Origin of the sequence: Candidatus Amarolinea aalborgensis, assembly GCF_900491745.1 — a bacterium.
Classification (GTDB): Bacteria; Chloroflexota; Anaerolineae; order SSC4; family Amarolineaceae; genus Amarolinea; species Amarolinea aalborgensis.
The window spans coordinates 57,672-100,960 of the sequence record NZ_UETR01000014.1; the positions used below are offsets into that span (position 1 = coordinate 57,672).

General features: G+C 62.5%; 41 protein-coding genes and 1 pseudogene (1 of these 42 only partly in view). 10 read left to right on the forward strand and 32 right to left on the reverse strand.

Going from position 1 to position 43,289, the window contains the following annotated elements:
* Positions 1 to 178, forward strand: the final stretch of a protein-coding gene (locus ACPQ6D_RS16365) for a GNAT family N-acetyltransferase (RefSeq protein ID WP_423225421.1). The gene continues 362 nt to the left of window position 1, outside the view; only the last 178 of its 540 coding nucleotides appear in the window; its start codon lies beyond the left edge, outside the window; its stop codon occupies positions 176 to 178.
* Between the two features lie 6 nt (positions 179 to 184).
* Here the strand turns inward: ACPQ6D_RS16365 and ACPQ6D_RS16370 are convergent, their stop codons facing one another.
* On the reverse strand, positions 185 to 1,771 hold the full coding sequence (locus ACPQ6D_RS16370; protein ID WP_423225422.1) for an acetate--CoA ligase: 1,587 nt from the start codon (positions 1,769 to 1,771) through the stop codon (positions 185 to 187).
* Between the two features lie 6 nt (positions 1,772 to 1,777).
* Positions 1,778 to 2,266 (reverse strand): adenosine-specific kinase, encoded by a 489-nt coding sequence (locus tag ACPQ6D_RS16375; RefSeq protein ID WP_423225423.1) that lies wholly within the window; start codon positions 2,264 to 2,266, stop codon positions 1,778 to 1,780.
* A 190-nt stretch (positions 2,267 to 2,456) separates the two neighbouring features.
* Between ACPQ6D_RS16375 and ACPQ6D_RS16380 the strand changes: the two genes are divergently transcribed.
* The 3 genes from ACPQ6D_RS16380 to ACPQ6D_RS16390 all read left to right on the forward strand — a co-directional run bounded on the left by ACPQ6D_RS16380 (position 2,457) and on the right by ACPQ6D_RS16390 (position 7,159).
* Positions 2,457 to 3,545, forward strand: coding sequence for a calcium/sodium antiporter (locus tag ACPQ6D_RS16380; protein WP_423225424.1), 1,089 nt, complete (start codon positions 2,457 to 2,459; stop codon positions 3,543 to 3,545).
* Between the two features lie 228 nt (positions 3,546 to 3,773).
* Positions 3,774 to 4,883 carry a M50 family metallopeptidase gene (locus ACPQ6D_RS16385; RefSeq protein ID WP_423225425.1) on the forward strand — a complete coding sequence of 370 codons (1,110 nt, stop codon included), beginning with the start codon at positions 3,774 to 3,776 and terminating at the stop codon, positions 4,881 to 4,883.
* 83 nt (positions 4,884 to 4,966) lie between these two features.
* The gene (locus ACPQ6D_RS16390) at positions 4,967 to 7,159 is read left to right on the forward strand and encodes a glycosyltransferase family 39 protein (protein ID WP_423225426.1); all 2,193 of its coding nucleotides are present in this window, start codon (positions 4,967 to 4,969) and stop codon (positions 7,157 to 7,159) included.
* A gap of 69 nt (positions 7,160 to 7,228) precedes the next feature.
* On the opposite strand, the gene ACPQ6D_RS16395 is transcribed toward ACPQ6D_RS16390, so the two are convergent.
* The 4 genes from ACPQ6D_RS16395 to ACPQ6D_RS16410 form a co-directional block, all read right to left on the reverse strand.
* Positions 7,229 to 8,518 carry a nucleotide sugar dehydrogenase gene (locus ACPQ6D_RS16395; protein WP_423225427.1) on the reverse strand — a complete coding sequence of 430 codons (1,290 nt, stop codon included), beginning with the start codon at positions 8,516 to 8,518 and terminating at the stop codon, positions 7,229 to 7,231.
* A 188-nt stretch (positions 8,519 to 8,706) separates the two neighbouring features.
* On the reverse strand, positions 8,707 to 9,687 hold the full coding sequence (locus ACPQ6D_RS16400; RefSeq protein WP_423225428.1) for a GDP-mannose 4,6-dehydratase: 981 nt from the start codon (positions 9,685 to 9,687) through the stop codon (positions 8,707 to 8,709).
* A gap of 8 nt (positions 9,688 to 9,695) precedes the next feature.
* Positions 9,696 to 10,361, reverse strand: coding sequence for a transcription termination/antitermination protein NusG (gene nusG, locus ACPQ6D_RS16405; RefSeq protein ID WP_423225429.1), 666 nt, complete (start codon positions 10,359 to 10,361; stop codon positions 9,696 to 9,698).
* Positions 10,362 to 10,525: 164 nt separating this feature from the next.
* Positions 10,526 to 10,675, reverse strand: a complete 150-nt coding sequence (locus ACPQ6D_RS16410) for a hypothetical protein (RefSeq protein ID WP_423225430.1) — start codon at positions 10,673 to 10,675, stop codon at positions 10,526 to 10,528.
* Between the two features lie 269 nt (positions 10,676 to 10,944).
* Here ACPQ6D_RS16410 and ACPQ6D_RS16415 point away from each other — a divergent pair, with 269 nt between their 5' ends.
* The gene (locus tag ACPQ6D_RS16415; RefSeq protein ID WP_423225431.1) at positions 10,945 to 11,820 is read left to right on the forward strand and encodes a DNA-3-methyladenine glycosylase; all 876 of its coding nucleotides are present in this window, start codon (positions 10,945 to 10,947) and stop codon (positions 11,818 to 11,820) included.
* Positions 11,821 to 11,829: 9 nt separating this feature from the next.
* Here ACPQ6D_RS16415 and ACPQ6D_RS16420 read toward each other — a convergent pair whose 3' ends face one another.
* From ACPQ6D_RS16420 to glgA, 3 genes are all read right to left on the reverse strand, one after another.
* A complete protein-coding gene (locus ACPQ6D_RS16420) occupies positions 11,830 to 12,843 on the reverse strand; it encodes an alpha/beta hydrolase-fold protein (protein ID WP_423225432.1) in 1,014 nt (337 codons plus the stop codon).
* A 28-nt stretch (positions 12,844 to 12,871) separates the two neighbouring features.
* Positions 12,872 to 14,221 carry a cytochrome P450 gene (locus tag ACPQ6D_RS16425; RefSeq protein WP_423225433.1) on the reverse strand — a complete coding sequence of 450 codons (1,350 nt, stop codon included), beginning with the start codon at positions 14,219 to 14,221 and terminating at the stop codon, positions 12,872 to 12,874.
* A 138-nt stretch (positions 14,222 to 14,359) separates the two neighbouring features.
* Complete coding sequence (gene glgA, locus ACPQ6D_RS16430) at positions 14,360 to 15,838, reverse strand: glycogen synthase GlgA (protein WP_423225434.1); 1,479 nt, start codon at positions 15,836 to 15,838, stop codon at positions 14,360 to 14,362.
* A gap of 501 nt (positions 15,839 to 16,339) precedes the next feature.
* Here glgA and ACPQ6D_RS16435 point away from each other — a divergent pair.
* Positions 16,340 to 17,677, forward strand: a complete 1,338-nt coding sequence (locus tag ACPQ6D_RS16435; RefSeq protein ID WP_423225435.1) for an IS110 family RNA-guided transposase — start codon at positions 16,340 to 16,342, stop codon at positions 17,675 to 17,677.
* Between the two features lie 213 nt (positions 17,678 to 17,890).
* On the opposite strand, the gene ACPQ6D_RS16440 is transcribed toward ACPQ6D_RS16435, so the two are convergent.
* From ACPQ6D_RS16440 to ACPQ6D_RS16465, 6 genes are all read right to left on the reverse strand, one after another.
* Positions 17,891 to 18,334 carry a hotdog fold thioesterase gene (locus tag ACPQ6D_RS16440; protein ID WP_423225436.1) on the reverse strand — a complete coding sequence of 148 codons (444 nt, stop codon included), beginning with the start codon at positions 18,332 to 18,334 and terminating at the stop codon, positions 17,891 to 17,893.
* A gap of 60 nt (positions 18,335 to 18,394) precedes the next feature.
* Positions 18,395 to 19,012 (reverse strand): flavin reductase family protein, encoded by a 618-nt coding sequence (locus ACPQ6D_RS16445; protein ID WP_423225437.1) that lies wholly within the window; start codon positions 19,010 to 19,012, stop codon positions 18,395 to 18,397.
* Positions 19,013 to 19,017: 5 nt separating this feature from the next.
* Positions 19,018 to 19,707 carry an alpha/beta hydrolase gene (locus ACPQ6D_RS16450; protein ID WP_423225438.1) on the reverse strand — a complete coding sequence of 230 codons (690 nt, stop codon included), beginning with the start codon at positions 19,705 to 19,707 and terminating at the stop codon, positions 19,018 to 19,020.
* A gap of 20 nt (positions 19,708 to 19,727) precedes the next feature.
* On the reverse strand, positions 19,728 to 20,816 hold the full coding sequence (locus tag ACPQ6D_RS16455; RefSeq protein WP_423225439.1) for a VOC family protein: 1,089 nt from the start codon (positions 20,814 to 20,816) through the stop codon (positions 19,728 to 19,730).
* A gap of 74 nt (positions 20,817 to 20,890) precedes the next feature.
* Positions 20,891 to 21,214, reverse strand: coding sequence for a DUF5615 family PIN-like protein (locus tag ACPQ6D_RS16460; protein WP_423225440.1), 324 nt, complete (start codon positions 21,212 to 21,214; stop codon positions 20,891 to 20,893).
* Positions 21,211 to 21,456, reverse strand: a complete 246-nt coding sequence (locus tag ACPQ6D_RS16465; protein ID WP_423225441.1) for a DUF433 domain-containing protein — start codon at positions 21,454 to 21,456, stop codon at positions 21,211 to 21,213. The genes ACPQ6D_RS16460 and ACPQ6D_RS16465 overlap by 4 nt, the downstream gene beginning before the upstream one ends.
* Before the next feature lie 868 nt (positions 21,457 to 22,324).
* Between ACPQ6D_RS16465 and ACPQ6D_RS16470 the strand changes: the two genes are divergently transcribed.
* A complete protein-coding gene (locus ACPQ6D_RS16470) occupies positions 22,325 to 22,771 on the forward strand; it encodes a DUF1428 domain-containing protein (RefSeq protein ID WP_423225442.1) in 447 nt (148 codons plus the stop codon).
* Positions 22,758 to 23,312: a putative immunity protein gene (locus tag ACPQ6D_RS16475; RefSeq protein ID WP_423225443.1), complete on the forward strand. Its 555-nt coding sequence runs from the start codon at positions 22,758 to 22,760 to the stop codon at positions 23,310 to 23,312. Before ACPQ6D_RS16470 ends, ACPQ6D_RS16475 begins: the two co-directional genes overlap by 14 nt.
* On the opposite strand, the gene ACPQ6D_RS16480 is transcribed toward ACPQ6D_RS16475, so the two are convergent.
* From ACPQ6D_RS16480 to ACPQ6D_RS16530, 11 genes and pseudogenes are all read right to left on the reverse strand, one after another.
* The gene (locus ACPQ6D_RS16480) at positions 23,291 to 24,199 is read right to left on the reverse strand and encodes an alpha/beta hydrolase (RefSeq protein ID WP_423225444.1); all 909 of its coding nucleotides are present in this window, start codon (positions 24,197 to 24,199) and stop codon (positions 23,291 to 23,293) included. The two genes, ACPQ6D_RS16475 and ACPQ6D_RS16480, sit on opposite strands and share 22 nt — an antisense overlap.
* A gap of 31 nt (positions 24,200 to 24,230) precedes the next feature.
* Positions 24,231 to 24,482: a type I restriction enzyme endonuclease domain-containing protein gene (locus ACPQ6D_RS16485; RefSeq protein WP_423225461.1), complete on the reverse strand. Its 252-nt coding sequence runs from the start codon at positions 24,480 to 24,482 to the stop codon at positions 24,231 to 24,233.
* Positions 24,459 to 25,088, reverse strand: a pseudogene (locus ACPQ6D_RS16490) (type I restriction endonuclease); the annotation flags it as partial. The pseudogene ACPQ6D_RS16490 and the gene ACPQ6D_RS16485, both read right to left, overlap by 24 nt.
* Entirely contained in the window at positions 25,085 to 25,732 is a 648-nt protein-coding gene (locus tag ACPQ6D_RS16495) for a four helix bundle suffix domain-containing protein (protein WP_423225445.1), read from the reverse strand. The pseudogene ACPQ6D_RS16490 and the gene ACPQ6D_RS16495, both read right to left, overlap by 4 nt.
* Before the next feature lie 2 nt (positions 25,733 to 25,734).
* Positions 25,735 to 26,049: a M14 family metallopeptidase gene (locus ACPQ6D_RS16500; protein WP_423225446.1), complete on the reverse strand. Its 315-nt coding sequence runs from the start codon at positions 26,047 to 26,049 to the stop codon at positions 25,735 to 25,737.
* Complete coding sequence (locus ACPQ6D_RS16505) at positions 26,046 to 27,494, reverse strand: restriction endonuclease subunit S (RefSeq protein ID WP_423225447.1); 1,449 nt, start codon at positions 27,492 to 27,494, stop codon at positions 26,046 to 26,048. The genes ACPQ6D_RS16500 and ACPQ6D_RS16505 overlap by 4 nt, the downstream gene beginning before the upstream one ends.
* A gap of 258 nt (positions 27,495 to 27,752) precedes the next feature.
* Positions 27,753 to 29,342 carry a class I SAM-dependent DNA methyltransferase gene (locus tag ACPQ6D_RS16510; RefSeq protein WP_423225448.1) on the reverse strand — a complete coding sequence of 530 codons (1,590 nt, stop codon included), beginning with the start codon at positions 29,340 to 29,342 and terminating at the stop codon, positions 27,753 to 27,755.
* Between the two features lie 255 nt (positions 29,343 to 29,597).
* Positions 29,598 to 30,161: a hypothetical protein gene (locus ACPQ6D_RS16515; RefSeq protein WP_423225449.1), complete on the reverse strand. Its 564-nt coding sequence runs from the start codon at positions 30,159 to 30,161 to the stop codon at positions 29,598 to 29,600.
* 25 nt (positions 30,162 to 30,186) lie between these two features.
* Entirely contained in the window at positions 30,187 to 30,732 is a 546-nt protein-coding gene (locus tag ACPQ6D_RS16520; protein ID WP_423225450.1) for a hypothetical protein, read from the reverse strand.
* Positions 30,733 to 30,795: 63 nt separating this feature from the next.
* Positions 30,796 to 31,101, reverse strand: coding sequence for a DUF2442 domain-containing protein (locus ACPQ6D_RS16525; RefSeq protein WP_423225451.1), 306 nt, complete (start codon positions 31,099 to 31,101; stop codon positions 30,796 to 30,798).
* Positions 31,102 to 31,114: 13 nt separating this feature from the next.
* Entirely contained in the window at positions 31,115 to 31,384 is a 270-nt protein-coding gene (locus ACPQ6D_RS16530) for a DUF4160 domain-containing protein (RefSeq protein ID WP_423225452.1), read from the reverse strand.
* A 337-nt stretch (positions 31,385 to 31,721) separates the two neighbouring features.
* Between ACPQ6D_RS16530 and ACPQ6D_RS16535 the strand changes: the two genes are divergently transcribed.
* Entirely contained in the window at positions 31,722 to 34,286 is a 2,565-nt protein-coding gene (locus ACPQ6D_RS16535; RefSeq protein ID WP_423225453.1) for a glycosyl hydrolase family 18 protein, read from the forward strand.
* Here the strand turns inward: ACPQ6D_RS16535 and polX are convergent.
* Both polX and ACPQ6D_RS16545 read right to left on the reverse strand, forming a co-directional pair.
* The gene (polX, locus tag ACPQ6D_RS16540; protein WP_423225454.1) at positions 34,283 to 36,004 is read right to left on the reverse strand and encodes a DNA polymerase/3'-5' exonuclease PolX; all 1,722 of its coding nucleotides are present in this window, start codon (positions 36,002 to 36,004) and stop codon (positions 34,283 to 34,285) included. The two genes, ACPQ6D_RS16535 and polX, sit on opposite strands and share 4 nt — an antisense overlap.
* A gap of 53 nt (positions 36,005 to 36,057) precedes the next feature.
* On the reverse strand, positions 36,058 to 36,681 hold the full coding sequence (locus ACPQ6D_RS16545) for a histidine phosphatase family protein (protein WP_423225455.1): 624 nt from the start codon (positions 36,679 to 36,681) through the stop codon (positions 36,058 to 36,060).
* Positions 36,682 to 36,784: 103 nt separating this feature from the next.
* Between ACPQ6D_RS16545 and ACPQ6D_RS16550 the strand changes: the two genes are divergently transcribed.
* On the forward strand, positions 36,785 to 37,585 hold the full coding sequence (locus ACPQ6D_RS16550) for an SDR family oxidoreductase (RefSeq protein ID WP_423225456.1): 801 nt from the start codon (positions 36,785 to 36,787) through the stop codon (positions 37,583 to 37,585).
* A 478-nt stretch (positions 37,586 to 38,063) separates the two neighbouring features.
* Here ACPQ6D_RS16550 and ACPQ6D_RS16555 read toward each other — a convergent pair whose 3' ends face one another.
* The 4 genes from ACPQ6D_RS16555 to hutI form a co-directional block, all read right to left on the reverse strand.
* Complete coding sequence (locus ACPQ6D_RS16555; RefSeq protein ID WP_423225457.1) at positions 38,064 to 39,134, reverse strand: transposase; 1,071 nt, start codon at positions 39,132 to 39,134, stop codon at positions 38,064 to 38,066.
* Positions 39,135 to 39,315: 181 nt separating this feature from the next.
* The gene (locus ACPQ6D_RS16560; RefSeq protein WP_423225458.1) at positions 39,316 to 40,872 is read right to left on the reverse strand and encodes an ABC transporter permease; all 1,557 of its coding nucleotides are present in this window, start codon (positions 40,870 to 40,872) and stop codon (positions 39,316 to 39,318) included.
* Positions 40,873 to 40,877: 5 nt separating this feature from the next.
* Positions 40,878 to 41,858, reverse strand: coding sequence for an ABC transporter ATP-binding protein (locus ACPQ6D_RS16565; protein WP_423225459.1), 981 nt, complete (start codon positions 41,856 to 41,858; stop codon positions 40,878 to 40,880).
* Between the two features lie 31 nt (positions 41,859 to 41,889).
* On the reverse strand, positions 41,890 to 43,209 hold the full coding sequence (hutI, locus tag ACPQ6D_RS16570) for an imidazolonepropionase (RefSeq protein ID WP_423225460.1): 1,320 nt from the start codon (positions 43,207 to 43,209) through the stop codon (positions 41,890 to 41,892).
* Between the last annotated feature and the right edge of the window lie 80 nt (positions 43,210 to 43,289).

Here is a 43,289-nt window from a genome sequence, read left to right on the forward strand (position 1 = left end):
CCTGCACCGCGTCGAGCTCGATGTCTACGACTTCAACCCGCGCGGCATTCGCTGCTACGAAAAGGCCGGCTTCCGCCATGAAGGCGTCAGGCGCCAGGCCATCTTCCGCAACGGCCAGTACCACGATGTGCTGACCATGTCGGTTTTACAGCACGAATTCATGATGCCCGGCGCCTGAACCGTCCTATGACGGCCGCAGCGCGCGGCGCAGCACCTTACCATTCGCGGTGCGGGGCAGATCGGGCACAAAATAGACCAGACGCGGGCATTTGTAGCGGGCGAGGTGGGCAGCGGCAAAGGTCATGATCTCCTCAGCGCTGATGCGCTGGCCGGCGGCCGGGATGACATAGGCCGCGATGACTGTCTTGTCAGGACCGACCGCCTCGCCCACCACCGCGCAGTCCGCTACGCCCGGGTGATCCTTCAGCACGCGCTCCACCTCGAAGGGCGACACCCGATAGCCAAAGCTCTTGATGATGTCATCCTTGCGCCCCAAAAACCAGAAATAGCCGTCCGCATCTTGCCGCGCATAGTCGCCGGTCAGAAACCAACCGCCCCGGCGCACGCGCGCCGTCTCATCCGGCTGGTTCCAGTAGCGCAAGAACAGACCGGGATCATCCTCGGCAATGCAGATCATCCCCTCTTCGCCCACCGCGACCTCGTGCAGATCAGCGTCCAGCAGTTTGACGGTGTGCCCCGGCTGCGGAAAACCGACCGCGCCCGGCCGCAGCGGGCGACTGCGCGGCTGCGAGAGGTAGTAAGAGCATTCTGACATGCCGATGGCTTCGTAAATGTCAAGACCGAAGCGTCGGCGCCAGCCGTTCAACACATCGTCCGAAAGATGTTCACCCGCGCACATGCAGTGGCGCAGCGTGGGCACATCGGCCGCGCCGCAGGCAGTCTTGGAGAGAATCTGGCGGTAGACGCTGGGCACGCCGATGAAGATCGTGGCCCCATGCCTGGCAATCAGGCGCGGCCAGCGCGCCGCGTCCGCTTGACCGGCAAAGACGATGACGGTATGCCCCAGGTAGAGCGGGTCCATCAAGGCCGTACCAAGCACGTAGGTCCAGTTGAAGGCGCCCGAGTGCACAATGCGATCCTGGCCCTGGAAATCAAACCAGGCGCGCCAGGCCGGCGCATGGCCCAGCAGGGCGCGATGTGCGTGCAGCACGCCCTTGGGGTAGCCGCTGGTGCCAGAGGTGTACACCAGGTAGGCCGGATCATCCCCCCGCGTGGCCGGCGCGCAGCCTGAGTCAGGCTGCTCTGCCAGCAGTTTGGTCAGAGCGTAAGCCTGCGCACGCTGCCGGCCCGCGGCATCTGCTACAATCGGCGCGGAAGCGCCCGTCAGCAGCACATGGCGCAGGTCAGGCAGGACGGGCAGCTGCGCGGCCAGCGGCAACCAGGAGTCCGCGTCCGTTACCAGGACGCTGGCGCCCGCGTCTGCGGCCACGTAGGCCAGTTCATCGGCCGTCAACTGCGGCGATGTCGGCGCGGCAATGGCGCCGGCCTTGAGCGCGCCCAAGAACACCGTGGGGAAATCCAGGCTGTTGGGCAGACGAATGAGGACCCGCGCCCCGGCGGCGACGCTCAGCGCGGTCAGGACGTGGGCAAAACGACTGCTGCTGGCCGCCAGCTCGGCGTAGGTCGCCTGCTGCACGGCGCCGCCTTCATCCTCAACGATCATCGCCGCCTGGCCGGCGCGTGACGTGTGCAGGTGCGCATCCGTGCAGGCCGCGCCGATGTTGAACGACGCAAGTTCCTGGTCAGGCATAGCGGGTCAGGCCGCCTTGTAGCCAATCATGCGCAGGAAGCCTTTGCGCCAGGCGATGTCCTCCTCGCCCTCGATTCCCTGCGGCGACGCGCCGTCAATCACGCCGAGGATGCCGCGGCCCTGCATGGTCTGCGCGACAATCACCTCAACCGGATTGGCCGTGGCGCAGAAAATGCGACATACTTCCGGCACCTGTTTGAGCGCGTTCAGCACGTTGACCGGATAGAAACCTTCTCCCAAGAACAAGATGAAGGTATGACCGGCGCCGAGGGCCAGTGCATTCTGCTGCGCCAACTCGATCATCTCCGGGTTGGTGCCGCTCCAGCGCACCAGGCATTTGCCCGACGCCTCGCAGAAGGCCAGGCCAAATTGAATGCCCGGCACGGCGTTGATCAAGGCTTCGTGGATATCCTCGATAGTCTTGATGAAATGCGATTGACCCAGAATGACATTGATGGCTTCTGGTTTCACGATCTGAATGGTGGTTAGTTCCATGATTCACGCGTCCTTTATGAGCCGTTATCACGCCGACGAGCCTGCGCGCGATCGGCGCGGCGCCGACCGGTTTCAGCTCTATTATACACGACACAATCAAACGGGCGAGAAGCAAAGGGCCAAAACGATAGCGGCGCGGCCGTGATTTTCTACGCTCCATGCCGTCATAAACTAGACGAAGGAGGTCAACGTGGATGCAGTAACCCTGGGGTTGTTTATTCTAGGATTGGCCCTGCTGATCGCAGGCGCCGAAGTGCTCGTGCGGGGCGCAGCGCGGCTGGCGCGCAGCCTGGGCATCTCGCCGATCATCATTGGATTGACCGTGGTCGCGTTTTGCACCAGCGCGCCCGAACTGGCTGTGGGGCTGCAGGCCAGTCTGGGCGGCGAGGCCGATATTGCCCTGGGCAATGTCATTGGCAGCAACATCTTCAACGTCCTCTTCATTCTTGGGATCTCGGCGTTGATCGGCCCGCTGGTTGTTCATCAACGCTTGATCCAGCTGGATGTTCCCTTGATGATCGGGTTGTCCGCGGCCGTGTTCCTGATGGCTCTGGACGGTCGTATTGGTCGCGTGGACGGTTTGCTGCTGGTGCTGGGGGCAATTGCCTACACCATCTTTGCCGTGCGCGCCAGCCGCCACACCGAGCCTGACGTGCAGCGAGAATACGAAAAGGAATTTGACGCCGGCCGCCAATCCTCGCGCGTGGTTGACCTGCTTCTCATCATTGGCGGGCTGGTGATGCTGGTGCTCGGCGCGCGCTGGTTGGTGGGAGGCGCGGTGTCTCTGGCCCGCGTCTTGGGTCTAAGCGAACTGATCATCGGATTGACCATCATTGCCGCGGGCACGTCGCTGCCAGAGGTAGCCACATCGGTCATCGCCAGTTTGCGCGGCGAGCGTGATATTGCCGTAGGCAACGTCGTGGGCAGTAACTTGTTCAACCTCCTGTTCGTGCTTGGCGCTTGCAGTCTAGCGTCGGCGCAAGGCATCGCCGTGCCCACCGCGGCGCTGCGCTTGGACCTGCCCGTCATGCTGGCCGTCGCGTTCGCTTGCTTGCCGATCTTCTTCACTGGCTATCGGATTGCGCGTTGGGAAGGCGCGCTTTTGTTCGGATACTACGTCGCCTACACGATTTACCTGGTGCTCGATGCCGTTGGTCATGATGCGCTGCCGACCTTCAGCGCCGTCATGCTGCTGTTCGTCGTGCCGTTGACCATCATCACCCTGGCGGTCGTCGTGGTGCGCCAAACCAGGCTGAACCGTGCAGAAGCCAGCTCGTAACCGCGGCCGCCCGTGTAGGTGCGCCGTGGGTCGTGTTTGGTTGATCATCCCGCGCCGAAGGGAAATCTGGCAGCTTACGCCAGGAACAAAGCGCGTGGAACTGCGTATTGGCTGACAGAAAAGGGGCGTGATATGCAGTATCATGCTCATCGTGCCAGCATGACAAACGCCGGCGTGCGCTTGAAAAATCCGCGCCGCCCGCAGGTTCAATGGCAATGAGGAGTAAAAATGGTTGATTTGAGTTTACTGAGCAATAAGCTTGCCTGGCTGGCTGTGATACCAGTCCTGGGCATTCTCGTTTTTTGGCATGAGCTCGGCCACTTTCTGGCTGCGCTCTGGATGAAGGTCAAGGTCGAGGAGTTTGGATTTGGGTACCCGCCGCGCATGGCGACGCTCTTCGAGCGCAAAGGCATCAAGTTCACGCTCAACTGGCTGCCGTTGGGCGGCTTTGTACGCATGGCCGGGGAAGAAAGCGGGTTTGACAGCGAGGGCAGCCTCAATTCCAAGAAGCCCTATCAGCGCGCGATCGTGCTGCTGGCCGGACCGCTGATGAACTTGATCCTCGCGCCAATTCTGTACGCCATCGTCTTCACATCGGGCGTTTCCTACCCCCTGGGGAAGGTCGAAATCAATGCCGTCGCGCCAGGATCGCCCGCCGTACAGGCTGGCTTGCAGGTGGGGGATCAGTTCCTGCTCGTGGGCGATACTCGTCCAACCAGCACGGACGATGTGCGCGCGGCCATCTTGCAGAATCGCGGCCGGCCGCTGCCCATCACCATCCTGCGCGGCGGACAAACGCTCAACCTGACCATCACGCCCCGCACGGCGGCTGAGACGCCCGCGGGCGAAGGCGCAGCAGGCATCGCGATTGAACGTGGGTTGATCACAGCCGCCAACTTCGGCCAGGCCCTGACCATGGGCGTACAGCGCACCGGCGAAGTGGTCATCCTGATGACCACAGGCCTCGGCCAATTGGTCCGCAGCCTGATCGCGCCCGCGCCCGATGCAGCCCCCATGGGCGGCGTCGCCGGCCCCGTCGGCATCGCTCGCATCACCGGGGAATTGGCGCGCCAGGGCATCTTGCCGCTCATCGAGCTGACCGCTTTTCTGAGTCTCAACTTCTTCATCATCAACCTGCTGCCGCTGCCCGCGCTGGACGGCGGACGACTGGTGTTTGTGCTGCTGGAAGCGCTTCGCCGCGGCAAGCGCATCCCGCCTGAGCGCGAAGCGCTGGTGCATTTGGTCGGGATGGTGGGGCTTTTGGCGCTGATGGCGGTGATTTCGTACTTCGACCTGTCGGCCTGGTGGAGCGGCGCGCCTCTCTTCCCGGCGCAATAAGTCAGCTACCGATTCAATCTCCAAACGACCCGGCAAAGTTGGGCTTCCAAACCGGCGGTGTTATAATCACCGCCGGTTTCCTTATGCAAAAACTCCGCCTTCTCACATCGCCCATCACCGCGCTTTTCTGGCTGACGGCCGGCAGCGTCTGGTTTGTCTGGCACGGCTGGCAGGCCGTCCATCACCCAAGCTCAAGCGCCACGCCAGGCTACTTCGACTGGTTCCGCTACCTGGACCGTCTGACCCCGACATGGGGCGCGGCCTTGATCCTCGCGCTGCTGCTCATGCTGGCGGGCGGCTGGCTCCTCTGGCGTAACGCCCGTTTTGACCGTTGGCTGGCGGGGGCAACCCTGGTCGGATTGCTGGCCCTGGCTCTGCGCCGGCCAGCCGTCAACGGCCTCAGCCTGTTGCTGCTGATCGTGCTTGCCGCGGTGACGGCCGCGGCCGGCCGCTGGCTGATGCGCCGCCTGGGATTGCTCACCGACGGGACCGCAGCGACGCTCTTCTTCGCGTGGATTATCGGCTGCGGCCTGCTGATCTTGACTGCCCTGGCGCTGGGCCTTGTGCACGGGCTGTCTGCCTGGACTTTGGGCGCGGCGCTGATCGTGGGCGCGCTGGTGTCATGGCGCGATCTACGCTGGCTGGTGCGATCGGCGCTCGCCTGGCATCCCGCGCTGCCCGCCGCCAGCAGTCAGCGGCTCCTGGCGCTGGCGCTGGCCCCCTTTGCACTGCTTGATTTGCTGGGCGCGCTGGCCCCCAGCGCCGCGTTCGACGCCACCTGGTACCATCTCTTCATCCCGCGCTTGTTCTTGCAGGCTGGCAGCCTGGCCTATTTCCCCGCGCACTACCGCAGCTTGTGGCCTGGCAATGTGGAGATGCTCAATCTGTGGGGCCTGGCGCTGGCCGGCGACCAACTGGCGCAGTTGATCGGGTTAGGCCTGACGCTGCTGCTGCTCCTGGGCGTCTTTGTCGCCGCGCGCCAGTGGTTTGGCGCGCAGGTTGGACTGCTCGCCGTCGTGCTTCTTTTCTCCACGCCGGATATTGCCACTTATGCCCCTTCGGCCTATGTGGACATTCCCCTGGCTCTGTTCCTGTTGGCGGCAGCGCTGGCCTGGCTGCGCTGGCATGCCACGGACGCGCCGGGCTGGCTGCTCATCGCTGCGCTGAGCGCGGGCCTGGCGGCCGGGACGAAACTCTTGGGCTGGCCTTACCTGGCGCTGTTTGGGCTGACAACCCTGGCGCGTTTATTCTGGCGGCCGGCCGCGGCCGGCCGCGGGCGGCTGCTGGCGGCCGTTATCCTCGTCGCCGCGCTGCCTTCGCTGCCCTGGCTCGCCCGCGCCTGGATGCTGGGCGGCGATCCAATTATCCCCTTTGGCTACCGTTGGTTTGCCGAAACAACCTGGAACCGCTGCGCTGATCTTCTGCACCGCGCCCACTTTGCTTATGTTGGCGTTGGCCGCGTGCGCAGCGCAGCCAGCCTGGGGGTGGCCCTGCAGTTGGTCGCCCTGTACGCCAGCGGCATCTGGCTCAGCCTGGCCTGGCCGTTGACTCTGCTGCGGCTGTTGGCTGGGGAGTTCGGCGACAAGCGACGTGCCGTTTTCGGGCTACTGGCGGCTGGCGCGCTGCTGACCATTGTCCAGGCCGTTCTCTTTCCCATGCCGCGCTTCTTTGTCATGGCCCAGGCCGTAGGCGCGATCGCCGCGGCCGCATGCACCTGGCCGCTGCTGACGCGCGGCCGCGGCTGGGCGCGCAACGCCGCGGCGATCTTATTGGTCTTCGTCACGATGCTTGGTCTGGCCCATGCAGCGTCTGCGCGGCTCGACGCCCCGCGGGTGGTGCTGGGGCTGGAAAGCGAAAGCGCCGCCTTGAGCCGGGGTCTGCCCGAATACGCGGCCATGGCCTGGGCTAACCAGCATCTCCCGATCAACGCGCGTGTGCTGAATTGGTCGCTGCGCGGCTCGTTCCTGGCGCGTGACCAGGCGCCGGTTGACCCGGCCTTCCAGGGGCTGCTCGATTTTGGCGCGCTGACGGACGCGCAGCGCTTCCTGGCGCGGCTGCACGAATTGGGGATCACACATCTGCTCGTGCTGCCGGATGGCAGCCAATTTTTCTATCCCCAGGGTCGCGAAGTGGCCGCGAACCTGGATGCCTTTCTAGCCGCGGTAGCTGACCGCCTGACGCTTTTGCACGAAGAAAATGGCACGCGTCTCTACGCGCTCGACACGCAGGGCAGCGCGCCGCCCATTCCCCTGCCAGGCCTGGAACTTTGCCGCTAGTCAACAAGAAAGCCCGGCTTCGGTGAGAAGTCGGGCTTTTTGTGTAGAAGAATTTCAGGCGCAAGGCACTTACAAGGTTGGCGTCACGGCATGGCGTGTATCCACGATCAAGGTTGCGCGCCGGGTGATGTCTGCCCAATCGTAGGTAGAATGGTCTGTCGCCACCACCACGCAATCGGCCGTCTCAAGCGCAGACTTCAGATCGCTCACCGATGCCAGCGCGTGGCCGTTATGCTGTACGGTCGGGACGTGCGGGTCGTGGTACGTCACGGCCGCGCCTTTGGCGCGCAGCAGTTCGATGATGTCCAACGCAGGCGACTCACGCACATCATCCACGTCCTTCTTGTAGGCCACACCCAAGACCAAAACCTGGCTGCCGCGCAGCGGTTTGCCGGCGTCGTTTAGCCCATCCTGCACTTTGTTGACCCAGTAGCGCGGCATTTCGCTGTTGATTTCGCCGGCCAATTGAATGAAGCGCGCATTGTAATTCAGCGTCTTCAATTTCCACGACAGATAGTGCGGATCGAGCGGGATACAATGTCCACCGACGCCAGGGCCAGGCGTGAACTTCATGAAACCATAGGGTTTGGTATTGGCCGCATCAATGACTTCCCACACATCAATGCCGAGCTTGTCACACATGATCGCGATTTCGTTGACCAGCGCGATGTTGACCGCGCGGAAGGTGTTCTCCAATAGCTTGACCATCTCCGCGGTTTGCGTCGAAGAGACCGGCACGATCGTGTGGATGGCCTGGCGATAGAGGGCAACGGCTACCTCCAGGCAGTCGGCGGTCAGGCCGCCGACGACCTTGGGTGTATTCTCCACCAGGTAATCCTTGCGCCCGGGGTCAATGCGTTCCGGCGAGAACGCCAGGAAAAAATCATGGCCGGCGCGCAATCCGCCCGCCTCGAGCATAGGGCGCAGCAGTTCCTCCGTCGTACCCGGGTAGGTCGTTGATTCCAGCGACACCAACATGCCGGGGTGCATATGCCGGGCCACCGATTCACCTGCCGCAATCAGGTAACGCACATCCGGGTCGCGTGTCTTGCTCAGCGGCGTGGGCACGCAGATGATGGCGGCGTCGCACGCGGCCAGGGCGCCAAAATCGGTTGTGGCCGACAGGGTGGCCGCGGCGGTCAGGCGAGCCAGGCGATCGCTCGCGACATCTTCGACATACGATTCTCCCCGATTGATCGCCTTGACCTTGGTTGGATCCACATCAATGCCGACCACCGTGAAACCAGCTTCGGCAAAGGCCGCGGCCAGCGGCAGGCCGACATACCCCAGGCCGATGACGGCAATGTGGGCGGCGTGTGTATTCAGTTTTGTCAACAGTTGAGATTTTATTTCTAGCATCGTTTTTGGGACTCAATTCTATAGCCGCCGAATGAATTCGGGGCGAAAGGGCGTTCCGCCGCAAGGTCGGCCTGCGCCGACCAATATCTCGTCAACCAGGTGGACGCATGGCGGTACGCCCATCAGGCGCGATTTCAATCGCTCTGTCTTACGACGGCACACCGCTTCAGTAGTTACCTCTATGTTGTTTATCTGCGCAGCGCGTCCGCCACGCGCTGGATCGTCTCCGCCAGGGGCACGGCGGGCGTCCAGCCGGTGAGCGCGTACAGTTTGCTCGTATCGGGCACCCGTCGGCGCATGTCTTCAAAACCAGGCGCGTAGGCATCCGCGTAAGGGACAAAGCGGATGCGCGGGTCATCCGCGGTTGGGGGCGATTGCGGTGTGAGCACCTGCAGGATCAGGCGCGCCAGATTGAGGATGGTAATCTCTTCGGTGCCACCCACATTGAAGACTTCGCCCACTGTGTCAGAGCGCTCGGCCAACGCCAACGCCGCGCGCACCACGTCGGCCACGTCACAAAAACAGCGGCTCTGCTGGCCGTCGCCGTAAACGGTCAGCGGCTGCCCGGCCAGCGTCTGCCCGACCAGGCGCGGAACCACCATGCCGTAACGGCCGGTTTGGCGGGGCCCCACCGTGTTGAAGAAGCGCATGATGGTGACAGGCAGATTCTTCTCGTGGTAATAGGCCAAACCCAAGAACTCGTCTACCATTTTGCTCGCCGCATAAGCCCACCGGTTCTTCTTGGTCGGGCCGAGGAGCACGTCGTCCTCTTCGCTGAACGGTACGCGGCTGCCTTTGCCGTACACCTCCGAGGTCGAGGCGATCAAGACGCGCGCCCGATAGCGGGCCGCCGTGCGCAGCACCGCTTCCGTGCCCATGACATTGGTTTGGATGGTGTGCACTGGCTGCCGCACAATCAGCTCCACGCCCACGGCAGCGGCGAGATGAAAAACCATGTCACATTCGCTGGTCAAGCGGTCGAGCACCATATCGTTGGTGATCGAGTCAATGGCGAACTGAAACGCAGGTTGGCCGACCAGGTGGGCAATGTTCTCAAAACGCCCCGTGGATAGGTCATCCATGATGGTGACCCGGTGGCCGGCGGCCAAGAGCGCCTCAGCCAGATGACTACCAATAAAACCGGCGCCGCCGGTAATCAAAACGCGCACAAATCACCTCACTTGTCTTCGGCGTCAGCGGCTTGATCGTTGGGCGCTTCGCTGCCCTGATTCGGCGCTTCTTCATGATACCGAACCTTGCGCCCTTTACCCCGCGTCCCGCGGCGCAGGTGCGCCTGCTCGCGTTCACGTGCGATCTCGATCAGGTCCAGCGGATCCATATCATCCGGGGCAGCCAGTTCAAGCCCATCCACCGGCACCTCGGCGGGACGGGCGCGCCCGAGGAAATTCAACAAGATACGGACGCGCTGCGTGGGCGTCGTGGGGCCTTCGAAGACGCCCATCAGGCCTTGCAAGGCTCCTGCGCGGATTCGTACGCGATCACCGGGTTGGAACGTGTGCGTAGGCAGTCCGCCCTCGGCCCAAATGTGATCCACGCGCTCACGAATGGCTTGGATGACCTCATCTCCCAGGATGGCTGGCCGCCGTTCGACCGCCACCACACCACGGATACCGGGCGTCCAGGCAATCGCGGCGTAACCGGTGACTTCAAAATCTATACGAGCAAACAAGTAGCTCGGAAAATAAGGCGTCGTCGTGTGGCCTGGGCGTGGGTGCAAGGATTTGAGAGTTGGTAGATAGGTTTCGATCGAGCGTGATTCAAGAATCTCGGCAACCAGGTACTCAGCGTTCGGTTTGACGTGCAGCGCATACCAGTGTAACAATGCAGCGCCTCTGCGAGAGATGTGCAATCAGCATTCAGGCAATGATTGCCGCGCTAGTTTAACACAAATCGCCCTGCTCTCACAAATGAAAACAGGGCGATGCATGGAGACGGTTGCGTATTTGGCGGTTTGCCAACCGCTCTGTAGAATCCACGCGCAAGAGGCTAAGGCAGATTGCGGCGCAGCCAGGTTAAGGCGTAACCAAGCAGGGAGCGACGATCTGGGATGGCGTCCGTTTCCTGCACCACGTCATCGCCCGGCAAAAAAGTCCAGGCCAAGAGCACAATGACAGCACTCAGGATCAACCACGGCATGTTCTTCCTCCTGACATCACAACTATCATATTATGGCGCGCCGAGGTGAAACGAGGGTGAATTTTATGCGTCCGCGGCCTGACGATTTGTTCATCTATGGTCATCAAGTTGCCTCACGACCGAGCCAACCGAGCTGTTGGCGGTTATCATCTCATGCTGGCCGATTTGATTATCTGGGCCGTGTAGAACAACGAGTGAGGTCATCAGTCGGTTCCCAACCTGATGGTGCAAACGGGCGCAATTCGATTAAGGCTCGATGAGTAACAGGCATGGACATTCAAATCAAACTTGGCGAACCCCTGTGGCGAGCTGTCGGTCAACGCCGCTTGCAGATCGCATGGCCGGATGATGATAACCCGCCAACTGTCAACGATCTCCTGATCTATCTGCAGGACGCTTACTCCGGCTTCGACGTCGCGCTGACCACGGCCGCTGGCATTTCTCACGCCAACCCGTACCAGTTTTTTGTGGACTCACGCATCGTGGCTGCGCACGCGCTCGGCACGCGACGGATGCGGGCAGGCGAAACGCTCTATATCTTCCTGCCGGCTGCCGGGGGCCAGGCAGACGCGCCCCTGGCGCGCGCCTTCTACGCCCGGCCTACGCCCCAGGTGGCGCAGGATTTGCTGGGAAAGCTGTTGGTGCGCGAATTGGCAGACGGTCAGCGCCTTTACGGCCGCATTGTGGAGACCGAAGCCTATGGCGGCGCGGAGGATCGGGCCAGCCATGCCGCGCGCGGCCCCACACCCCGCGCGGCTATCATGTTCGGCGAGCCTGGCCGCGCGTATGTCTATTTCATCTACGGGATGTACTTCTGCTTCAATGTGGTGACAGAAGCGGAGGGAACGCCAGGCGCGGTGCTCGTGCGCGCGCTCGAGCTCACACAGCCTGCGCCGCGAACGCGCGATGAGGCTCAGAAACAAACCAATGGTCCTGGCAAACTGTGCCGGGCCCTGCAGATTGACCGCGCGCTCAACGGCCATGACCTGACCCAGGTTGGCCCGCTCTACCTGGCGCCGGGGCAACCCGTGGCGCCTGCGGACATCGAGGCGACGCCGCGCATCAACGTGCGCGCGGATGAATGGGGGCGCAGCGTGCCGTGGCGTTTTGTCATTCGCGCGCATCCAAATCCAAAACCTGGATGAGGGCTTTTCCTAGCCGTACAGCGCCACCAATCCGTCGGCCACGGCGTCACGCCAGGCCGGATAGTTATGGCTCCAGTTGCCCTCGCGCAGGGTCGCCGCATAACCTTTCGTCTGCAAAAGCTCGTGCATCGCCAGGTTGACCGGGTGCAGCCGCTCAAAACGGCCCACTTGCAGCCAGATACGCGTGGGCGTCGGTTCTTGCAGTCTCACCAAGGGCCAGACCACCGTCTGGTGGCCGCTGACATTGAACGCGCCGGACTGGCTGAGCACGCGGCCGAAGATGGCTGGATAGCGCAGCCCGGTGTAGAGCGCCATCAAGCCGCCCATCGAGCTGCCGAGCGCGCCAAAGCTGCCGGGTGCGTCCTGGGGATCAAGCAGGTTGAGGTTCGCGTGCGCGAGGGGCAGCACCTGGCGCAGAATGAAATCAAGGGTCATCTCGCCGCAGGCATACTCGTTGATGCGCGTCTTGCCGCCATGCGCCAGCAGCGCCAGCGCGACCGGCTGCATGCGGCCCTGCGCGATCAAGCTGTCCACGATCGTCGGCAGGTGCACGCGGCGCAGGTACTCCAAACCATCGAAGACCACGAGCAAGGGGCATGGTTCTGTAACCGGCGGCTGGTAGAGATAGACCAGCCGCTGTTTGCCGACGGCCAAAAAACCAGCGTCAACATAGTGGCGCGTCACGATCCCGGCTGGCGTCTCGGGCTGGCGCGTGATCCACGGTGTGCGCGCGGCCCCTGGCATGTAGAAGTAACTGGTGCGATGACCGAAACCGTCGGCGGTCGAATGTGGATTGAGCGGATCCCGCACGTGCCTCCCGTTCAGGTAGAAACTGTACTCGATGTACGCATCGGCTGGCATGGTCATGGTATAGGCCCAAAGCCCAGGCCTGACTGCTTCGAGGGTCGGCGCGTCCACCAGATCCCAGTTATTCCAATCGCCGGTGACTTGCGGCGCTTCTTCGCCCTGCCAAAGAAATGTAACCTGGTCGCCCTGCCGGTGTGGTGATATGAGACGCGCCATAAACTCTCCTCTTTTCGGTAAAATTGGTTCAGCGCACATGTAGCGTGACCATCACACCCTGCAAGGGACGCAAGGTGAAAGCCGTTTCGGGGACCACTGGATGTCCTTCCCAGAGATTCAGATCGTACCGTTGACTGATCATGGCCAGGATCAGGGCGGATTCCATCAGGGCAAAGCTGTTGCCAATACAAAGCCGTGGGCCGCCGCCAAAGGGAAAGTAAGCATACCGATGCTGAGTTTTGATTCGCTCAGGCGCAAAGCGTTCTGGGTCAAATGCCTCCGCGTTGCACCAGAACGCGGGGTGACGATGCACCACATAGCTGCTCATGATGATGCCTGAATTGGCAGGAATGTCGTAACCGCCGACCTGATCGGGCATCGTGGTCTGGCGCGCGATGGCCCACGCCGGCGGATAAAGACGCAGCGATTCATCGAGCACCATGCGGGTGTAGATCAGGCGCGGCATATCGGCCGCGTCCGGCGTTCGTCCACGTAAGACCTGGTCCAACTCGGCCTGCAGGCGGCGCCGCCCATCAGGGTGCTGCGAGAGCAAGGTCCATGTCCAGGCCAGGTTGTTGGCGGTGGTCTCATGCCCTGCCAGGAAGATCGTCATCGCCTCGTCGCGCAGTTGTTTGTCATCCATGGCGGCGCCGGTTTCTTCATCACGCGCGGCCATGAGCAGGCCGAGCAGATCGTCACGGTCGCCGCCCAAACGCCGTCGGTCAGCGATGATGCGATAGACGATGGCGTCCAACGTCCTGAGGTTGGTTTGAAAACGACGATTAGACGGCAGTGGCAAATGCTCCCGGATCTCTAGGGGCGCACGGATGCGGCGATCGGTTTCGCGCAGGATGAACGGCATGGCCGCGGCGACGCTGTCAATCTCGGCGGCCGTCAGGCCGGTGCTGAAGAGCGTCCGGCTGACGATATCGAGGGTCAGGCGCATCATCTGATCCGCGACGTTGATCGGCTGCCCCGCCTTGGCCAGCGGCTCCCAGCGCTGCAGGAGATCGGCGGTCGCGTCGGTCATGGTCGCGGCAAAGCGTTCGATATGTTGGCGATGGAACGCCGGCTGCGCCAGGCGACGTTGTCGTCGCCACAGCTCGCCCTCGCTGGTCAGCAAGCCTTCACCCAAGAAGACTTTGGCTTTTCCCAGCGCCCGCCCTTTGACGTAATTGCGATTGTTGTCCTGCAAAACGTATTTGATGTCGTCCGGGTGGCTGACAATGTGCAACGTACGGCCCATGATGCGCAGCCGCACGATGTCGCCGTACTGCTGCCGCAGGCGCACCATCGAGGTCAGCCGATCACCGCCCCCAAAGTCGAACAGATTTCCAAACAACGGCAGGCCTGCCGGGCCTGGAGCATCACGCGTCATCAGTCGTTATTTCCCAGGTAATCCAAGCAAAAGCGCATCATCTCAATAATCCGGGGAACACGGCAGTCGCAGACCGCCTGCGGCCATGTTCTATGGGGGTCTGCGTCCCTCGTCGGCCACCACCGATGGAGAAGTTACCTAGGCGCCCTGTTTGTTGCGTATGGCTTTGGCGTACAGCTCTTCGTAGGCGTGAGCGCTCTTTTCCCACGAGTAATCCTGCTGCATGGCCTTCTGTATCATCTGGTTGAGGTGATGCTTGCGGTCATAGTACGTGCTGACGGCCCAGCCGACGGTGTAGAAGATGGCATGGGCAGACGGCTCGCTGAACTTGAAACCGGTGCCATTCCCGGTGGCTTCATCATACTGCTCAACTGTATCGTCCAGGCCGCCCGTAGCGCGCACGATGGGCAGTGTGCCGTACTTCAGCGAGTAGATTTGGTTCAGACCGCATGGCTCGAAGAGCGACGGCATGATGAAGAAGTCGGCGCCGGCTTCGATCAGGTGGGCGACAGGGTTGCTGTAGCCGATGTAGACGCCGATGCGGCCGGGATAGCGCTCCGCGGCGGAGCGGAAAAAGGCTTCCAGGCCAGGGTCGCCTGAACCAAGAATGGCGAACTGAACTTGCATCGCGGAGACGGTGCGCTCGATGACCTGCGCCAACAAATCAAGCCCCTTCTGCGCGGCCAGGCGGCTGACGACGCCCACAATGGGCACGTGCGAGTTGATTTCCAGGCCCATCTGACGCTGCAGTTCGGCCTTGCACGCGGCTTTGCCCGACAGGTCGTGCGGCGAGAAGTGCGCGGGAATCAGCTTGTCCACAGCCGGATTCCATTCGGTGTAGTCCACGCCGTTGAGGATGCCGACATAGTTGTCGCCGCGGCCGTTGAGGAAGGGCGCCATACCATAGGACAATTCGGGCGAGCGCGTCTCCCGGGCATAGGTGGGGCTGACCGTGTTCACGACGTCCGCATACTGAATGCCCCCCTTGAGGAAGTTGATGCGGCCATGATCTTCGAACTTATCGGATGTAAAATTGCCCCACTGCAGCCCCAGGTAATCAAAACAACTGGCGTCGTAGTTTCCCTGGTAGGCGACATTGTGGATGGTCAGCACGCTGGCGGCGCCGCCAAGAATCGGGTCGTTCCAGTGCCAAATCTTGAGGAAGCCCGGGGCGAGCGCCGTATGCCAGTCGTGCACATGCACGATGTCAGGCTTGAAGTTGAGGTCCACGCACAACTGCAAACCGGCCCGCGTCAAGAAACCAAAGCGGTATGGATTGTCCAGGTAATCGTTGTAGGCGGCGTCATGGTAGAGACCAGGGCGATCAAAGTAGCGCGTGAAATCAATGAAATAAGTTGGCACCCCATCGTTACTGGTGGTGTAGACGCTGCACCACTCCTGCGTGTTGCCCATCCAGACCCCCATGGGACTGAGGAATGGGCGCAAACCGAATTTCTTCTCGTCAATGCTGCTGTATTTGGGTATCACCACAATGACTTCGTGCCCCAACGCACGTAAGACCTTTGGTAAAGCGCCGGCCACATCAGCCAGGCCGCCGGTCTTCGCATAAGGAACACATTCCGAGGCAATCATCACAATTTTCAATTGGGACGGCATGAAGAAGATCCTTTCACACACATGGTTGCACGCGCCCTTCTCATGAGAACGGGAGAGGCTTCCGCCATGAGAATCTATGGTTTTCGTGCGACCGATTGTAGCACGGACGGAAAAGGCGAGCAATTCAACCGGACGCCTGCAGGCGGCCCCAGCTTGCCGAACTTGACCGGCGCAATTCAAGTCAGTTACCCATGCGCCGGACGCACAACCGTGGATGAAAACAGGCAATCCGTGGCGATCCGTGTTCATCCGCGGCCTATTTTCAAGTCAGTTACCCATGCGCGGGGGCGCACAACCATGGATGAAAATGTGCTATACTTGTACCCATGCGGTTGGTGCAAAGGTCGTAACGTCGTTGGTGCCAAGAGCCTGCAAGTCAGTTCGACCTGGATGCCTGTTGGCACGGCCAATTGTGGTACCCGGCCTCGTCCGGGAAGCACGTAGGTTAGAATCATCTACTGGGGCATCTCGCCAGCCACAATTCATCTACGAGGTGATGACATGGACGTGGTTTACACGCATGGTGCTGGGTTGGATGTCCACAAGAAGACCGTTGTGGCGTGTTGCATCACACGTGGGCCAAAGGGCGAGAAACGGATGGAGACTCGCACCTTTGGAACAATGACGGCCGATTTGTTGGCGATGTCGGATTGGTTAACGAGCTTGCAGATCACACACGTGGCGATGGAGAGCACGGGTGAGTTCTGGAAGCCGATCTACAACCTCCTGGAGGGTAACTTCGAGTTGCTGGTGGCCAACGCCAAGCATATCAAGGCGGTGCCTGGTCGCAAGACCGATGTCAAAGACGCCGAATGGATTGCTGAGTTGTTACGGCACGGCTTGCTGCGCGGCAGCTTCATCCCGCCACAAGCTCAACGCGACCTACGCGACTTGACGCGGCAACGCACCAATTTGGTGCAGGATCGGGCAACGGTGATCAATCGTCTGCAGAAGGTGCTCGAATGGGCCAACATCAAGCTCAGTTCGGTGGCAACGGATGTCACCGGCGTCTCAGCTCGACGCATGCTCGAAGCCCTTGTGGCCAACCAAGTGGAGCCATCCGCGTTGGCAGAACTGGCCAAGGGCCGCTTACGCAACAAACGTACGGCTCTCGAACAGGCGTTGAACGGTGTGGTACGCGACCACCATCGCTTCTTGATCGCCCAGCACCTGATGCAGATCGACTTTCTGGATGAGCAGATTTCCTTGTTCGATGAGCAGATTGCGCAGGCGATGCAGGACATGCCACAACCGCCGAATGATCAAGAACCTGCACAGCCAAGCCAACCCCAACCAGCCGCACCGCCGCCCAACGACTCGACGCAACCGTTAACCTGGGAAGCCGCCATCGACCTGGCTGACACCGTTCCGGGTGTGGGACGTCGTGCCGCTGAGATGATCTTGGCCGAGATCGGCATCGACATGAGCCACTTTCCCACGGAAGCACATCTTGCTTCGTGGGCCAAGCTTTCACCCGGCAACAACCAGAGTGCCGGCAAGCACTACTCTGGCGCCACGGGACATGGCAACCGCTGGCTGCGAACGATTTTGGTCCAGGTCTCCTGGGCCGCAGTCAAGGTCAAGAAATCTTATCTTTCCTCCTTCTACTACCGCCTGGCTGCCCGTCGAGGCGCCAAGCGCGCAATTATCGCCGTGGCGCATCGCATCCTAATCGCTATTTACCAGATGCTTAAAAAGCGTGAACCCTACAAAGACTTGGGCGCCACTTATCTTGATCAACGCAACAAGTCGAAAGTCATCAGTCGCTTGCAGCGACGTATCGAACAACTCGGCTACCGAGTAACTGTCGAACCCCTGCTCACCGTTACTCCAACATAGTCTCAAAACCGTTAATGCCAGACGCTATTTTCAGGTTAGTTGCCCATGCCCCACTGGCACAACCGTGGATGAAAACAGGCAATCCGTGGCGATCCGTGTTCATCCGCGGCCTATTTTCAACTCAGCCCTCACACAAAGGCGCCAAGCCACCACGGAGTCAAGAGCTTCTTTGTGTCTTTGTGTCTTGGTGTGAGCCATCGGGCTATTTTCCGGTCAGGCGCCGCTGCCCGCGCGCTCACGATTGAGCACGGCCAGCGTCAGGCGCGAAACACACACAAGCTGGTCTTGCTCATTGGTCATGCGAATGTCCCAGATCTGGGTCGTGCCGCCCAGGTGTATCGGCCGCGCCACGCCGATCACGAAGCCGCTGCGCAGTGAACGGATGTGGTTGGCGTTGATCTCCAGGCCGACCACCATCTTCTGGCGCGGGTCAATGCACAGCGTGCCGGCCACGCTGCCCAACGTCTCGGCCAGCGCCACACTGGCGCCGCCGTGCAGGATGCCGGCCGGCTGCACGGTGCGCTCGTCCACGGGCATGCGCGCTTTGACGTAGTCATCGCCCACTTCCAGGAATTCAATACCAATGGCCTGTGACATCGTACGCGCGGACAGCGCATTCAGGGCAGTCGGTGAGGCCGGTGTAAACCAGATGGACATTGTGATGCTCCTCGCCGGTCAATTTTAGGGGATGCCGAACTTGTTCTGTGCATGTTAAGTTCAGGCTGGCGGCCGCTGCATCTCGAAGACGGCGCCCAGTGTCGCGTACTCGTCGCCGCCCAGGCGGGCGACCGGGCGCAGCAGATCAGCATCCACCAGGCCGTTCGGGCGCAGCAGCCCTTCGCGCACATGAAAGTGCAGCACCCGACCCAGCACCATCGTGTAGGTCGTGCCATCTACCGGCACCAACTGGCTGACCTTGCACTCCAGGGCCACTGGCGCCGCAGCCAGACGGGGCGGCCGCACCTCCAGTGAAGGTACGGTCGCCAGGTGCGCCAGTTCGAATTCGTTGACCTCATACGCGTATTCACCGGAGGTGACATTCATGGCCGGCGCCAGGGTCTCATCCACGATGTGCACCACGAACTCACCTGTTTCCTGGATGTTGCGCAAGGTATCTTTCGGCCGCCCCTGGCGTTGACCGATCGCGACCATGATCGTGGGCGGGTAGTTGCCCACCCCGCCGAAGAACGAGAAGGGCGCCAGGTTGACAGAACCATCAGCGCCCTGCGACGCCACCCAGGCGATGGGCCGCGGCACGAGCACGCTGATGAGAAGACGATAGGCGTCGCGGGGGCCGAGGCTGGCAGGGGTAAACGAGAGCGTTGGAAATTCCATGCATGTCACCTTTGTGATGGGCCGATGGCGTCGGCCATCAGGCCGCGCAGCGCTTCGACTTCGTCCTCGTTGATCGTGTGCCCCATGCCTGCGTAAAGTCGTGCGCTGACCTGGGCGCCCAGACCGGTCAGCACGTCGGCGCTGTAAAGCACCCGCGCTTTGGGAATGTGCGGATCCACGTCGCTGCAGCCGAGGAAGACCGGCGTGCCGGCCAGCGTGCCCGCGTCGTTACGCAACGTCCCATCCGGGCCGATCAGGCCGCCGCTGAGGCCGGCCACGCCGCCATAGCGCCGGGCAAAGCGGGCGGCAAATTCCAACGCCAGGCACGCGCCCTGTGAAAAACCCACCAGCAGCGTGCGCGCCGCGGGAATGCCGTTGGTCTCCAGGTAGGCCAGGAGATCGCGCAGCACCGCCAGCCCGGACGTGATGCCCGGCTCATTGCGCTCGATGGGCGAAAGGAAGCTGTAGGGATACCAGGAATAGGCTGCGGCCTGCGGCGCGACATAGGCAAACGCAGGATGTTCCAACACAGGCGCCAGGGTGAGGATGTCCTGCGCCGTCGCCCCGCGGCCGTGCACCAGGACCATGGCCGCCGTAGCCTGGCTCAATGGGGCGCCCAGGGCGTAAACCGGCTGCCCCTGGTGCGGGCCGGGGACGCGCACCGTCACAGGAATCGTCCATCGGGTTGCGGTCATGCTCATGGGCTTCTCCTGCGTCAGGTTGACGCGGCCGGGGGCCAGGCCGGCGCGGTGACCGGCCGCAGGCTGGCTTCAATGTCCCGCCGCTGCGGTTCCAACCAGGGCGGCAGGCGCAGCGCGCGTCCCAACTGCGCCGCGTCCTCGTCCGCGGTAAAGCCGGGGCCGAGCGTTGCCAGTTCGACGATGTGACCGTCAGGGTCGTTGGTGTAGATACTCTTGAAGTAGATGCGATCCATGACCGGCGAAACGCGGAAACCGGCCTGCATGATCTTCTCCCGCCAGGCGAGCTGCGTGGCTTCATCAGCCACGGCCAGGGCAAAATGGTGTGTCTGCCCCACGCCCATGCGCGCACGGCGCACCTGCCGTGGATTGCGCTCGAAATAGGTGATGAGCGTGCCGGGCTTGCCGTCGTCCACGCCCCAATACCAGTGCGCGGCCGTGGGGTCGTCGAAGTCGGCTGTCATCTTGACCCGGCGCATCCCCAGCAGATCGCCAAAAAACGCGTGGGTGCGCTGCATGTCCGCGCTGAACGCGCTGATGTGGTGCATGCCGCGGCTAAGCGCCATGCCGGCCGTGATCACCGGCGCCGGTTCCGGCCAGGTGGCGGCGCGGATGGCGGCCTCGTCCCGCTGGTGGATGACCAGGCCGGCCGGCGGCGGGCGAAAAGTCTGGCCCAGGGCGGCCGCGTCTTCATCCACGGTCCAACCGGGGCTGAGTGTGGCGATTTCGAGGATTGTGCCATCGGGATCGCGGAAGTAGATAGATTTGAAGTAATGCCGGTCGTATGGCCCGGCCACGGCGACGCCGGCATCGGTCAAGCGCCGTTTCCATTGCAGGAGGCCTGGCTCATCCGCGACCTGCAGCGCGACGTGATGCGTGCCGCCAATGCCGGGCGCGCCGCGCGGCGCGCCGCGCCATTCGAAAAAGGTGATCGCCGTGCCCGGCCGGCCCAGCTCATCGCCAAAGTAGAGGTGATAGCTGCCGGGGTCATCGAAGTTGACCGTCAGCTTGACCAGGCGTTGGCCGAGCAGGCCGCCGTAAAAGTCAATCGTGCGCTGCGCATCCGCGCACACGATCGTGATGTGATGCAGACCGAGAATGGTCATCTTGACCTCCGTGTGCGCCAAGCATACCGCAGATGACGCTAATTACGGGCGATGAACGCGGATTTTGCGTTCAGTTAACACAACGACACATCCGTCCAAGCAGACACTTCCTCGTCAGCGAATGCACGAGCGACCGTTTGCGACAATGCGAGACGGCCAGGATTGCGCAATCGTACAAGTAGAATGCCCGCATGAGTGCCAGGTACAAACTGGCGAACATCGGAGAAATCCAAATCCTGCGTGATGAGAAAGCGCCGTTCATCCTGTGCAGCCGCCCAAATATCCGGGTCGCTCTGCCCTGCAAGCGATTCTTCTACGACTGTATGCACATCGTGACCCAGGCGATGAAGTTGCTCAGCCAGCGCAGCTGGCATGTTCTCGTCAAGTTTGATCTTCATACTGGCAGTGGCAATGCAGGCATGGGTAAGTCTTCTTCAGCAGAGGCAGCCGCAAAAGCAATGACTGCACGCACCTGGGTCTCATTGAGGGTCGGAAAGTCCGCCAAAATCTCATTGATCCATGCCCCTTCCGCCAAACTGGCCAGTATGGTGCGCACGGTGACGCGTGTGCCGCGCACGACAGGTTCGCCACCACAGATTTTCGGGTCACGAACAATGACATGGAAGTAAGCAGGGTTCATGATGCCTGAACTCCTGGGAGTTCGGGTAGTTGCATTGTGATCTGAACCATACAGCGCCTCTTTGGGTTATCCACATTCTGGCTATAAGGCCGAACCGCTCATTGGTGCGATGCCTGACGGCCTGATTTTATCACAACCAACACAACGCGCCAAGCGTTGAGCACCTGGCGAGTGCATTTAAGTTTGGGGGCGGGTCCGACGTCGAGCGATTGAGGCTTCGTCGTGAGCGGCTCGACCGAGCGTTCGACAGGCTCACCGCACGGTTCGACAGGCTCACCGCACGGGGCCTGAGCTTGTCGAAGGCCGCTGCAACCACCTCCAAGCCCAACCGAAGCCGGCTACGCAGCGGAACTGAAATGCGCCCGCCACGAAATACAAACCCCTCGCGCGCCGTCAGGCCCGATAGGGCCTTCCACCTTGTAGCCCGATCCGTTCACGGTCGGGCGGCGTTGGTTGCGCGCACGCTATCGGGCCAGCAACCCCGCCGGAGGCCAAAGGCCATCCGGCTACGAGGTGCAAGCCCCTCTGGGGCTACGCCCCGAAATTGAAATGCACCCACACCTGGCGAGATGGCGGCTGCTCGTCATCGCCGACATGACCCCTGATGTTGCCCGCCATCGTGTACGGCGACCTCGGTCTTGACGCCGCGGCTCGCGGCGCCGCGCTTGCCGGCTCAGTAAGCAGGTCTCTCCCATTCGACCGGCCGCCGCGCGCTGCGGACGACTGGCATTGCCGCCTGCCCAAAGAATGGTGGTACAATGGCGCTGGCTCCGGGGCATGGCGCCGGATCAGTCGGGCAAGACGGTTGCCGCAGCGCCTGGCTGCAGATGGATCATCCGGGTCCGCCTATGCTGCGACATGCAAGATCATGAGTAAGAAGGTCTACGACAGGGGAAAGCGCATGGCCTACATTGACTTCTATCTGGTTCCGGTTTCGCGGGACAACAAGGCTGCCTACGAGGAACTGGCGCGGATTTCTGCGCAGGTAGTCCGAGACTACGGAGCTCTCCGCGTCGTTGAGTGTTGGCTGGACGAGTCTGGCCCCGCGGCGGCGTCGTACCACGCTGAAACGGCAAGAGCTGAGTCTGGTGAGTACCCAGGGTTCCCGGCGGCCGCGGGTGCGCACGCGGGCGAAACGGTTGTGATCTCCTGCGTCGAGTGGCCTGACAAGGCTGCACGGGACGCAGGTATGGCACGGGTCACGGGCGACCCCCGCATGCAGTTCCAAGACCGACCGCCGGTATTCGACGGTAGACGCCTGATCGCCGGCGGGTTCGAGCCAATACTGGACGAGTCGCGCCATGATGGATCATGAGTCCAGATACTTCACGCTGAGCATCGAGTCGCTCAGGGCCATCGGAGGCTGGGCGGCGGATTGCGCCGAGAGGGCCTTGTCGGTCTATGAAACGCGCGCTCCTTCAGATGCGCGCCCCCGTGCGGCGATTGAGGGTATTCGGGTATTTGCCGCAGGGGGAAAGCGCGCGGCGCGGCTGCGTTCCCTGGCCTTGTCGGCATTTTCCGCGGCACGCGAGGCAGACGATCCCGCGGCGGCGGCCGCGGCGCGCGCCGCGGGCCTTGCAGCTTCGAGCGCCTACACGCACCCCTTGGCGGATGTTCATCAGACAAAGCATATTGTCGGGCCGGCGGCCTATGCCGCCCTGGCTCTTGAGCTTGACCACGACGGCGATCCAAGCATGGGTGACGGCGAGGTGCGCTGGGCGATTGAGCACGTCCCCTCCGAAGTGCGCGCGGTCTTGCTGCAGATGCCCGCGCGTCAAGCGGGCAATAGTCGGCTGGACGCGATCCTCTATGCGCTGGATGCGGGCATCCGCGCTCAGACCATGCCGATGCCGTGAGCCTGGCTCAGGTGCGATTTGAGGAATCGCGCAATGTCGTCCAGCGATGCGGCCGCCTGCGGCAGCGCCAGGAAGAGCTGCCACACGTGCCACATGCGCGGGTATGTCTCCAAACGCACGGCGACGCCGGCCGCGCGCGCCGCTTCCGCACTGCGCGCGGCGTCATCGCGCAGCAGTTCCTCCTCTCCGACATGAATCAGCAGCGGCGGCAGCCCGCGCCAATCGCCATACACAGGCGAAATCAAGGGGTCGCGGCGATCATGGCTGGCGACGTAGGACGCATTGTAGAACCGCACCGCCTTGAGCGGCAGCAGGGGATCTTTGAAGCGGGCCGGGCTGCGGCGCTCGGACATGTCCGCCACAGGCGAGAGACAGGCGGCCGCCGCGGGCAGCGGCTCGCCGCCCGCGCGCAGCTTCATCATGGTCGTGAGCGCCAGGTTGCCGCCCGCCGAGTCGCCCGCGAGCGCGATGTCCTGCGGGGCAATGCCCTGGCGCAGCAGCCAGCGATAGGCGGCGACGCAGTCGTCCAGGGCTGCGGGAAACGGGTGCTCCGGCGCCAGGCGATAGTCCACGATCAGGGCGCGGACGGCCATCTGGCGCGCCAGGTGCGCCACCATCTCGATATGCTGCGGGGTCACGCCGTAGACGAAGCCGCCGCCGTGCAGATAGACCAGCGCTTGATCCGGCGGGCTGCCCTGCGGGATGAGCCATTCACATCGCACGCCGTCAGCCGACACAGCCTGGCGCTTGATATCAGCCGGCAGCTGGACGCGGGCCGTAGCCCCGCGGAGCGACCGCCTTGTCCAGCGCAGCGGCAGCCGCGTTTGCAAAAACCGGATGACGGGCAGCCCCGCCCGGATGCGGCGTTCAATGTCGGATTGTGTCATGGGGCCTCCTTAGCTTGTCTCATGCTCATGCTCATGCTATCGCCCACGCCGCGCACAGCACTTCCGCCTGTTCCAACACCGTCAGCGTGGCCCGCTCCTGCTTGTCGGGTGGATAGCCGTATTTGCGCAGGATGCGCTTGACCAGCACGCGGATCCTGGCGCGCACGTTCTCGCGCAGCGTCCAGTCAATGGTCACGCTGTTGCGGACGGTCTGCACCAGCTCACGGGCGATGGCGATCAGATCCTCGATGACCTGCGCGCGGTTCGCGGTAAGCGTCCCGATGCGCGCGTGGACCCCGTCGGAGATGACCAGCGCCTCATTGAAGGTGAACAGGCCCGCGACCTGCTGCTTGTAGGTCTGGAGCTGGTTGAAGGCAGCCCAAATGGTGGCCTTCTCGTCGGCCGCGTTCTTCAGCTCCAGCACGGCCAGCGGCAGGCCGTTGACGAAGAGCACCACGTCCGCGCGGCGCTCGTGGCCGCTCTCCACCACGGTGAACTGGTTCACCGCCAGCCAGTCGTTGTTGTCCGGCGCCTCATAGTCGAGGACGCGCACCAGGTCGCCGCCCAACGAGCCGTCGGGCCGGAAATACTCCACCGGCACACCTTCCACCAGCATGCGGTGGGCCGCGTGGTTATTGGCGGTCAGGGTGGGCCGGTCGGGCCGGGTCAGCTTGCGGTAGGCCTCGTCCAGCGCGGCGGGGGGCACGTGCGGGTTGAGCCGCGCGAGCGCGTCCCGCAGCCGCTGGCTCAGCACGGCCTGGCCGTAGTCGTCGCGCTCCGCCGCGAGCATCCCCGGCGCGATCTCCGGCCCGAACCGCCGCGCGTAGCCCAGCCCCTCCAGCCACCCCAGGGCGGCCTCTTCGACGACAGATTCATTGAAGGCGGTCATGGTTTGTTCCTCCGTGCGCTGCGGACGCGGTACAACCGCTCGGTGAAGCCGCCCTCCTGCTCGAAGGCGGCAGCCTGAGCGGCGAGCTGGCGGTCCAAAAGATAGCAGGCGATGTTCAGAAGAGAGAGCGCCGCATTGGCCACCAGTGTGGGGGTGTAAAGAGGACCACTTGGACCAACACCGACCGACACGGACGCGCTAGCCTCAGAGGACTGTCCTTGTTCGTCCGTGTTTGTCCGTGCGCGTCTCACCTCTTCCGCCACCCAAGCACGCACCTCCTCCAAGGTGGAACAGCGCTTTGCCTTGAAGCGCATCAGCACGGGATGGTTCGGCGGCCACTGCGGCAGCCCCCTCTGCCTTAAATAATCCTCATAATCCAACCTCAGCTCCTCCAAACTCCCGCGCGCCACATTCGTCAGCTTCATCTCCATCTTCTTGGACGTCCCCGAGTCCTGGCTGCCCTCGGCGATGTTCTGGACGCCGCTGCGCGCGGCCTGCACCATCTGATCGTGGGTGCGGCTGCGGCGGTCAATGTAGCGGTCGCAGAACCGCACCGTGACGTCGTAGACGAGTTGCGCGATCTGGAAGCTTTTCAGGTTGCGGTAACCGCCGTGCTTGGGGATGAGGGTTTCGGGTTCGGTCATCTTTATCTATCCTGTATACCGGTGTCTTCTTGCTTCAGCAGCCGCTCCAGACGGTCACGAAGCCCTTGCAGCGCTTCATAACCGGGGCTGGAAATGTCCGGGTATTCGGTCGAAGTGGCCAGCGCGTCGGCCATGACGTCAATCAGGCAGTCCAAATCCCAGGCGTACAGGGTGATCGGTCGCTTGCCCTGATACATCTCGATGCGCCGGTCAAGGCCGAACGCCTCGGCCATCTGCCAGGTGTACTTCTTCAGTTCCTCCAACTCACGCCCGGTGATCAGGATGCGATACCGCGTGTCCTTTGGCCCTGGTTTCATGCGGCAGCCCCCACAAACCGTTCGACGTCCCCCACCCGCACCGCGCCGGAGATGAGTTTCGGCAGCAGCGCGTCGCGCAGCGCGGCGAGGGTGCGGGATTGGACGCTCGTTCTTATCCTGGCGAACACTAATAGAATGGCATCTGTTGGGCATACTACTTGGGTTGATGCGACAATCTCTGGGCGAACTGCGGGATATGCGCCACCATCCGCAAGATGTGCAAGCATCCCAATGCTATCCCCCGTTGTTGCGGCGAGATAGACGAACTCCTGGTACTGGGCTTTTCGAGGTCTCAACACGGCAAAACCCGTGCTTCCTGTAAGTCCGTCCTCAGAAACATAGGCAAACGAACCATTGCCAGGCCTGACAGTGCCGATAATGGTATCGCCGGGCCTGAGCACGCGTTGCGCTCGGCTCGGTGCATCTTGCTGGGCGTACTCGGTAATCGCTTCTATTCGCCCCCACTTGGTATTCGTCAGGTCAACGTATCTGATGAGCGCCGGGCGGGTGGCTCTTGACCAGCTTTCGGGGTTCAATGACGCGAAGTCATTAAGCATCCCCAAATGCCACCCTGCCGGCGCCTCCCCCACGGCCGACTCCTCGAACCCATCCGGAAACAGCCCGGCGATCTCGGCCGGCAGCCCCGTATCCCGCCCCTCCGCCCCTTCGGCGCCGCTCAGGGCAAGCTTTGTGTGCACCGGGTCGAAATCCACGAACCACGACTTGAACAGCGCCCGCGCCATCGCCTCCAGGGTTGCGTTCATCCGCCGGTTCAACTCGATCTTATCGTCCAGCGCGCCGAGGATGCGGGCAATGGCGCGTTGTTCGGCAAGGCAGGGAAGAGGCACCTCCAACTGCTTCAGCGCATCCGTCTGAAGGCGCCCGGTTCCGTGGCTTGCTTCATCCACAATGCCCAGTACGTCTGGAGCTTTTGCTCTGAGAACGTTGGCGAGGAATAGTGGTTCGATTTCATCATGAGCGATGACTGGCTTGCAATCTTGTCCAAAGGCAACTGGACGGCGCGCGATTCCCACGCGAAACACCGATTTCAGGCTCATGCCACGAACAACAAAGATGATGGTGTTCCGGGGCATCAACCGCGTCCCATTTTGGAGACCTAGGGGAGTCACCCGTCGTTCCGAATCGGTAATGTAGAACTCGTGTAGACTGCTCGCCGTGATCCAGGGGATTTCGCCTCCCCAATAAGCACTCACGTCCGTGTCCGGCGTGCCACCGGAGTACCAGTCCGAGCAAGCTCCGAGGTTCGTGATCGACCAGTCAGACGGTACCCTAGAAACCATATCCCAGCCCCTCCAAAAGTTCCCCGCGTCTATCATCCGCGCCGGATATGTCCATGACGTGGACATATTTCGACAATACGTCCAAAGAACGGCTGGACCCGGGCCTATCATCAATTCGCGATTTGCCAACAAGACGCGTCTCATATACAATCCATTCAACAAAACGGTACGCCGTTTATCTCTCTCGACGAATCGTCGCCCTCCAATGGGCGGCCTGCCCGAAAGGGCTAGTCGAGAGAGTTTCTTTTCTCCCCATCCAGCTCAAAGCGCTCATGCCAAAGCACAGCTATCTGAGCGGAGATCGCATCGAACCAGCGTCTATCGGCACGAAGCGCGGCGAAGAGTTCGCACTGAACGCATAACCAGGATCGCCGCTCTCATCGGCATACGCGTAGTGTGGTGTTACCATAGCCCCAACAACTCCAAATTGGCAGCAATCGCCGCATCCAGCCGCGCGGCCTCGGCCTGCTGCCCCCGCAGCGTCTCGACCAGCCGCGCCATCACTTCCTCGAACGGCTCGCCGTCGTCCTCGACCGCTTCCGCGCCGACGTAGCGGCCCGGGGTCAGCACGTGGCCGTTGGCGCGGACGTCGGCCAGGGCCGCGGCCTTGCAGAAACCGGGAATGTCTTGATAATTCTCGATTTTGGATCGCCGATTTTCGATTGGGCCGCCGCGCCAGGCGTGGTAGGTGTCGGCAATCTTGCGGATGTCGTCGCCGGTCAGCTCGCGGTGGACGCGGTCAATCATCGTGCCCAGCTTGCGGGCGTCAATGAACAGGATCTCCCCGCGGCGATCGCGAAATCCGTGCCCTGAGCCTGTCGAAGGGCGGCCGTTGCGCTTGTCCCGGGCAATGAACCAGAGGCAAACAGGAATCTGCGTGGAGTAGAAGAGCTGGCCCGGCAGCGCCACCATGCAATCCACCAGGTCGGCCTCGATGATATTCTTGCGGATCTCGCCTTCATTGGATTGGTTGGACGACATCGAGCCGTTCGCCAGCACGAAGCCGGCGATGCCGGTCGGCGCCAGGTGATGGATGAAGTGCTGCACCCAGGCGTAGTTGGCGTTGCCTGCGGGCGGCGCGCCATATTGCCAGCGCTTATCGTCGCGCAGCAGCTCGCCGCGCCAGTCGCTGTCGTTGAAGGGCGGGTTAGCCAGCACGTAGTCGGCCTTGAGATCGGGGTGCAGGTCGCGATGGAAAGTGTCCGCCTGCTCCGCCCCCAGGTTGCCGTCAATGCCGCGGATCGCCAGATTCATCTTCGCCAGCCGCCAGGTGGTGTGGTTCGACTCCTGGCCGTAGATGCTGATGTCGCCGACGCGGCCGCCATGCGCCTCCACGAACTTCTCCGACTGCACAAACATGCCGCCCGAACCGCAGCACGGGTCGTAGATGCGGCCCCGGTATGGGGCCAGCATCTCGACCAGCAGTTGCACGATGGCGCGGGGCGTGTAGAACTGGCCGCCCTTCTTGCCCTCCGCGCTGGCGAACTGGGAGAGGAAATACTCGTACACGCGGCCCAGGATGTCCTTGGAGCGGCTCGCCCTGTCCCCCAGCCCGATGTTGCCGATCAGATCAATGAGCTGGCTCAGGCGCTGCTTGTCGAGCCGGGGATGCGCATAATCTTTGGGCAGCACGCCCTTCAGCGAAGGGTTATCGCGCTCGATGGCGAGCATCGCGTCGTCCACGATCTTGCCGATGGCCGACAGCTTTGCACTCGCCAGGAGATAGGCCCAGCGCGCCTCCCGCGGCACCCAGAAGATGTTCTCGGCGCGGTACTCGTCGGGGTCTTCGGGATCGGCGCCCTGAGCCATCTCGGCTTCCAGCCGCGCGTGCCGTTCCTCGAACGCGTCGGAGATGTACTTGAGGAAGATCAGGCCGAGGACGACGTGCTTGTACTCGGCCGCGTCCATGTTGCTGCGCAGCGCGTCCGCGGCCTTCCAGAGCTTGTCTTCGAAGCCGAGGTTCGCGGCGGAGTTACCGTTCTTGTCAGCCATGAGGGCAAGGCGTCCTTTCGTTGCGGCAATGCTGAGGTGGTTCCTGGGACAGGATGGCGGGTGTGGAGCCGACGAGTGCCCTCTGGCCGATCTGACCTGGGCGGCCTGAGTCGTTGAACAATCCCATTTGACTGGTGGTTATCGCTTCAGTCCACTGTAAGCTGGTTTCCCGGTCCTAACCTTCAGCCGCTGGATCTCGGCTTCCAGATCCAGCCGTTGCGACTCGCTGGCGACACGGACGGCTGCAGCATAGACCTAATCTGGCAATGAGTGCCAGTCACGTTGGATCAACGGCAGGGCAACGACCGCAAATTCGGCAGGCGTTGCCACAGCCGCCAACGAAGTCATGTAGGCCGCGAGGATTTGCTGCTCGTTGCCGGGGATCATCCAACCGCCGATCTCGTCGCCGAACACGATCTGCTCGCCGCGTTCCATGGCGTTGATCAGATCGTACAATACACCGAAGCAGGCGACAGCATGCAAGTGGTCGCCCTGGATGGTCAGTTGACTGCTGTCCTGCAACAAGTCACCCAGGGTCTCAAACCATTCCTTGGTTTCCTCAGGAATGTGCGTCCAGTTCTTCGAATTGATGGCGAAGGGTGCATAGTAAGCGCCAGCCAACGACTCACCCTGGAATTCCTCAACCTCGGCCAGCAGCGCCTCACCGTCCACCTGTGCCGGCGGCTGCGCTTTGGCGAGCCGGCCAAACACCGCCCGGCGTTGGTCATGGTCCATGTCGTCGTAAGCAGAACTCAACAGGTTAAGCAAGGTAGATGGATCACACGTCTCCAAGAACTCAAATAGGCGCTCTTTATTCATTGACTCCGTGTCCCCCCCGATGCAATCAGAGCAGGTTCGCGCCCCAGCCGCCCAACTCCTCGGTGACGAACGCTTTGAGCGCCCTGGCATCGCTCTTGGCGGGCGAGCCTGCCTTCCACGCGTCCACCACCGCCCCCGCGAAGACGAGCGGGGCATCCGGCGCCCAGTTCTTGAACTTGGACGTGGATTCATGCTGAAATTGGTAGAAGCCGAGCAGCAGTCCTTCGCACATCCGGTTAGCCTCCGCCCGCAGGCCGAGCGTTTGGTACCTGGCCAAATCCTGCAGGAAGGGCGCCAGCGCCGCCTCGACCAACTGATCGGCGGCTTCACTCGGCTCGACATAGCCATCGCGCGTGCGGCCCGTCCGATCCCAAACCTCTTCGACTTTCAGGGCCTCCAACTCGTCGTACAAGGCGGCGGCCACCTCTTCTACGTCTACCGGGCTGAGGCGGGCCAACGCCATTGCGGTGATGCGCGCGGCAAGCGCTTCGTCGCTGGCTGCCAGGACTTGGAGGATGGAACTGGCATCGGTGGGTGAAAGCCGTTCGATGATCTGTTGGACTTCCTTCATATTCCTCACCCGTAATCCGCAGCAAGCAAAGCGCTCGGTCGTGCCCGAGCCCTGAGATGAAGCTCAGACTGCCACGGCATAACGAGCGCGCCGCTCAGCGATAATCCGCTCGCTGACCTCTGGCCAGTCGTGGAGGATCACCGGGTTGACATCAGCGCCGTTTGGCCATTCGATCGTGCCGGTGTCGGCGTTCAGGCAGACCTGGGCGAACAACGCGTCATCGCGCAGGGCGCCCCACAGGGGGCCAAGAAGGAATGGCTCGAAGTCAATCACTCGCTCGCTGCCATCGTCAAACTCCAGGTGCAGACGATAGCCCGGCAGGACGACCAGGTAGCGCACGTGAATATAGGTCCCGAATGGCGTCGACATGTGGTTTCCTCGCTTAGCGTAGACCTGCGATTTTCTGCACAGGTTCATCATTGATGAGTCGCTGCCAGTTGGCCATGAGTTCTGCCTGGTGAATTTCCGCCCACGCCAACACCAACTGCAATGGGCGACGCGGGAGCATACCCGCCAACCAGGCCGGTGGATCGATGGCAAAACTGGCCTCGTATTCACTGTAACGTGCATGAAAGTGCGGTACAGGGTGGCGGCTAGGGTCACCGAAATACATGGTGATGATAACTCCATAGAAACGCGCAATTTCAGGCATGAGCAGTATCCTATTCCAACATATCCTGGCAATAAGTGGATTCGCCGGAGTTCAGTAGGGTTTGGAACTACTCTTGGTCAACCATTCCTGTGCCAGATTATACCACACGCAGCAAGACCGTCCATCTCCGGCCAGTAAGAGCGCAGCCAAGTTGGGGCGGGTGGGGTGTTTGGATCACGAAGTCACGAAGCAATACGAAGAGCGCGAAGAGCGTCAAATGACCGGCAGCGCGATATCTTCGTATCCTTCGCACCCTTCGTGGCTTCGCGCCCCACTTTGCACTTCCGTGGTATACTCAATCATATCTTTATGCCCCTGCCATCACGGAGGAATCGCTATGTGGCGCATAATGTTAGTCATCAGTCTCGGCCTGGTCGCCCTGGCGGGCTGGATTGGGCAGACGCCGGCCGCGCCCGCGGCCACCGACCTGGCGCTGTACGTGGATGCGCTGACGCCGCCCTGGGCGCACGAGGCGTTGTGGAAGCAGGCGCCCTTGAGCGCGCTGGACTTTGCCAGCACGGAGCAGGTGCACAGCGGCAGCCGGGCCATCCGCGTCAACTTCACCGGTTGGGGCGGCTTCTCGCTGGCGCACAACGCGGGCGCCTACGCGGCCGCCGGCTACACCGCGCTGCGCTTCTGGCTGCACGGCGGCGCCAGCGGCGGCCAGGCGCTGGCCGTCAGCCTGGGCGATAACCGCGCGGGCAATCCGGAGTTTGATTGGATTTACCTGGCGCCCTATTTGCCCGGCGGGGTCGTCCCGCCCAACGCCTGGACCGAGGTGACGATTCCCGTGGCCGTCCTGATGCACGACGGCGCGGCCACGCCCACGCAGTTCAATCGCCTCAATGTCTACGATGGCAACGGCAGCGGCGAAGCCACCTTCTACCTGGACGACATCAGCATCCTGGGCACGAACGGCCCGCCGCCGACCGCGACGCCAACGCCTATGCCCGGCGCGGAGACCCATCGCGGCTTGTGGGTCTGGAACGACGTGGTGGCGGGGAATGCGCGGCAGGCGCTGTTTGCCTTCACCGCGCAGGAGCGTCTGAATTCGATATATGTCGAATCGGAGAGCTACCTGCGCAGCAACGCCGCCGCGCTGGGCGCGTTCACCGGCGAGGCCAACAGCCATGGGCTGGCGGTCGAATGGCTGCTGGGCTACGCACCCTGGGCGCTGACCCCGCATCACGCGGACCTGCTGGGGCTGATTGATCGCGCCATCACCGCGACCCTGGCCCTGCCGCCCGGCAGCCGGCCGGTTGCCATGCACCTGGACGTGGAACCGCACACGCTGCCGGAGTGGCAGACCGATCCGCAGGGCACGGCGCAGCAGTACCTGGCGCTGCTCGACGCGGTGCACAGTCGCCTGGCCGCGAGCGGTACAGGCTTAGGGTTGGTCGTGGATATCCCCTTCTGGTACGACGGCCAGAGCGTCACCTACGGCGGGCAGACGCGGCCATTGAGCGAGCATGTGCTCAACCGGGTCAGCGTCGCCACGCTGATGGATTACCGCGACCATGCCTGGGGCGGCAATGGCCTGGTGACCCTGGCTGGCAGCGAGATTGCGTTTGCCGGCAGCATTGGCAAACGCGTGCGCGTCGGCGTCGAGACCAACGCGCCGGGCGGGCAGCCGGCCTACATCACCTTCTACGAAGAGGGGCGCCGGGTGATGCTCGGCGAGCTGGCCACGACGCGCAACGCCTACGCGGGCGCGGCTGGCTTTGGCGGCGTGGCCGTGCACGATTACGACGGCTACGCCGCGCTCAACCGCCGGCGAGGCGTCGCGCCCTGGATGCCGGTCAGTTGGGATCAGGCCGCGGCGCTGGTCAGCTACCAGGCGCACGTCGGCGCGATAGACGACATTCTGCCGTTTCAGTACGAGCTGAGCGCGGCTGCCAACGGCAGCCTGATCGCGCTGGCGCCGGTGGACGCCGGCCTGATCAGCCAGATGCACGCCAACGGCCATCTGATCTTCCCCACGATCACCAACCAGTTCGATCCGGCGCGCGTGAGCACGATCATCAACAGCGCCACTCTGCGCCAGGCGCACATCCAGGTCATCCTGGCGCAGATCAACGCCTGGGGCTTCGACGGCATGGATATTGACTACGAAAGCCTCTACGCCAGCGATCGTGACGCGTTCACGACCTTCGTGACCGAGCTGGCGAGCAGCCTGCACGGCCAGGGCAAGCGCGTCAGCATTGCCGTGCATCCCAAGACCTCCGAGCCGGGCACGTGGAGCGGCCCGCAGGCGCAGGATTACGCGGCGCTGGGGCGCGTGGTGGATCGCTTCCGCATCATGGTCTATGACTACCACTGGTCGTCCAGCACAGCCGGCCCGCTGGCGCCGCTGGCCTGGGCCGACGATGTGCTGGCCTTCGCCACGAGCGTGGTGGACCCGGCGCTGATTTGGCTGGGCGCGCCGCTCTACGGCTATGATTGGGTAGGCAGCAGCGGTGAGGGCATCACCTGGACCGACGCGATGGCGCGGCTGACGGCCAACGGCGCCGCTTTGCAATGGCAGGATGCGGATGGCAGCGGGCATGTCAAGGAGCCGTGGTTCAGCTACGGCGCGCACCAGGTCTGGTTCTACAACGGGCTGGCGGTGCGTCATCGCCTGCGCCTGGCCGATGCCTACGACATCGCCGGCATCGCGCTCTGGCGCCTGGGTCACGAGGACCCGGCCGCCTGGCAGTGGATGGATGCCTGGCGGCGTTTCTACGCCCACGGCGATCTGACCGGCGACGGCGCCACCGACATCGTGGATGTGCAGACGCTGGCCGCGCATTGGGGCGAGACCGCGGCCCAGCCGGTTTTCGACCGCTGGTATGATCTGGACCGCGACGGCGCGGTGACGCTGGCGGATGTGATTAGGGTCGCAGCGGAGTGGGATGGGAATTAGGACCTGGCGCCTAACCAGGCGAGAAGCGCGTCCGGCTGCCAGGTGTTGATGACGTGCTGCGGCTCGACCCATGCCCGCCGCGCAAGGGCAATGCCAAAAACCTCCTGCGCCAGGTGACCTGGATCATGCGCGTCGGTGTTGATCGCCAGGCGGATGCCCATCTCCATGGCGCGGCGGGCATAGACGTCATCCAGATCGAGACGGTTGGGGTTGGCGTTGATTTCCAGCGCGACGCCGCTGGCTGCGGCCGCGGCCAGGACGGCATCCATATCCAGGTCAGCGCCCTCGCGGTCCGGAATCAGGCGGCCGGTGGGATGGCCGATGATGTCCACGTGCGGATTGCGGATCGCGTTCAGCAGGCGGTTGGTCACCTGGGTGCGCGGCTGGCGCAGACTGGTGTGCAGGGAGGCCACGATGATGTCGAACTGCGCCAGCACCTCATCGCTGTAGTCGAGCGTGCCATCCGCGCGGATTTCCACCTCAGCGCCCTGCAAGAGGCGGATGGAATCCCCCAGCTCGATTTGCAGCGCCTCGATCTCCGCGCGCTGACGTACAATATCCTCCAGGCTCAAGCCGCCGGTGATGCCCAGGCCGCCCGAATGATCGGTGATGGCGAGCACCTGCAGGCCCCGTGCCCGTGCGGCCAGGGCCATCTCCCGAATCGTGGCCCGGCCATCGCTCCAGGTGGAATGGCTGTGCAGTTCCGCGCGGCGCTGACTGCTTTCGATCAGCGCGGGCAGGCTGCCGGCCAGCGCGGCCTGGATTTCGCCGCGGTCTTCGCGCAGCTCCGGCGCAATCCAGGGCAGGCCTAGCACGGCATAGACCTCCGCCTCGGTCGCGCACAGGATTTCGCTGCCGTCCGCACGCACCAGGGCCTGATCCGACAGCGACAGCCCCCGATCGAGCGCGAGTTGACGCAGGCGCACGTTGTGCTCCTTGGAGCCGGTGGCGTACTGCAGCGCGGTGCCGAAACGTTCCGGCGGATGCACCCACAACTGCGCGCGCAGGCCGTTGACGAATTCTACGCTGGCCTTGGTGCCGCCCTGGCCGAGGATGCGCGCGACGCCTGGCTGGCTGACGAACGCCTGCATGACCGGCGCGGAATCGGCCGCGGCCGCGAGCAGATCAAGATCGCCCACGGTGGACTTCATGCGGCGCAGGCTGCCGCCCAAGGCAGCGTCCACGACGCCGGGCGCCTGACGCAGCGCGGCCAGCATTTCCAGCGCCGCGGGCAGGGCTGCACCCAACGGCGTGCGGCCGCTGCGGCGGCCCAGCGATTCCAGGCCGGCCAGGATCTTGGCCTCTGATTTGGCGCCCATGCCGCTCAGGCTGCGCAGCTGACCGCCGCGCGCTGCCGCCTCCAACTGCGCCAGGGTGGTGACACCCAGGCTGCGCCAGAAGAGATTGATCTTCTTGGGTCCGAGGTCGGGCACGCGCAGCAGTTCGGCCAGGGTGGCAGGCACCTCTGCCTGCAAGCGCTCCAGGAAGCCAAGCTGGCCGGTGCGCAGCAGCTCATCCATCTTATCCGCAATCGCCTTGCCCACGCCCGGAATTTCACGCAGCTTGCCTTCGCGCCAGACATCGTTGATATCACGGCCCAACGCATCCAGATTATCGGCCACCTTGCGGTAGGCGAGCGTGACGTAGATCACCTCGCCCTGAATGTCGAGCAGATCGGCGATCAAGCGAAAGGTGTTAGCGAGTTCATGGTTGGTCATGGGTCTACCTGGGTTCTTCTCTCGTTCCTGCGCAAGTTCGGGATTCCCGGCCCTCAGAGGCCGACGAGGTGATCGGCGCGATCGTGATAGTGCAGACGCCACGTTTCGCGCCGCGGATGTTCCACATATTCGAATTGGGTGATGCCGGTGTTGCGCACCCAGACCTCACAGCGGCGCCACGGGCCGACATTGAAGATGTGATCAAACGCAACCTCAATAATTCCACCGTGACAAACCGCGGCGATGGTCTGCTGCCGATGGCGCTGCACGATTTCTTCCAGAAAAGCCCCCACGCGCGTGCGAAAGTGCATCCAGCTCTCGCCTTCGTCCATCCGAGGGGTGATCGAGTTGAACGGGCGCTCGCTGCCCCAGTAATCGGCATAGTCACGCGGCAGATCATCGTTCGGATACGGCGTATGATCGAGGCGGTTGTTGCCAATTTCACGCAGGCGGTCGTCGCGCTGCAAGGTCATGTGATAGGCTGCACAGAGCAGGGCGGCTGTTTCCAGCGCACGGCGCATGGTGCTACAATAGAGGGCATCAATCGTGGGCAGGTGCGTGGGCAGCCACTGGGCCAGCGCGGCGGCCTGGCGCTTGCCCAGGTCGGTCAAGCCTTCGTCTTTGTTGCCCTCATTCCAGTCCTTCAGATTGACCAGGCTTTGCCCGTGTCGAATCATGAAAAGTCTCATTCGTGGGATCCTTTCGTGTCATAGTTCGCACGACTCAGTGTAGGCGTCTGGCAACGATTGTCAAATTGCAGCGATTCAGTTGAGGAGCGTTATGCAGTCATTCAAGGATCAAATTGTGGTCATCACCGGCGCGTCCAGCGGCATCGGTCGCGAGTTGGCGCGCGCGTTCAGCCGAGACGGGGCGACCGTCGTCCTGGCCGCCCGCTCCGTGGATGCGCTGGAGCAGTTGGCCGCGGAGCTGCGGGAGGCCGGCGGTCAGGCGCTGGTTGTGCCGACCGATGTGCGCGACTACAACCAGGTCGAACGCCTGGTCCGCGTCACGCAGGAAACCTTTGGCCGCCTCGATGTCTTGGTCAACAATGCCGGCCAGGGCTTGGGCGTGTGGGCCAAAGACTTGACCATGGGACCGGTGGAGGAACTCTTCCGCACCAACGTGCTGGCCGTCATCTACGCTACGCGCCTGGCCTTGCCCGGCATGATCGCGCGGCAGCACGGTCTCATCATCAACGTGTCGTCAGTGGCCGGCAAGGTGGGCACGCCCAGCGACAGCGTCTACGCGGCCAGCAAGTTTGCGGTCAACGGCTTTTCGCAGGGGCTGCGCGCGGAAGTGGCGCAGCACCACATTCAGGTGCTGACGGTCTGCCCGTTCTTTACCAGCGGCACCGGTTTCAGCCGAAACGTGCCCGGACGCGGCTTCGAACCGCGCAATCCCCTGCGCCGCATGAGCGCACGTCGCGTCGCGGAGCTGACCCTGCAAGCGGCGCAGCAGGGCAAACACGAAATCGTCCTGACCCGCACGGCGCGAGTGGGCGTCTTTCTCAATCACGCCGCGCCAGGCGTGGTGAACTGGGGATTGGCCAAGGCCGCGCGCTTCATGCGACACAGAGAATGATAAGTGCAAAGGGCAAAATGGATCAAGTATCCAGTGTGCCTGCTGTGTAAATCGTCGCTCACCCGATGCTCAGGATTGGAGGTGAATCAAAGATCATGACAACTCATCCAGCGCTCCACACTCCCTGCGGCGCTTTGTACTTTGTACTCTTCATCCCCTGTCGCTTTTGTAAGTGACTGGGGGAGAGACCGGGAACTGGACGCGTGAGAATAAAGGGGCCAAGGAAGGCCTCTGGAAAGGGGGAGTATGGCGGCTGTGCGGCTCAATGGGCAGGCTGCCAAACACGATTGACTATCCAGATACATGAGGGGTGCCCAGGGGACGAAGTCTTATGCAGAGTATTCGCGACCCATAATGGCTGTTGAGTCAGGTGGTTGGCGATCATGACCAGTAGCTGTTGCGTGAACAATAATGGGCTCCTTACGCAGGAGTAAAGAACAAGTTGAGCCAACGCAGCCGGTTGCGTGCGCAGGCTTGGTTAGACAAGGTGCTGTACGGCGAAACCGACTGGCAAGCGCCAGTTCATGGTTCGGCAGCGTTGCACGTAGTCACGACCCAAGCGAAAAATGCTGTAGTCGCACTGATCGGCGGGTGCGAGTTCTTGTTGGCGTCTGTGACGGATGAGCCATTCGCCGACATAGATCATCCAGAGCACGGTGGTCGCCATGCCCAACAACAACGTATCCAAACGCTCCGGGTCATCAAGTTGGCTGTTTTCCAGATCAAAGCCGCAGCTTTTCCAGTCGCGGAAAGTAGGCTCAATCCAAAAACGCTTGCGACCGCGGCGCCAGGCGTGCGCATCGGCCGACTGATCCAAGGCCCAATAGCGCGGGGATTCCTGATTGGGAGACCAATCGGCGATGAGGTTGACCGGGCCGAAGTGATGTTCTTTGGTCAGGTACACCTTTTGCACGTAGCGGCGCTCGCCAACGGTGAGACTCAGGTCGCGTAATGGCTGCCAGAGACCATCGATGGTCTGGATGTATAGATCGGACTTCAAGCCGACCTGCCAGTGCCAGTGTTGATCCTGGCAGTATTGTTGCAGGGCCACCGCTCGGAACTCGGCATCCCCGTAGAAATGTACCCGTTGCGCAGGGGGTAGATCGGGCTGCACGCGCTTGATGAGGGCAAGCTGTTCATCCGCACTCGTCGCGCCGAAGGGGATCACTTGCCAAGCCAGCGGCAACAGACGCTTGTGATAAGCGGCGCCCAAGGTGAGCACACTCCACCGATCCGCCAGATCGGTGCGGTCCATGACCAGATTGACTTCGCAACCTGTCCAATGTTGAAACAGGTTGCGCACCAAGGATCGGTAGCATCCCCGCCGATCCAACTGCTCGCTCTTGAGAAAGCGACGCACACGTTGGATGAGATTCTCTCGCTGACCAGGCAAGGGTAGTCCCAACGCCAACGTCGCCAAATGGCAGTTGGGACTAACCGCCAAAGCCTGGCACAGCAGAGCCAGATTCGCAATCTGCGGTTTGCTCGCCGGCATCCCAAGCGCCGTCAATTGTTGCACTAACTGCCTATGTAATTGTAAACTGTTCACCGGGCACTCCTTTTGGTGGTAAGCCAGATCGATTGTTTCCAATCTACTGTATCACTTTTGGAGTGCCTTGACTACACCTTGCTGTCGGAAAAAATACAAATAGTTCGCAAATTTAATACGCTATATCTGTACTCATTGAAAAAAAAACTGACAGGGGATGAACTTTGTACTCTGCACTTTCCTACTGCTTCCGGTAGTCGCGCGCAAAGAGAATGCTGTTGAGGACAAAGAAGAAGACCGCGAGGGCGAGCAGGGCGAGCAGATGCTGGGGGTTGGGCCAGGCGCCGACGAGGAAAAGACGCTGGAAGGCCTCGCGACCGTAGTAAACCGGCAGGGCGTAGGCCAGGTATTGGATGGGCAGGCGCAGGCCGCTGATGGGGAGGAAGAAGCCGCTGAAAAAGACGGCCGCCAGCAGCGAGATCATCGAAAGCTGCACCGCCTGGCTTTCTGATTGGGAAATGATGGAGATGAAAAAGCCCCATCCCAGCGAGGCCGCCGTCACCAGCAGCAGGGTCAGCACAAAGGCCCAGAAACTGCCAAAGAACGGCACGCCCAGTACGCGAATCAGCGCGGTCAGGATGCCGCCGAGCGCCACCCCCAGGATGATGTAGCTCAGATACTTGCCGGCGAGAATTTCGATCGGCGCGATGGGCGCAACGCGGAAAATCTCGTCCGCGCCCAGGATCTTCTCACGCACCAGGGAGAGCGCGCCAAAGGTGACGGCCAGGTGCTGGAGGAGCAGCGCCAGCACGGCCGGCGCGTAGAAGTCAATGTAACCAGGCGGCCGACCATGCAGGCGCTCGCTGTTGATGTTGCGAATGTCCAGCGTGAAGGGGTTGACCAGCACTTCCGGCGGGATGTCACGCAGCAGCGTGCCAACCTCTTGCAGTTGATTCAGCAGCCCGCGCGCCTTTTGCAGTTGCGCGCGCGATTTTGGCACATCGCCGCCGCCGGCGCGGTTGAGCTGCGTGCGAGCCTCGCGAATAGTGGCTTTCATCTCGGTCAGCGCTGCGCGCGACGCCTGCAGCTTTTGCACTTCGTCGGCTGAGCCGCCGGCGGCTTCGCCGACCACCGCGTAGACGCTGCCGCTCAGCCCCAAGGCCGTGTCCAGGCCCACGGATGCGGCATCCACCTGCTTCTCTAGTTCGTCCAGCCGCGCCAGCGCCGTCGTCGTATCGCCATTCCCCAGGGCTTGATCCAATTCGTCCAGGCGCGTCAACGTATCCTGTGAAAATTCATCCAGGCCGGCCGACAGCGTGCGCGCACGGGCCAGCCCTTCGACGACCAGGTCTTGGTTGATGCGCGTGACCAGCGCATTGACCAGGTAGGCGGCATAGTCCGCGCCCACGGGGTCAATTTCGTTGACGAGGACCGTCAGGGTGATGGGGTGGCCGCTGCGGAATTCGGCATAGGCGTCGGCCGGAAACTGCGCCAGCACATCCACTTCTTTGTTGGCGAGCTTCTGCTGCCCGGCGGCGGCGTCGCTGGTGATTGCCACCACCTTGATCGGCCCACCGTACGCGCCGGCAATGGATTCGATCTGGCTGCGCACCGCGGCCCCTTCTGGCACCACCATCAGCACCTTCACCTGGGGCCGGGCGCCGGTGTAACCAACGCCGAAGAGGAGCAGGATGAGAAAGGGGCCGAGAATGAGGGTCAGCACCAGGCGCGGCTGGCGCAGCACCTCCCAGATTTCCTTGCTGGGAAAAGAAATCAAACGCAGTAGAAACTTCGGCATGGCGCTTACCCCTGTTTCTTTGCCTCATGCTGTTCGATCAAGCGCACGAAGACATCATCGAATTTCAAATCCACGATATCCACGCTGTCCAGGTCGAGCTTCTGCTCGTACAACGTCTGCACGATGAGCGGGAGGCGAGTTTGGGCATCGTCCACCACGATGCGCAGGTGATCGAAGCCGCGGCTTTCGGTGCTGCGCACCCAAGGAAAAGCCTCCAGGAGCGTCTTATGCTCACGCGTCATCTGATCGGCGATGATGTCAATCGCCTCGCCGCCCAGGGCACGCGCGCGCAGGTCGGCTGGTGAGCCGACAGCCACCAGTTCCCCTTTGGCGACGATTGCCACTGTGTCGCACACATCGGCTTCGTTGACATACTGTGTCGTGACGAAGATGGTGCGCCGGCCCAGGGACTTGCCGCCGGGGCCGATGCGTTCCCGATCGCGCAGGCTGCGGAACTCCTCCCATAACGCGGCGCGCAAAATCGGGTCAATGCCGGCTGTCGGTTCGTCCATGTAAACCAGCGCAGGTTCGTGCAGCAGCGCGCACGCCAGCTCCAGACGCCGCTTCATGCCGCCGGAGATGTTGCCGGCCAGCGCGCGCTGATGTTCGCTCAACTTGACCAGTTCCAGCAGCCGCGGCAGGCGCTGCCGCCGATCATGCCAGCTCAAGCCGTAGATGGAGGCTATGAAGTTGAGGTTTTCCGCCACGCTCAGGTTGGGGTAGAGCACGAACATCTGCGGCATATAGCCGATCTGCTCGCGCTCCTGGCGCGAAAAACGGGCCGGCTCTTTGCCAAAGACCGCAACCCGTCCCTGTGTGGGGAAATAGACGCCGTTCAGCAGACGGATCAGGGTGGTCTTGCCGCTGCCGCTGGGGCCAAGCAGGCAAAAAATCTCGCCTCCCTGCACGCTCAAGTTGATATCCTTGAGCGCAACCTGCGTACCAAACACCTTGTTCACCTGGCTGACTTCGATGACTGGCGACATCTCTCCCTCTCCGCTCTCTGGTCTCTGTTTTCTATCCTCGACTCGTCCACACCACGCGCCCCTTCTTGATCACCTCCCGCACCAGGTTGCCGCCAAAGCGATAGCCCAGGTGACGATAGTCGGGTGCGTCGAGGAGTAGAATGTCCGCCTGTTTGCCGGCTTCCAGGCTGCCCACCAGCGCGCCCAGGCCGATGGCGTGCGCGGCGTTGAGGGTGGCCGCGCAGATGGCTTCCGCGGGGGTCAGGCGCAAGTAGCGGCAGGCCAGGGCGATGATGAACTGCATGGACTCGCACCAGCAGGTGCCAGGGTTGAGGTCGGTCGCCAGCGCCAGCGCGCCGCCCAGATCAAGCAGGCGCCGCGCCGGTGTGAATTCATGGTGTCCCAGGCCAAAGGGCGTGCCAGGCAGCGCCACGCCGATGGTGTTGGATTGCGCCAGCAGCGCCAGGTGATCGTCCGGCGTGCTGACCAGGTGATCCACCGAGGTAGCGCCCAGACGCACAGCCAACGGCGTCCCGCCCAGGGGCGCAAATTCGTCCACATGCAGCTTGAGCGCCATGCCCGCGTCGGCCGCGGCCGTCAGGATGCGCTCACTTTGCGCCAGGTCGAAGACGCCTTGCTCGCAGAAGACATCACAGAAGCGCGCGGCTGGCACATAGGTGGTGTAACCAGGCCCGCCGTCGGTTGCGGTCAACGCCACCTGGTACTGCAAATCGGCCACGGCCGGGATCACCTCGGCGACGAGATAATCCACATAGGCGTCCGTGCGGCCGCTGAACTCCGGCGGCACGGCGTGCGCGCCCAAGAAGGTGGGCGTCAGGTCCATGGCGTGATCTTCATCTAAGATGCGGATGGCGTCCAGCATCTTGATCTCGTCATCGAGGTTGAGGCCATAGCCAGTCTTGGCCTCGGCCGTCGTCGTCCCATGCGCCAACATGCGATCCAGGCGGCGGCTGGTTTGGGCCACCAATTCTTCGACGGAGGCGGCGCGCGTCGCCTTGACTGTGCTCACGATGCCGCCGCCAGCCTGCATGATCTCCATGTAGCTGGCGCCGGCAATGCGCATCTCGAACTCCGCCGCGCGGTCGCCGGCCCACACCACGTGCGTGTGTGGATCTACAAAGCCCGGCAGCACGATGCAATCGCTTGCATCCGTTAACTCATCCGCGGTGTAGTCGGCCATGATCTGCGCAGTGGCGCCGACGGCGACAATGACCTCGCCCTTGAGCGCCAGCGCGCCATCTTCGATCAACCCAATCTCCGCCATCTGCGCACCGCGACGCGGGCCCCCGCCCGGGGGCGCGGCCAGGGTCAGCAGTTGGCGAGCATGGTGGATGATACGCGTCACATGCATGATGGAACCTCGTTTCAGGGCAGCAGCCCAGGCTGTTCAGATGGCAGCCATTGTACCACAAATCCACTCACAAGCCCCCG

Coding starts and splice junctions, on each gene's coding strand:
- ACPQ6D_RS16385 (WP_423225425.1), top strand. CDS start 3,774: ATGGTTGATTTGAGTTTACTGAGCAATAAGCTTGCCTGGCTGGCTGTG.
- ACPQ6D_RS16530 (WP_423225452.1), bottom strand. CDS start 31,384: ATGCCTGAAATTGCGCGTTTCTATGGAGTTATCATCACCATGTATTTC.
- ACPQ6D_RS16460 (WP_423225440.1), bottom strand. CDS start 21,214: ATGAAGATCAAACTTGACGAGAACATGCCAGCTGCGCTGGCTGAGCAA.
- polX (WP_423225454.1), bottom strand. CDS start 36,004: ATGACCAACCATGAACTCGCTAACACCTTTCGCTTGATCGCCGATCTG.
- ACPQ6D_RS16505 (WP_423225447.1), bottom strand. CDS start 27,494: ATGAGACGCGTCTTGTTGGCAAATCGCGAATTGATGATAGGCCCGGGT.
- ACPQ6D_RS16470 (WP_423225442.1), top strand. CDS start 22,325: ATGAGTAAGAAGGTCTACGACAGGGGAAAGCGCATGGCCTACATTGAC.
- ACPQ6D_RS16500 (WP_423225446.1), bottom strand. CDS start 26,049: ATGAAACCAGGGCCAAAGGACACGCGGTATCGCATCCTGATCACCGGG.
- ACPQ6D_RS16450 (WP_423225438.1), bottom strand. CDS start 19,707: ATGACCGCAACCCGATGGACGATTCCTGTGACGGTGCGCGTCCCCGGC.
- glgA (WP_423225434.1), bottom strand. CDS start 15,838: ATGCCGTCCCAATTGAAAATTGTGATGATTGCCTCGGAATGTGTTCCT.
- ACPQ6D_RS16445 (WP_423225437.1), bottom strand. CDS start 19,012: ATGGAATTTCCAACGCTCTCGTTTACCCCTGCCAGCCTCGGCCCCCGC.
- ACPQ6D_RS16550 (WP_423225456.1), top strand. CDS start 36,785: ATGCAGTCATTCAAGGATCAAATTGTGGTCATCACCGGCGCGTCCAGC.
- ACPQ6D_RS16465 (WP_423225441.1), bottom strand. CDS start 21,456: ATGAACCCTGCTTACTTCCATGTCATTGTTCGTGACCCGAAAATCTGT.
- ACPQ6D_RS16440 (WP_423225436.1), bottom strand. CDS start 18,334: ATGTCCATCTGGTTTACACCGGCCTCACCGACTGCCCTGAATGCGCTG.
- ACPQ6D_RS16410 (WP_423225430.1), bottom strand. CDS start 10,675: ATGCCGTGGTTGATCCTGAGTGCTGTCATTGTGCTCTTGGCCTGGACT.
- ACPQ6D_RS16395 (WP_423225427.1), bottom strand. CDS start 8,518: ATGCTAGAAATAAAATCTCAACTGTTGACAAAACTGAATACACACGCC.
- ACPQ6D_RS16455 (WP_423225439.1), bottom strand. CDS start 20,816: ATGACCATTCTCGGTCTGCATCACATCACGATCGTGTGCGCGGATGCG.
- ACPQ6D_RS16565 (WP_423225459.1), bottom strand. CDS start 41,858: ATGTCGCCAGTCATCGAAGTCAGCCAGGTGAACAAGGTGTTTGGTACG.
- hutI (WP_423225460.1), bottom strand. CDS start 43,209: ATGCATGTGACGCGTATCATCCACCATGCTCGCCAACTGCTGACCCTG.
- ACPQ6D_RS16475 (WP_423225443.1), top strand. CDS start 22,758: ATGATGGATCATGAGTCCAGATACTTCACGCTGAGCATCGAGTCGCTC.
- ACPQ6D_RS16370 (WP_423225422.1), bottom strand. CDS start 1,771: ATGCCTGACCAGGAACTTGCGTCGTTCAACATCGGCGCGGCCTGCACG.
- ACPQ6D_RS16545 (WP_423225455.1), bottom strand. CDS start 36,681: ATGATTCGACACGGGCAAAGCCTGGTCAATCTGAAGGACTGGAATGAG.
- ACPQ6D_RS16520 (WP_423225450.1), bottom strand. CDS start 30,732: ATGAAGGAAGTCCAACAGATCATCGAACGGCTTTCACCCACCGATGCC.
- ACPQ6D_RS16515 (WP_423225449.1), bottom strand. CDS start 30,161: ATGAATAAAGAGCGCCTATTTGAGTTCTTGGAGACGTGTGATCCATCT.
- ACPQ6D_RS16495 (WP_423225445.1), bottom strand. CDS start 25,732: ATGACCGAACCCGAAACCCTCATCCCCAAGCACGGCGGTTACCGCAAC.
- ACPQ6D_RS16525 (WP_423225451.1), bottom strand. CDS start 31,101: ATGTCGACGCCATTCGGGACCTATATTCACGTGCGCTACCTGGTCGTC.
- ACPQ6D_RS16535 (WP_423225453.1), top strand. CDS start 31,722: ATGTGGCGCATAATGTTAGTCATCAGTCTCGGCCTGGTCGCCCTGGCG.
- ACPQ6D_RS16390 (WP_423225426.1), top strand. CDS start 4,967: ATGCAAAAACTCCGCCTTCTCACATCGCCCATCACCGCGCTTTTCTGG.
- ACPQ6D_RS16480 (WP_423225444.1), bottom strand. CDS start 24,199: ATGACACAATCCGACATTGAACGCCGCATCCGGGCGGGGCTGCCCGTC.
- ACPQ6D_RS16510 (WP_423225448.1), bottom strand. CDS start 29,342: ATGGCTGACAAGAACGGTAACTCCGCCGCGAACCTCGGCTTCGAAGAC.
- ACPQ6D_RS16435 (WP_423225435.1), top strand. CDS start 16,340: ATGGACGTGGTTTACACGCATGGTGCTGGGTTGGATGTCCACAAGAAG.
- ACPQ6D_RS16425 (WP_423225433.1), bottom strand. CDS start 14,221: ATGACGCGTGATGCTCCAGGCCCGGCAGGCCTGCCGTTGTTTGGAAAT.
- ACPQ6D_RS16560 (WP_423225458.1), bottom strand. CDS start 40,872: ATGCCGAAGTTTCTACTGCGTTTGATTTCTTTTCCCAGCAAGGAAATC.
- ACPQ6D_RS16420 (WP_423225432.1), bottom strand. CDS start 12,843: ATGGCGCGTCTCATATCACCACACCGGCAGGGCGACCAGGTTACATTT.
- ACPQ6D_RS16415 (WP_423225431.1), top strand. CDS start 10,945: ATGGACATTCAAATCAAACTTGGCGAACCCCTGTGGCGAGCTGTCGGT.
- ACPQ6D_RS16375 (WP_423225423.1), bottom strand. CDS start 2,266: ATGGAACTAACCACCATTCAGATCGTGAAACCAGAAGCCATCAATGTC.